This is a genomic window from Chitinimonas violaceus, from assembly GCF_052601015.1.
The window spans coordinates 57,672-106,623 of sequence record NZ_JBQXDJ010000008.1; the positions used below are offsets into that span (position 1 = coordinate 57,672).

The 48,952-nt window shown below is 55.1% G+C and carries 40 protein-coding genes (1 of these 40 running past the window's edge); 26 read left to right on the forward strand and 14 right to left on the reverse strand.

All coding sequences use genetic code 11. The features are described 5' to 3' along the window. From ACUHMQ_RS04670 to ACUHMQ_RS04730, 13 genes are all read left to right on the forward strand, one after another. A protein-coding gene (locus ACUHMQ_RS04670) for a DegT/DnrJ/EryC1/StrS family aminotransferase (RefSeq protein WP_445294282.1) crosses the window boundary here: on the forward strand, positions 1 to 571 show its end. The gene continues 719 nt to the left of window position 1, outside the view; only the last 571 of its 1,290 coding nucleotides appear in the window; its start codon lies beyond the left edge, outside the window; the stop codon is at positions 569 to 571. Then, positions 568 to 1,119: a GNAT family N-acetyltransferase gene (locus ACUHMQ_RS04675; protein ID WP_445294283.1), complete on the forward strand. Its 552-nt coding sequence runs from the start codon at positions 568 to 570 to the stop codon at positions 1,117 to 1,119. The genes ACUHMQ_RS04670 and ACUHMQ_RS04675 overlap by 4 nt, the downstream gene beginning before the upstream one ends. Positions 1,120 to 1,256: 137 nt before the next feature. Further along, on the forward strand, positions 1,257 to 2,507 hold the full coding sequence (locus tag ACUHMQ_RS04680; RefSeq protein ID WP_445294284.1) for a class I SAM-dependent methyltransferase: 1,251 nt from the start codon (positions 1,257 to 1,259) through the stop codon (positions 2,505 to 2,507). Then, positions 2,504 to 7,255, forward strand: coding sequence for a glycosyltransferase (locus ACUHMQ_RS04685; RefSeq protein ID WP_445294285.1), 4,752 nt, complete (start codon positions 2,504 to 2,506; stop codon positions 7,253 to 7,255). The genes ACUHMQ_RS04680 and ACUHMQ_RS04685 overlap by 4 nt, the downstream gene beginning before the upstream one ends. A 248-nt stretch (positions 7,256 to 7,503) precedes the next feature. After that, positions 7,504 to 9,192 carry a flagellin N-terminal helical domain-containing protein gene (locus tag ACUHMQ_RS04690; protein ID WP_445294286.1) on the forward strand — a complete coding sequence of 563 codons (1,689 nt, stop codon included), beginning with the start codon at positions 7,504 to 7,506 and terminating at the stop codon, positions 9,190 to 9,192. Positions 9,193 to 9,280: 88 nt separating this feature from the next. Beyond that, a complete protein-coding gene (locus tag ACUHMQ_RS04695) occupies positions 9,281 to 9,661 on the forward strand; it encodes a flagellar protein FlaG (protein WP_445294287.1) in 381 nt (126 codons plus the stop codon). A 48-nt stretch (positions 9,662 to 9,709) separates the two neighbouring features. Next, positions 9,710 to 11,773, forward strand: a complete 2,064-nt coding sequence (fliD, locus tag ACUHMQ_RS04700) for a flagellar filament capping protein FliD (protein WP_445294288.1) — start codon at positions 9,710 to 9,712, stop codon at positions 11,771 to 11,773. A 27-nt stretch (positions 11,774 to 11,800) separates the two neighbouring features. Beyond that, on the forward strand, positions 11,801 to 12,262 hold the full coding sequence (fliS, locus tag ACUHMQ_RS04705; RefSeq protein WP_445294289.1) for a flagellar export chaperone FliS: 462 nt from the start codon (positions 11,801 to 11,803) through the stop codon (positions 12,260 to 12,262). Then, entirely contained in the window at positions 12,255 to 12,590 is a 336-nt protein-coding gene (gene fliT, locus ACUHMQ_RS04710) for a flagellar protein FliT (RefSeq protein ID WP_445294290.1), read from the forward strand. Before fliS ends, fliT begins: the two co-directional genes overlap by 8 nt. Positions 12,591 to 12,632: 42 nt before the next feature. Continuing rightward, a complete protein-coding gene (locus tag ACUHMQ_RS04715) occupies positions 12,633 to 12,998 on the forward strand; it encodes a DUF2802 domain-containing protein (protein WP_445294291.1) in 366 nt (121 codons plus the stop codon). A 15-nt stretch (positions 12,999 to 13,013) separates the two neighbouring features. After that, positions 13,014 to 14,186, forward strand: coding sequence for a flagellar hook-length control protein FliK (gene fliK / locus ACUHMQ_RS04720; RefSeq protein WP_445294292.1), 1,173 nt, complete (start codon positions 13,014 to 13,016; stop codon positions 14,184 to 14,186). 2 nt (positions 14,187 to 14,188) lie between these two features. After that, positions 14,189 to 14,524 (forward strand): EscU/YscU/HrcU family type III secretion system export apparatus switch protein, encoded by a 336-nt coding sequence (locus tag ACUHMQ_RS04725; RefSeq protein WP_445294293.1) that lies wholly within the window; start codon positions 14,189 to 14,191, stop codon positions 14,522 to 14,524. A gap of 670 nt (positions 14,525 to 15,194) precedes the next feature. After that, a complete protein-coding gene (locus ACUHMQ_RS04730) occupies positions 15,195 to 16,832 on the forward strand; it encodes a flagellin N-terminal helical domain-containing protein (RefSeq protein WP_445294294.1) in 1,638 nt (545 codons plus the stop codon). A 71-nt stretch (positions 16,833 to 16,903) separates the two neighbouring features. Here the strand turns inward: ACUHMQ_RS04730 and ACUHMQ_RS04735 are convergent, their stop codons facing one another. Next, positions 16,904 to 17,749, reverse strand: a complete 846-nt coding sequence (locus ACUHMQ_RS04735; protein WP_445294295.1) for a 23S rRNA (adenine(2030)-N(6))-methyltransferase RlmJ — start codon at positions 17,747 to 17,749, stop codon at positions 16,904 to 16,906. 216 nt (positions 17,750 to 17,965) lie between these two features. Between ACUHMQ_RS04735 and cysD the strand changes: the two genes are divergently transcribed. After that, positions 17,966 to 18,883, forward strand: coding sequence for a sulfate adenylyltransferase subunit CysD (cysD, locus tag ACUHMQ_RS04740; RefSeq protein ID WP_445294321.1), 918 nt, complete (start codon positions 17,966 to 17,968; stop codon positions 18,881 to 18,883). Next, the gene (gene cysN / locus ACUHMQ_RS04745; protein WP_445294296.1) at positions 18,883 to 20,325 is read left to right on the forward strand and encodes a sulfate adenylyltransferase subunit CysN; all 1,443 of its coding nucleotides are present in this window, start codon (positions 18,883 to 18,885) and stop codon (positions 20,323 to 20,325) included. The genes cysD and cysN overlap by 1 nt, the downstream gene beginning before the upstream one ends. A gap of 155 nt (positions 20,326 to 20,480) precedes the next feature. Here the strand turns inward: cysN and ACUHMQ_RS04750 are convergent, their stop codons facing one another. From ACUHMQ_RS04750 to map, 4 genes are all read right to left on the reverse strand, one after another. Next, on the reverse strand, positions 20,481 to 20,786 hold the full coding sequence (locus ACUHMQ_RS04750; RefSeq protein WP_445294297.1) for an STAS domain-containing protein: 306 nt from the start codon (positions 20,784 to 20,786) through the stop codon (positions 20,481 to 20,483). A 219-nt stretch (positions 20,787 to 21,005) separates the two neighbouring features. Then, entirely contained in the window at positions 21,006 to 23,564 is a 2,559-nt protein-coding gene (locus ACUHMQ_RS04755; protein WP_445294298.1) for a [protein-PII] uridylyltransferase, read from the reverse strand. Between the two features lie 59 nt (positions 23,565 to 23,623). After that, on the reverse strand, positions 23,624 to 24,070 hold the full coding sequence (locus ACUHMQ_RS04760; RefSeq protein ID WP_445294299.1) for a GNAT family N-acetyltransferase: 447 nt from the start codon (positions 24,068 to 24,070) through the stop codon (positions 23,624 to 23,626). Positions 24,071 to 24,136: 66 nt separating this feature from the next. Then, the gene (gene map / locus ACUHMQ_RS04765) at positions 24,137 to 24,952 is read right to left on the reverse strand and encodes a type I methionyl aminopeptidase (protein WP_445294300.1); all 816 of its coding nucleotides are present in this window, start codon (positions 24,950 to 24,952) and stop codon (positions 24,137 to 24,139) included. 145 nt (positions 24,953 to 25,097) lie between these two features. Between map and ACUHMQ_RS04770 the strand changes: the two genes are divergently transcribed. Continuing rightward, positions 25,098 to 25,757 (forward strand): lysoplasmalogenase, encoded by a 660-nt coding sequence (locus ACUHMQ_RS04770; RefSeq protein WP_445294301.1) that lies wholly within the window; start codon positions 25,098 to 25,100, stop codon positions 25,755 to 25,757. 92 nt (positions 25,758 to 25,849) lie between these two features. Here the strand turns inward: ACUHMQ_RS04770 and phbB are convergent, their stop codons facing one another. Beyond that, entirely contained in the window at positions 25,850 to 26,584 is a 735-nt protein-coding gene (gene phbB, locus ACUHMQ_RS04775) for an acetoacetyl-CoA reductase (RefSeq protein WP_445294302.1), read from the reverse strand. Between the two features lie 163 nt (positions 26,585 to 26,747). Between phbB and zapE the strand changes: the two genes are divergently transcribed. From zapE to ACUHMQ_RS04795, 4 genes are all read left to right on the forward strand, one after another. After that, entirely contained in the window at positions 26,748 to 27,908 is a 1,161-nt protein-coding gene (gene zapE, locus ACUHMQ_RS04780) for a cell division protein ZapE (RefSeq protein WP_445294303.1), read from the forward strand. A 379-nt stretch (positions 27,909 to 28,287) separates the two neighbouring features. Then, positions 28,288 to 28,608, forward strand: a complete 321-nt coding sequence (locus ACUHMQ_RS04785) for a DMT family transporter (RefSeq protein WP_445294304.1) — start codon at positions 28,288 to 28,290, stop codon at positions 28,606 to 28,608. A gap of 14 nt (positions 28,609 to 28,622) precedes the next feature. Beyond that, positions 28,623 to 29,582, forward strand: a complete 960-nt coding sequence (locus tag ACUHMQ_RS04790; protein WP_445294305.1) for an NAD(P)H-quinone oxidoreductase — start codon at positions 28,623 to 28,625, stop codon at positions 29,580 to 29,582. Positions 29,583 to 29,601: 19 nt separating this feature from the next. After that, entirely contained in the window at positions 29,602 to 29,925 is a 324-nt protein-coding gene (locus tag ACUHMQ_RS04795; RefSeq protein WP_445294306.1) for a hypothetical protein, read from the forward strand. 274 nt (positions 29,926 to 30,199) lie between these two features. Here the strand turns inward: ACUHMQ_RS04795 and ACUHMQ_RS04800 are convergent, their stop codons facing one another. The 6 genes from ACUHMQ_RS04800 to hrcA all read right to left on the reverse strand — a co-directional run bounded on the left by ACUHMQ_RS04800 (position 30,200) and on the right by hrcA (position 38,528). After that, the gene (locus tag ACUHMQ_RS04800) at positions 30,200 to 33,277 is read right to left on the reverse strand and encodes an error-prone DNA polymerase (protein ID WP_445294307.1); all 3,078 of its coding nucleotides are present in this window, start codon (positions 33,275 to 33,277) and stop codon (positions 30,200 to 30,202) included. A gap of 24 nt (positions 33,278 to 33,301) precedes the next feature. Then, complete coding sequence (locus tag ACUHMQ_RS04805; RefSeq protein ID WP_445294308.1) at positions 33,302 to 34,732, reverse strand: Y-family DNA polymerase; 1,431 nt, start codon at positions 34,730 to 34,732, stop codon at positions 33,302 to 33,304. Then, on the reverse strand, positions 34,692 to 35,387 hold the full coding sequence (gene imuA / locus ACUHMQ_RS04810; RefSeq protein ID WP_445294309.1) for a translesion DNA synthesis-associated protein ImuA: 696 nt from the start codon (positions 35,385 to 35,387) through the stop codon (positions 34,692 to 34,694). Before imuA ends, ACUHMQ_RS04805 begins: the two co-directional genes overlap by 41 nt. Positions 35,388 to 35,606: 219 nt before the next feature. Next, positions 35,607 to 36,032, reverse strand: coding sequence for a DUF1161 domain-containing protein (locus ACUHMQ_RS04815; RefSeq protein ID WP_445294310.1), 426 nt, complete (start codon positions 36,030 to 36,032; stop codon positions 35,607 to 35,609). Between the two features lie 276 nt (positions 36,033 to 36,308). Further along, positions 36,309 to 37,448 (reverse strand): lytic murein transglycosylase B, encoded by a 1,140-nt coding sequence (gene mltB / locus ACUHMQ_RS04820; protein WP_445294311.1) that lies wholly within the window; start codon positions 37,446 to 37,448, stop codon positions 36,309 to 36,311. A gap of 57 nt (positions 37,449 to 37,505) precedes the next feature. Continuing rightward, the gene (gene hrcA / locus ACUHMQ_RS04825) at positions 37,506 to 38,528 is read right to left on the reverse strand and encodes a heat-inducible transcriptional repressor HrcA (protein ID WP_445294312.1); all 1,023 of its coding nucleotides are present in this window, start codon (positions 38,526 to 38,528) and stop codon (positions 37,506 to 37,508) included. Positions 38,529 to 38,842: 314 nt separating this feature from the next. Between hrcA and ACUHMQ_RS04830 the strand changes: the two genes are divergently transcribed. From ACUHMQ_RS04830 to tadA, 5 genes are all read left to right on the forward strand, one after another. Next, a complete protein-coding gene (locus tag ACUHMQ_RS04830) occupies positions 38,843 to 39,586 on the forward strand; it encodes an ABC transporter substrate-binding protein (RefSeq protein WP_445294313.1) in 744 nt (247 codons plus the stop codon). Between the two features lie 169 nt (positions 39,587 to 39,755). Then, on the forward strand, positions 39,756 to 40,034 hold the full coding sequence (locus ACUHMQ_RS04835) for a helix-hairpin-helix domain-containing protein (RefSeq protein ID WP_445294314.1): 279 nt from the start codon (positions 39,756 to 39,758) through the stop codon (positions 40,032 to 40,034). Positions 40,035 to 40,142: 108 nt separating this feature from the next. Further along, positions 40,143 to 41,021, forward strand: coding sequence for an NAD kinase (locus ACUHMQ_RS04840; RefSeq protein ID WP_445294315.1), 879 nt, complete (start codon positions 40,143 to 40,145; stop codon positions 41,019 to 41,021). 54 nt (positions 41,022 to 41,075) lie between these two features. Beyond that, positions 41,076 to 42,734: a DNA repair protein RecN gene (recN, locus tag ACUHMQ_RS04845; RefSeq protein WP_445294316.1), complete on the forward strand. Its 1,659-nt coding sequence runs from the start codon at positions 41,076 to 41,078 to the stop codon at positions 42,732 to 42,734. An 86-nt stretch (positions 42,735 to 42,820) separates the two neighbouring features. Next, on the forward strand, positions 42,821 to 43,300 hold the full coding sequence (tadA, locus tag ACUHMQ_RS04850) for a tRNA adenosine(34) deaminase TadA (protein ID WP_445294317.1): 480 nt from the start codon (positions 42,821 to 42,823) through the stop codon (positions 43,298 to 43,300). Positions 43,301 to 43,818: 518 nt separating this feature from the next. Here the strand turns inward: tadA and ACUHMQ_RS04855 are convergent. Beyond that, positions 43,819 to 44,622: a transporter substrate-binding domain-containing protein gene (locus tag ACUHMQ_RS04855; RefSeq protein ID WP_445294318.1), complete on the reverse strand. Its 804-nt coding sequence runs from the start codon at positions 44,620 to 44,622 to the stop codon at positions 43,819 to 43,821. Between the two features lie 554 nt (positions 44,623 to 45,176). On the opposite strand from ACUHMQ_RS04855, the gene pyk reads away from it, so the two are divergent. Beyond that, entirely contained in the window at positions 45,177 to 46,592 is a 1,416-nt protein-coding gene (gene pyk, locus ACUHMQ_RS04860) for a pyruvate kinase (protein WP_445294319.1), read from the forward strand. 235 nt (positions 46,593 to 46,827) lie between these two features. Here the strand turns inward: pyk and ACUHMQ_RS04865 are convergent, their stop codons facing one another. Further along, complete coding sequence (locus ACUHMQ_RS04865; RefSeq protein WP_445294320.1) at positions 46,828 to 48,705, reverse strand: methyl-accepting chemotaxis protein; 1,878 nt, start codon at positions 48,703 to 48,705, stop codon at positions 46,828 to 46,830. Between the last annotated feature and the right edge of the window lie 247 nt (positions 48,706 to 48,952).

A 48,952-nucleotide genomic window follows, 5' to 3' on the forward strand; every position in this document is an offset into this window, starting at 1 on the left:
CAAGGGTGAAACCAACCTCGTCAATCTGGTCGGTTTTAATTACCGTATGACTGAAATCGAAGCGGCGATTGCAGCGGAACAACTGAAAAAGTTGCCGACCCTGCTTGCCGCCCGGCAAGCCAATGCCACCCGGCTGAGTGAGCGGCTGGCAGGATTGCCGGGTATTCAGACACCCTTTGTACAGCCCAGCGTCGAGCATGGTTGGTACGTCTATGCCATTAAATATGATGCGAGCCTCAGCGGCGTGCCGCGCGCCAAGTTGGCGCAGGCGCTGCGGGCCGAGGGTATTCCGGTTGGCGAAGGCTATGTGGAACCGCTCTATCTGCAACCCATGTACCAGCAGCGCATTGCCATCGGCCGCGATGGCTTTCCCTTTACCTATCCGGGTTACCAGGGTGAACTCAACTACGCGCGCGGCCTGTGTCCGGTTACCGAGCAGATGCATTTTCAAACACTGCTCTATGCCGATTATGTCCACGCTGGTCTTTCCCTGGCCGATGTGGACAGCATCGCCAATGCCTGGGAAAAAGTGCTGACCCAGATCGATCACCTACGTGAGGACAGAGCATGATTGCAGCCCCGCCGTTTTTACGCGGCCCACGTGTGGAACTGCGCGCTTTGAGCGAAGCGGATGCCGATGGCGAGTATGTTGAGTGGCTGAATGATCCTGAAGTCTGCGCAGGCAACAGCCACCATGTTTTTCCCTATAGCCGCGAGGCTGCGCGCGAATTTATTCGCAGCCATCAACAACGCCAGGACAGCCTGACCCTCGCCATCGTCATCGCCGATAGCGGTCGCCACGTCGGCAATATCGCGCTCAGCCAGATCCACCCACGCCACCGCTCGGCCGAGTTCGCCATTCTGCTGGGCGATCGCAGCGTATGGGGAACCGGAATCGGCTATGAGGCCGGACTATTGTTGGTCGAGCATGGTTTTAAGGCGCTCGGTCTGAATCGTATCTATTGCGGTACTTACGCAAGCAATATCGCGATGATGGCCTTGGCCTACAAGCTGGGTATGCAGGAGGAGGGCCGTCGTGTCGAAGCAGCCTGGAAGAACGGGCAGTTCGTGGACGTCGTGGAGTTCGCTGTCCTGGCGAAGGCATTTCTCGCGGTATAGGTTGGGAAGCCAGCCTGTCCTGGCGAGTATACGCAATCAACCATCATCATCGCCCTGGCTGGCAACACAGGGCAACAGATAGGAAGCAAGTAAAAGCGGGGCAGTAGCAAACCAAACACCAAAGACGGGAACGCAAAATGAGTGACAACAAGCAAGCGTTGATCGATTGGAAGACCGATGCCTGGAAGGATGCGGGCATGGTGTCGTGGTACTCCAAGCGGATGTTCGAGAATACCGGCACCAACCAGCTCAAACACCAGTTGGAAATGCGTTATATCGAGCGCTTTGCCACGGGCAAGCGGGTGCTTGATGTGGGTATCGGTACCGGACGGGGCTCCATTCCACTTGCCCAGCGCGGCATGGATGTCACCGGTATCGACAGTTCGCAGGCGATGCTCGACGAGACCCGTCGCCTGGCCGGCAACGTGCCGATGACGCTATTGCCCGGTGATGTAGCCAAGTTGCCACTGCCCGATGCGGACTTCGACTTTCTGTTGTCACTCAATGTCGTCGTGCATTTCCCGCACTGGCGGACGATTCTGCAGGAGTGGGACCGGGTATTGAAGCCTGGCGGCCGTATCCTGTTCGATATCCATTCATTGGATCATCTGGAAGCAGTCTACGGGGCAGGTGAAGCCACACAGCGCATGGTGGCTGAGGGTGAGGCAGCGTTTGGCAGCTATATGTCGTTGGCGCGTGCAAGCGATATCGTGGCTTGGGCCGATGACAATGGCTATCGCATCGAGGCGATCACGGCGGTAGGCGGCTTCGTGGTCAGTACCCGTAATCATTGGCTCAGTAGCATCGAAACCAAGCATTGGTGGAACCGGCTGTTGGGTTGGATGACGTCGGACCCCAAACTGTTCGAGTTTGCACTTTGGTTGGAAACCGAGGTTGTCTGGCAACTGCCAACCACGGCAACCGGCCGTTTTATGGTGGTGCTCGACAAAAAGTCCGATCCTGCAGCCAACGCTGCCTGGTTGGCTGAGCAAGCACGGCTTAATGCCGCTTGGCGCGCAGGTGATGTTGCGGCTGCCATGCCGGCATTCTCTGCACCGAAGATGGAAGCTTTGCAGTCCATGGTGCCGCATCCGCGCAATACCTATTTGCTGTTCGAACTGCTTAAGATTGTGTGGTCCCATTATCCGGAACTGTCGATGCAGGGCTATGTTCCCCAGCGGGTGAGTGAACTGTTTGACGATTGGCAGCTGCAGGAGGAAATCGACCACTATGCCTTAAGGGTGGCGGGTGAGTGGCGGCGGAGCGGCGACTTTGGCGCCAAGTTTGAACACGGCGGCGTACCTTTCGGGCCTGGGATGGAATACAACCTGATGCGTGATGTGCTGGTCGATTACCTCAATATCTTCGCTCAGGGAGAACAACCATGAAGCAAGGCGCGATTCTTTCCCTGTTGTGGCCCCGCTACAGCAAGGTAATTGAGACCTTCTGCCTGAATGAACCCGGCATCGCCGTCATCTGCCCACGTGTCCATTTCGATGTGGGGTTGGCGGAGCGGCTGCAGCAAATGGGTTCGCCGATGATCGAACTCGAAAGCCTGCTCGATGAAGCAGCACACCAGCGGGTTCACCAAGGCGTGAACGATGGATTGTCCAAGCTGGTGCACTATTTCACCACCACGGGTTGGGAGGATGGCTGCACCACGCTGGAGCTCGATGAAAAGCGCTTTCAGCCCATACTCAAAGCGCGGGCCGATGCGGAAGTGCCCGGCTTGGTGCATTTGCTGGAAGGGCTGCAACTGGCATTTGATCAGTTCGACATCCGCCTCATGGTGGTCAGCGAGGACCTGACTTCTGCGTCCAAGACGGCTGTTATCTGGGCCAAGCGTCAGTCGATTCCCAGTTTACAGGTGATGCATGGCGTGGCGCTCAGCAAGCCGTACACCGTGCATGGCGCATTGTTTGCCGATTCGCTGGCAGTCTACGGGCAGCGTGGTCTGGAGAGCTATCTCGACATCGGTGTCGACCCCAAACGTTGCTATATCACCGGCAACCCAGCCTGGGATGCCTATCCGACCCATATCAGCCGGCGTGCGGAATACCGCAATAACTTTGCCAAGCAGTACAACCTGGATAGCCAAAAGCCCTGGTTGGTATTTGGCACCACCTGGGCGGCGAATCTGACGGCGGTGGGCGACCCATTGGCGTTTGAAGGCGGTGTACGGCAGTTTCTGATGGCGGTAAACGAGCTACACGAGGCCGGCATTTCTGCCGAATATGTGCTCAAAGATAGAGCAGGCTCGCATCTGGACGGCGCAGCTGAGGTGGCGCGTATCGCCCGGGAACTTGGCCTGCCGGAAGACGCTTATCGCTACAGTACGAGCGGTGCTGAGGAATGGGTGGTGGCTGCCGATGTGGTGGTGGGCACCGACTCGAACCTCCAGGTCGAGGCTATGCTGGCCGGTACACCGGTGGTGAACCTGATGAACTGGTTCGGCATGCGGCTGGGGCCGAGCTTCGATGTGGAAAGCGGCGTCGTCGAAGTGGTGCCAGGTGAGCTGGGGCCTGTGCTGGCCCACTTGGCTGATAGTGTCGATACCCGTAATCACCTTGCGAGCAAAGTCAAGGAAGCGGCATCGCGTTACAACGTCGGTTTGGATGGATTGGCGCATCAGCGCGTTGCCGAGTTGATGCGGCAGTTGCTGCGACCGAATGCACCGACCAAATACCTGTGGCAGGAGCTGCTCGATGTCGAGCATATGGATGCGACCGGCTACCACGATGGACGCCGCCCCGACCTGGTAGAGATGTTTACCAACGACCCCAAACTGTTGCTCGACATCGGCTGTTCGGCAGGAGGAACCGGTTTTGCCTTCAAGCAGAAATACCCGGAGGCGAAGGTCTGGGGAGTGGAAATCAACTCAGCTGCTGCAGAAAAAGCGGCAACCCGGCTCGACAAGGTGCTCAATGGCAAGTTTGAGGACTTTGACTTGGTCGCGGAGGGGATCGAGCCTGGCACGCTAGACGCGGTGATTATCGCGGATGTGCTTGAGCATATGTACAACCCCTGGGATGTGCTGATGCGGCTTAAACCCCTGCTTTCACCGAAGGGGCAGATCGTCACCAGTATTCCCAACACCCGCAATGTCGGGTTGATGGAGGATCTCGCCCGTGGCTACTGGCGCTATGACGCCTGGGGTCTGCTCGATATCACGCATATCCGCTTCTTTACCTATAAGGAAATCAAGCGCTTCTTCCACGAGACTGGTTATCACATCATCAAAACGGTGAACGGCATCGACCCACGGTTACGTTCGTTGTTCGATCTGTTCTCGCCCAAGGTGCCGTGCGATATCGATTGCGGCAAGATGGTGATGAAAGGCGTGACGCTCGATGAGCTGAGCGAACTTTGCTCCTTGCAGTTCTATACCCTGGTCGAACTCGGTGCCGAACCTTTAACTGACTACAATCCGATTGCCCAACCGGCAATACAGCCTGGCCAGGCTTACGAGTTGTTCCTGCATACCCATCTGCTGACCAAGGTAGAAGTCGGGCATTACGAAAAGCGGATTGCTGAGTGGGGACGCCAACCCATGGTTCATGCGGTGATTGTGGCCAGCCCGGAAACGATCACGCAGATGTCAATTACGATCCAGTCACTGGCCAACCAGTTGTATTACGGTGTTCGCTTCACTGTGCTGGCCCCATGCGACATGGTGCCAGGTTTTGTCGAGAATGATCGTATGCAGTGGCGAACCTATGAAGGGCAGCCCCATGCAGTTATCAATCAGATACTGACTGCAAGCGATGCTGACTGGGTGACTGTGCTGCAGTCGGGTGACGAAGTCGTACCGCATGGGTTGCTTTATCTGATGGAGGGCGCGTATAGCCACCCTGACTGGCGGGTTATCTACACAGATGAGGACAGACGGGAAGAAAGCGGTCGGCACGCGCTGCCGTATTTCAAACCCGACTTTTGCCCGGATTATTTCCTGGCTTTGCCCTATCTTGGCGACTTCTTCCTCATCCGGCAGGATGTCTTTGCCCAATTGGGCGGATTTTCCTCCGAAGCCCTGGGGGCTGCCAACTTCGACCTGTTATTGCGAGTACAAGAGCAATGCGGCAATGCGGCGTTTGGACACATCAGTGATGTGCTCTATCACCGTACGGAAAAACGCAGCCTCGATACGCTGCCCACTCAGGAGAGCATCGCGGCCGGCCAGGTCGCACTGGTCGACTCGCTACGTCGACGCAAAGTGGATGCGGAGGTCGTAGGGGGCAGTCTGCCAGGTACTTATCGGGTACGGTACCAGCATGCCAACCAACCCCGTGTGTCGATCATCATGTTGACGCGGGAGCACCTTGCCGACCTGCAGCGCACGCTGGAAGGTGTGCTCAATAGTACTAGCTGGCCCGACTACGAAATACTGCTGATCGATACCGGCAGTGAAGACCAGGCGACGTTGGGCTATCTCGCGGAGTTGGATCAGCTGGGTGACGATCGCCTACGCGTATACAGGGTGACGGGTGAGCTCAATTTCTCCAAGCTGCGTAATCAGGCGGCGGCAGAGGCGACAGGCGAGTATCTGCTGTTCCTGGATAACGATATTGCGCCGATCCAGCCGGAATGGCTGGCAGAGATGATGGCGGAAGCCCAACGCGCCGAGGTGGGTGTGGTCGGGCCGCGTCTGCTCAGACCGGATGGCACGGTCGATGATGCCGGTCGTATTCTTGGCTTGCTGGGTGTTGCTGAGAGTCCATTCGTTGGGTTGCGGTTCGATGAGCCGGGTTACTACGGCCGTTTGCAAACCACCCAGAACTATTCTGCGGTATCGGGCAGCTGCTTGTTGATCCGCCGAACGGTATTTCAGCAGGTCGGTGGCATGGACGAATCATTCGACCTTTACCAAGCCGACCACGACCTTTGCCTGCGCGTAGGTGCAGCGGGTTACCGTGTTATCTGGACGCCTTATGCCAATCTGATCCATATGCGTGGTACCAGCCTCAACGATGGTGTGTTGATTCCGGAGCCATACCGTGTTGAACGTGAACGTGCCAATCAGGCGCTGCTTTACCAGCACTGGTTGAAGCAGCTGTCGTTCGATCCCGCTTATAACAGCAACCTCATCCTGCAAGGCGGTGTATTTGAAATCGAGCCCCGCCCCCAGCTGACCAAGCAGGCATTGCCATGGAAGCCCTTGCCGCGATTGCTGTCGATACCCGGCGACAACTGGGGTTGTGGCAACTACCGCATTGTTCAGCCACACTCGGCAGCGGTGAAGCAGGGCTTGGTCGAAGGGTGGAAGTCGTTTGACCATTACCTGATGGTAGAAATCGGACGGATGGAGCCCGACACCATCGTGTTGCAAAGGCAGATGATGGACCACCAGGTTCCGTTCCTGCGTGAATACAAGCTGCAGCGGAATATCCGTCTGATCTTCGAAGCGGATGACCTGATGACAGAGGTGCCCAAGAAGAGCCTTCACCGCGCCGACTTACCACGCAATATGGGCGAGAAGATGCGTAAGGCACTAGCGTATTGCGATCGCTTTATCGTCACGACGGAGCCGCTCAAGGAAGCCTTTGCCGATATGCATGACGATATCCGCGTGGTGCCTAATTCCATCGACTTTGATATATGGGGTGAATTCAAGCCACGCCGCCAAGCAGGGAAAAAGCCCCGTGTAGGTTGGGCGGGCGGTATCAGTCATGGCGGTGATCTCGAAATCATCTACGACGTTGTGCGGGAATTGGCCGATGAAGTGGAATGGGTATTCTTTGGCATGGCGCCCGATCCGCTGAAGGATTTCATATCCGACATACGTGCCGGGGTGTCGTTTGAGGAATACCCGCGCCATCTTGCCAGCCTCAATCTGGACCTTGGTATTGCACCGTTGGAACTGAATGCTTTCAATGCCTGCAAGAGTAATCTGCGCATTCTGGAATACGGGATACTCGGCTACCCCATGATCGCAACGAACTGGACGCCCTATCAGGGTGACTACCCGATCACGCTGGTGGAAAACCGTAAGTCGGATTGGATAAAAGCCATACGCGAGCATATCCACGACCTGGATGAGACCGCTCGTCGTGGTGATCGGTTACGGCAATATGTAATAGACAATTGGTTGCTGCAAAACAGATTGCCGGCATGGATGTCGGCATGGTTTGACTTTTAAGGGCCGCTAACAGAACCCTTCTGGCGTTGTTGCGCAAGCTTGCCGTACCCACCGTACTGTCTACGCTTGCGTGCCTAGCCAGAATCGCTTTGCTGGGTTTGGTTAGCGACTCTAGCCGGCAAGATTTGCAGTCTTGCCGGAATTTTTTGCCGGCCGGCCCTAAAGTTCCATCAGTGCTCGTCGATAAAGGGAGCAAGGCGTTGACCGCCTGGTTAGTTCAACCTTAGCCCCCAGTAGGAGACGAGATCATGCAAGTCATCAACACCAATATCCCGTCGCTCAACGCCCAGCGGAATTTAAGTAGAACCACAGAAGGCCTGAGCACGTCGCTGCAACGCTTGTCTACCGGCTTGCGCATCAACTCCGCTAAGGATGATGCAGCCGGCCTGTCGATCGCTTCACGCATGACCTCCCAGATTCGCGGTATGGATCAGGCCCGTCGCAATGCGAATGACGGTGTCTCCCTGGCGCAGGTGGGTGAAGGCGCACTGGGCCAGATGAGCGATCTGTTACAACGCATCCGCGAACTCGCCGTGCAGTCTGCCAACGGTACGAACTCTGTATCAGACCGCGCTTCGCTGAATTCAGAAGTATCCCAACTGACTGCTGAGTTGGACCGGTTCGCCATCACTACCGATTTCAACGGACAAAAGCTGTTCGACGGTTCCTTCGGTACTGCCGCTTATCAGATAGGTGCCAATGCCAACGAAGTGGTTACCGCAACAACCGCCAACTTCCGCACCAGCAACTACGGTACTTACCAGCTACGTAGCCAGCTAGCCCTGGCGACATTCGCCCAGACCGGTACGGTATCCGGTACTGTCATCAGTGGTGGTACCTCCGGTGCTGTGCTCGACTCACGCAATGCCAACGGTTCTGGCGCGATCAGCATTAACGGTGGTAATGGTGGTGCAACCATCACCAACCTCAGTTCCGGTTCTTCAGCACGTGATGTCGCAGCCGCCATCAATGCAACCAACACCGGTGTACGCGCCAGTGCACGTACACAGGCACTGGTTCAGTTCAACGTCAGCTCTGCAGGTGGTATCGGTGCTACCTCCGGTACGACGGATGGGGTGAGCGGTAACGGTCTCTCGTTCTCGGTTAACGTCACCGGCTCGAACACCCAGGTGGTGAACGTCACCTTCAAGGTGGGGGATAACCGCTCGTCGGCAGGGTTGGCTGAAGCCGTGCAGGCCTTTAACGACCGTGCTTCGCAGACAGGTATCACAGCACGCCTGAACGACACGGGGAACGCCATCATCCTGTCTAACGACGATGGTAGCGACATTGTGCTGCAAAGTGTTTCGACGGCTGTCGATACAGCATCGACCGGTGTCGTCTCGCTCGCGACAGGCGGTCTTGGCGGTACACCGATCTCCGGCGCTTACCATATGAGTGCGGTTGGCTCTGGCGGTTCGGCGGGGGGCGCAAGTCAGACTTCAGGCTTCCTGTTACGTATCGGCGGGCAGGTAACACTGGATTCCGACAAGAGTTATTCGATTTCGGCACTAAGCGGTACTACATTCCAATCTGGTGTGTTCGCCTCCTCTGGTTCGACACCTAACGCCACATCAGGCCGTGCACTGATCTCAGGGAACAGCCTAAGCTCTAACCTTGTGGCAGTGAATGCACTGGATGTGACGACAGTGGACGGTGCCAACCAGGCACTACGGATTGTGGACAGTGCACTATCGGTGGTGAACGGACAACGCGCCAAGTTTGGTGCCCTGCAAAACCGCTTCCAAGCAACGATTGCTAACTTGCAGACGGCTTCTGAAAACATCTCGGCATCCCGCTCACGGATTCAGGATGCTGACTTTGCCTCTGAAACGGCAAACCTGACCAAGGCACAGATCTTGCAACAGGCTGGTACTGCGATGCTGGCACAAGCCAACGCGCTGCCGAATCAGGTGCTCACTTTGCTCCGCGGTTAATCAGACAACTGATCGCTGATAACGTAGAGAAGATCCGCCCCGGCAGCGCCAACTGGCGAGCTGGGGCTTTTGCCTAGGAGTAGCCATCATGCAAGTACAAGCAGTCGGTGTTTCGCTGGTACAGACCGGCAGCCAAACCGAGGCTCAGGCCCCGCGTAAGGCGATACAGAGCGAGCAGGAGGTGGCCTCACCGCAAAGCACAACCCCGGCGGGGGCGGCCAACAAACCTGATCGCGCGGACGATAAACAACTCAGTGTCGAAGAGTCGGTCGAGAAACTGAATGAAACGGTGGCGGCATTCAATCGCAGCCTGCAGTTCAGCATCGACAAAGACACACGGATGAATATCGTCAAGGTCGTGGATGTGAGTTCGAAGGAAGTAATCCGACAGATTCCATCCCAGGAAGTCGTTGAGATTGCGAAAGCAATCGATAAATTGCAGGGCCTGTTGTTGAGTGACAAGGCTTAGCGCAGGACCCGCGGAGCGACCAGGAGTCGCGGAACGGAGGGTAGTACGATGGCGATCACATCCACAGGCCTGGGGTCAGGGCTGAAAATTGAAGAGCTGGTCACCCAACTGGTTGCAGCCGAACGGGACCCAGCTCAGAAGCAATTGACAGCGAAAGCCACCGCCGCCACCGCCAAGCTCACTGCGTTGGGGATGGTGCGTGGCGCATTGTCTTCGTTTCAGTCCTCTGTCCAGGCGCTTGAAAGTGCCTCTCGCTTTATTACTCCCGTCACCACTTCCTCCGATTCAACCAGCGTCAGCGCTACCGCTGCAGCATCCACCCCACTTGGAAGCCATGCCATATCGGTTTCTCAGTTGGCGCAAAACCAGCGTATCAAGAGTGAGGTGTTCAGCAGTGTTGATACGGTTGTCGGTACGGGCAAGCTGATCATCGACTTTGGCACCATTGCGGATGCGACGACGGGTAACCCGACAACCCCTAACGGCAGCGGCATCTACAGCAATGCCAAGTTCACGACCAATACCAAACAGTCGACTGCCACCATAACCATTGATTCGCAGCACAATACACTGAGCGGTATACGTGAAGCGATCAATTCGGCGCATGCTGGCGTAACGGCGTCCATCATCAACGATGGCAGTGGTTTTCGCCTGGTGTTGTCGTCAGATGCGACGGGTGAATCGAACTCGATGCGTATTACCGTGGTCGACCCTGACCTCAGCAGTACCGATACCAATGGATTATCGAAGCTGGCGTACGACGTTACCCGCGCAAGTGCCAGTGGACAGAACCTGGCGGAAGTACAAAGCGGAAAAAGCGCCAAGCTGAAGGTTGATGGAGTGGATATTACTTCGGAGTCAAATACTCCGTCGGATATCCTGACCGGAATTTCGCTGAATTTACAGAAGGTCACGACATCACCCGTAACGATTACTATCGGACGTGACCCAACCAATACAAGCAAGCTGATGGAAACATTCGTCAATGCCTACAACGAATTGAACAAAACCATCAGCGACGTCAGTTACTACGACAAAGCGACAGGCAAGTCGGGGGCCTTACAAGGCGAGACGGTCGTACGCTCCTTGCAATACGCGCTGCGTGGCGCCATGAATGGTCAACTTGCGGGCGGCACATTTACCCGCATGAGCGATGTCGGCATCGGCTTTACCAAAGACGGTACGATGACGTACGACAGCAGCAAGTTCAATGCTGCTGTCACGAAAGATGCAGCGTCTGTTGCTGCATTGTTCGGTAGCTATGGCGTCGCCACCGATACACAACTTTCTTATGTCAGCTCCACCGGTGCGACCAAGCCCGGCAAGTATGCGGTGTCCGTCAGCCAGATGGCGGCTCAAGGCTTCCTGACGGCAGGTGCAGCGGTACCGGCAGCGACCAATATCAATCTGACGGCTACCACCAATACGCTGACGGTAACTGTCGATGGCGCAACCTCCGGTACCATCACGTTAAACGCCGCGAACTACGCCACAACAGCCGACCTGGCCGTTGAACTGCAGGCCAAAATCAACGGCGACCCTACGCTTAAAGCAGCCGGCGCCGGTGTGGCAGTCAGTTTTGACGCAGGCACCCAGAAATTCACACTGACTTCGAACCGTTATGGGTCTACCTCAACGGTTGCGATTAGTTCGATCAGCTCTGATCTTAATACGGCTTTGGGCTTTGCAACCTCAAATACAGGTACTGCGGGCTTGGATATTGTAGGTTCGATCGGTGGTAACGCAGCAACAGGGAGCGGCCAATACCTGACAGGAAGTGGCGCAGCCGTTGGGCTTAAGGTATTAGTCTCGGGCGGTGCTGCTGGTGCGCGGGGGACGGTTTCGTATAACCGTGGTTTTGCTTACCAGCTCGATGATGTGATCACCGCGCAGACTTCCGCCAATGGGGTGATCGCGGGACGGACCAATACACTCAACAGTGCGATCGATGGTCTGAATACGCAGTTCACTAAACTTACCAGCCGCATGGATGAGTTGGAAAAGCGTTACCGTGCTCAATTTACCCAGCTCGATATCACGATCTCTAAATTGCAAAGTACAGGTACCTTCCTTACCCAACAATTGTCAGCACTCAATCCGCGGTCGTCGTAATGATGTGCACGCAAGGATGAATGGAGCATGCCTGCCAATGTCAAAAATGCGCTGAATGCCTATGGACAGAGCAGCATTGAGCAGGATGTCGAGCATGCCTCGCCCCATAAGCTGATCTGTCTGTTGTACGAGGGGGCGATCAAGGCGCTCTTTATGGCAAAGATGCACATGCAAAATCACGAAATCGGTCCTAAGGGAATGGCAATCTCCAAGGCGATTGCCATTATCGAGGAAGGACTGCGCAATAGTCTTGATCCGGAAAAGAATGGTGAACTCGCAGCCAATCTGGACACGTTGTACGATTACATGAGTCGGCGCCTTTTAGAGGCGAATCTGCGTAATGATGTCGATGCGCTTGATGAAGTTCAGTTGTTGCTGTCCCAGCTGAAAGAATCCTGGGAATCGATTGAAAAAACGGCAGAGACAAGCAAGGCGGAAGAAGCGCCGCCGGAGTCTGGTCGTCAACCTTTGAGCTATGGCCGTGTCTGATACCCGATTATCCGCTTACACACATTTGCTTGAACTGACACAGGGGTTGTTAGCCTTGGCCCGTGCTGAGTCGTGGGATGCGCTGCTTGATGCTATTCCTGCCCAACAGGCTGCGATGGCAAGAGTGCTCAAAGACAATCAATTCCTGTCGAATTGTCCCGCCGATATACGGTCGACGTTGACTGTATTGATTACTCAGACGGATGCAGCAAATCGGGAAATTCTTGAGCGTCTTGCCGCCTGGCGTACCCAAGTTTCAGCTATCCTTGAAGAAATCAATTCAACTCGACAAAACGGTAAGCGTATCAGTCGTGCCTATGGCGGCTGATTGCAGGGAGTAGGTAAGCGTCGCTTCGATGGGTATGGCAACATGAATGTTTTGTTGACTTTAGGTTGGCAGTGGCTAGCAGGCGCCACAATGCTTGTGGCGTGCTTGGTCTATCTCATCCTGCTTTCGGCGCGAATTACCCAGGAAAGACAGATTACCCGGCAGTTGCTCGAGCGGATCGAATACCTTGAAGACCAGCTGCAGTCCTTGCGCCGTGAGCTATCCGGCGTATCTGAACGCAATCAACCCCCTGAGCAACCCGAACCAACCAGCGAAACAGCTTATGCGCAGGCAATGCGCCTGGCTGGGCAAGGGTTGGATTCGTCGGCCGTGGCTGCAGGCTGCGGTATCTCGCGTGGCGAAGCGGAGTTGATTGTTGCCCTCTACCGTGCGTCTCAGCGCCCTTGATACGGGTAGGCGGCCATGATTCCCGCCAATGCAATTGCCTCCTCCCTCCAAGCTTATGTGAAACCAGCGGATGTCCCGTTGGTTCAGGCGGTTGATGCGCTACAGGAAATCCAAAAGCTGTTCACCATTGGCGAGCAGGTGAGGGCGCAGGTAACGGGCATGCTGTCCAGTGGTCGTTATGCGGTGCTGGTGAAGGACCAGCTCCTGGATCTGAATCTGCCGCGTAACACCGAAGAAGGCACGACTTTCGATATGCGGGTGGTGGCGAACTCACCCCGCCTGACTTTCTTACTGCCTCGTCTGCAAGCAGGTACAGATGCACCGCCGTTGCCGCCTCAGCAGACTTTGCCGGATTCCTCGAGCAATGTGGAACTGAGCGGTACCGCTCGGTTTCTGGGGGAGTTGATCGCAGAAAATGCCGATCAGCCCGACAGGCCGGCAATGGTCCGTATGCAGCCAGTGTTGCAGCCTCTTGTGCCGGATAGTGCAGAACCACCAGATACCACCAAACTGGCTGAAGCACTCAAGCAAGCGCTCAGCGAAGGCGGCTTGTTTTATGAGTCGCATCTGGCCGAATGGGCGCAGGGTTCACGATCGCTTAGTCAATTGATGAATGAGCCCCAGGCGCGTTTTGGCGAACAAGCCAAAGCGCTATTGGAGAATCGTCGTACTGATAAAACAAAAGGTGAGCGACCTGCGGGCAATTTGGTGGAACAGTTACTAGGAAGCGATCAGGAAGATGAAGCAACGCCCCATCAAGCGCTATCGGCCGGATTAAGTGAGGGCCTGCCTAACGAGCTGGACAACATGCCGCAAGTGGCGCGCCAGATGATACAGCAGCAATTGCAGCTGCTCGATCAGCGCCAGCTTGCTTGGCATGGGTTTGCTTGGCCTGGGCAGTCACTGCAGTGGGAAGTGGAAGAGGATGGTGGCAATCGTAGCGATAGCGAGATTGAAACTGAGAAGGTATGGCGTACCCGATTACACCTGACTTTGCCCTATATGGGCCAGGTGGACGCCCTGATCAGTTTACGTGGACAGAACCATGTAGATGTCGCTTTCCTGGTGAAGCAACCAGAAACCGCAACGCGGATTCGCGATGCCCAGTCGCGTTTACAACTGCAGTTCGAGGCGGCCGGTCTGGCGCTTGATGCCAACCAGGTGATGGTCGATGAGGATGGGCAGTAGTGATGGCGAAATATCGTCGCGCCCTTGTTCCGGAAGCGGTTGCACTGGCTTATCGGGAGGGTAGTAACGCCCCTCGTGTCGTTGCGAAAGGGCGTGGCCTGCTGGCGGAAACAATCATCGAAAAAGCACGGGATGCCGGTGTTTTTGTCCACGAATCCCCTGAGCTCACAGCGCTATTGATGCAGGTCGATCTGGACCAGCAAATTCCCACTGAGTTGTATCGTGCTGTGGCTGAATTGCTGGCGTTCATTCACTTCCTGGAAAATGGCGTTGAGGTACCTGCACCTGTATTTGAACTGCCTGCCCAGACCCCGGATAAGAGCACGCCAGACCAATGAAATCCTGGCTTTAAGAACGCGCTACTCCTTCGTTTTTGCCCATGTTAGTAATTCAACCAACGTCACACCGTATGGGTAGGTGATTGTTCGGTTACGCCTCAATCTCCCTATACCATAAGCAACCGCACAGTAAGGCAGTGAGCAGGCTACAAGGGCGGCAAGTTATTGCCGCCATGATTTTCTGGGCCGGCAATGGCTGCCAGTGGCTTGCCGCCTTAGAAAAATCCCCTCCGGCATTGTCGCCTGTTTCCGTTATTTATGGCGGTAGACAAGGCCTTCTTCTAAAGAACCTGCACTGAATTCACCTATGTCCAGATGAAAATACATCTGGCACACCCCTTGCTGATAGCCCTACGTCCAAACCGTCGAGGGCATTAGAAATGAATGTGCTTAGACCGAAATGCTTGCAGGAGCATCGTCGTACCGCCGTACCGGTGGTAAGTGGCTTGGACGGGACGCAAGAGCGAGGTGGGGTATGAATGGACATTAACCAACGTACTCCCCACGCAAGGGTTTGCAGGCTTTATCCGTTGCGTCTTGTAGTCGGTTTGTTGCCCGGGGGCAAGGGTAGCAACCGTGGGGAAATGAAAGCATAAAAGCCACGTTTCCATTCGGTGATCGACATTGACCGCGTCCTGCTACCCAGGGCACACGGCGAAGGAGAGCAATCATGCAAGTAATCAACACCAACATACCGTCGCTTAACGCGCAACGGAATCTGGATACCTCAAAAGGCAGTCTGGAAACCTCGTTGCAGCGTCTTTCGACAGGATTACGCATCAACTCTGCGCGAGATGATGCAGCAGGTTTAGCGATTTCTGAGCGGATGACCTCACAAATCCGCGGCTCTGACCAAGCCAGACGTAATGCGAATGACGGTGTGTCACTGGCGCAGGTAGGTGAAGGCGCCTTGACCCAGATGGGCGACATTCTGCAACGTGTGCGTGAGCTGGCTGTACAGTCGGCAAATGCCACCAATTCTGCTCAGGACCGCCAGGCCCTGAATTCAGAAGTCAACCAGCTGGTTGCCGAGCTCGATCGTTTCTCGGTTGTGACCGACTTCAACGGACTTAAATTGTTCGATGGCAGTTACGGCAGTGCCATCTACCAGGTTGGCCCGAACGCGAATCAGACGATTACGGCGACGACCGCCAACCTGCGTACAAACAACTATGGCAGTTATCAGATCACGAATGTGACGCAGCAAGCGACTTTCGCGGTTACCGGTACCTATACAGGGACGGTATTTGGCGGCCAGGCGGCCAGCGGCGGCGCAGTGATCGCCGGGTCGGGCGGCGCATCAGGCAGCTTGTCCATCAACGGTGGCAACGGCGGTGCAACGCTTTCCACGCTGACGTCTGCCTCGACAGCACGTGATGTCGCGGCTGCCATCAATTCTTCGAATAGTGGTGTAAGGGCAACGGCGCGTAACGTGGCGAATATCCAGTTTGCCAATACGACCGGCCTTTCCTATTCGATAAACATTACCGGGGCCAACAGTACCCCTGTCAACGTCACCTTCCAGGTTAAGGACGGTCGCACTGCTGCTGGCCTGTCGGAAGCGATCCAGTCGTTCAACGACCGCTCTTCCCAGACAGGTATTACCGCACGGCTAAACGACACGGCGAACGGTATCGTGCTGACGAATGACGATGGCAGCGACATTATCCTGCAATCGGTATCGACGGCGGAGAACGGTGCTGTCTGCGGCACAATTTCCTTGTCTACTGGTGGCTTAGGCGGTGTTGCGCTCGCATCGGCATTCACTATTACAGCAAACGGTTCAGGTGGTGCAGCAGGTGGGGCAAGCGCCACGTCTGGTTCCGTGCTCAAGATTGGTGGCCAGATCACGCTTGATTCGGACAAGAGCTACTCGATTTCAACGAGCTCAATGGGCTTTCATAGCGGTACGATTGCCTCGTCCGGCACAACAATCAATGCGACTTCCGGTATGTTCCTCAACTCGGGCACCAGCCTTGGGTCTTCACTGGCGGCGGTCAGTGTGCTGGATATCAGCAGCGTCGCGTCAGCCACACAAGCCTTGCGCATCGTCGACAGTGCATTGGCGACAATCAATGGCCAGCGAGCTGCCTTCGGTGCCTTGCAGAATCGTTTCATGTCCACGATCGCAAACCTGCAGGTCTCAGCAGAGAACCTGACTGCATCCCGCTCGCGGATACGCGACGCGGACTTTGCGCAGGAAACCGCCAGTCTTACCCGTGCACAAATTCTTCAACAGGCAGGTACGGCAATGTTGACGCAAGCCAATGCCTTACCCAATCAGGTCCTGTCGCTGCTGCGTAGTTAAGCCCCCGGATACTGGGCAGCAGTCTTTTCGGCCAGCGGCTAACCCCGCTGGCTTTTTTGCGTTTAATGGCTCTAGCCAGCAAGTTGGTCAAGTTGGAAGGAAGCCCCTTCATCCAATGCCAAGGTATTACACAGCCAGGGCAGGGTGGTTTTCAGTTCATCGTGCAGCATCCAAGGCGGGTTCAAAATGAATAGACCGCTGCCATGCATGCCGAAGCCATCATCACGTGGGCGATGTACATTCAAACTGGCGTGCAGCCAGCTTTTTACGGGGAGCGTTTTCAACCGGTTAACCATCTGGTGTGGTTCCGGGCGCTGCAGGATCGGATACCAAAGCGCATAGACGCCAGTAGGAAAACGTTTCAGGGAGTCCTCCAGCGCACTGACTACACGTTGATAGTCTTGCTTGTCCTCGTACGGTGGGTCAATCAACACCAAGGCGCGACGCGGTGGTGGCGGCAACATCGCTTTCAAGCCGGCAAATCCATCACCCTTTTGAGCCAACGCCTGGCGGCCAGCATTGGCCATATTGGCTTCCAACAATGGGAAGTCGGTAGGGTGCAGCTCGAATAAGCGCAGTTTATCGGCCGGGCGTAACAGCGAACGCGCTACCAAGGGTGAGCCGGGATAAAACTTCAGCTTGCCGTCTGGATTTAGATCCCGCAGCAGTTGGACATAGTCGGCAAACCCCGCTGGCAAATCCTGCCGTTGCCATAGCCGGGCAATACCTGTGGCGTATTCAGCATTCTTGGCGGCATAGTCACTGTCGAGCTGGTAGCAACCAGCACCGGCATGGGTGTCGATATACCAGTAGGGCTTGTCCTTCTGGTTGAGATAACCAAGCATGCGGGCAAGCACGTAGTGTTTGAGTACATCGGCGTGGTTACCGGCGTGAAAGGCGTGGCGATAGCTAAGCATGGCAGACGGGTTTGAAAGGCAGGGCCGGATTTTAGCTCGGCTGGCGACATCGCGCCGGCTTGATAATCATATGCCAATTCGTTTTATAAAATCAGCTGTACTGTCTGTTAAAACATAAGAAGGCAGAGTGTTGCGTCGTTTTTCAAGCAAGCACTCCAGCCACTTGGTTATTTGAATAACGGCTTCTTACGCTAGCGATTGCCTCGAATGCATACCATGCCTCCTGATCGGTTGACCCACCTGAAACAACTGGAAGCCGAGTCGATTCATATCATCCGTGAAGTCGCTGCCGAGTTCGATAACCCGGTGATGCTCTACTCAATAGGCAAGGATTCAGCCGTGATGTTGCATCTGGCCAAAAAAGCTTTTGCGCCGGGCAAGCCACCGTTCCCGCTCATGCATGTCGATACCACCTGGAAATTCCAGGCGATGTACCAGTTGCGTGACAAACAGCAGGCGGCAGGCTGGAATCTGATCACCTATATAAACGAAGCGGGCGTAAAAGCGGGTATCAACCCCTTTACAGCGGGGTCTGCCAAGCATACGGATGTGATGAAAACCGAAGGCCTGAAGCAGGCATTGAACAAGTATGGGTTCGATGCAGCCTTTGGCGGGGCCCGCCGTGATGAGGAAAAGAGTCGCGCCAAGGAACGGGTGTATTCCTTCCGGGACCGAAACCACCATTGGGACCCCAAAAACCAGCGGCCGGAATTATGGAATATCTATAACGCCAGAGTCGACAAGGGCGAGAGCATCCGTGTTTTTCCGCTGTCGAATTGGACCGAACTCGACATCTGGCAATACATCTTCCTGGAAAACATTGAGATTGTGCCGTTGTACTTCTCGGCCGAGCGGCCAGTGGTGAACCTGAACGGCACATTGGTGATGATCGACGACGATCGCATCCTGGCGTATCTGACCCCTGAACAGAAAGCCAGTATCGAGACCAAGTCGGTACGTTTCCGTACCCTCGGGTGCTATCCGTTGACTGGTGCCGTGGAATCCAAAGCGGCGACGTTGCCGGAAATCATCCAGGAAATGTTGCTGACCACGACCAGTGAACGACAGGGCAGGGTGATCGACCACGACTCAAGCGGGTCGATGGAGAAGAAAAAACGGGAGGGGTATTTCTGATGTCGCATCAATCAAATCTCATCGCCAGCGACATCCTGACTTATCTCAAGCAGCATGAGAACAAGGATATGCTGCGTTTCATCACCTGCGGGAATGTCGACGATGGCAAATCGACCCTGATAGGCCGGTTGCTGCATGACTCGAAGCTGATCTTCGAGGACCAGCTGGCGGCCATCCAGCGGGATTCACAGAAGTACAACACCACGGATGGCGACATAGACCTTGCCTTGCTGGTCGATGGTCTGCAAGCCGAGCGCGAGCAGGGCATAACCATCGATGTCGCTTATCGTTACTTCAGTACAGACAAGCGCAAGTTCATCATCGCCGACTGCCCGGGCCACGAGCAATACACCCGCAATATGGCAACAGGCGCGTCAACCAGCAATCTCGCCATCATTCTTATCGACGCGCGACGTGGCCTGCAGACCCAGACAAGACGGCATAGTTTTATTGTCAGCTTGCTAGGTATCAAGCACGTGATCGTTGCCGTCAACAAGATGGACCTTGTCGATTTTGATCAATCCGTCTTTGAAAAGATCAAAAGCGACTACCTGGACTTTGCCGAGCAGCTGACGATCTCCGACATCCACTTTGTACCAATCTCTGCCTTGCGTGGCGACAATGTAGTGAATGCATCGACGCATGCCTCCTGGTACAAAGGTCCTACCTTGATGACGCTGCTGGAAACCGTAACAGTGGATCAGGGTATCCACCTGGATGGGTTCCGTTTACCCGTGCAGTACGTCAACCGACCTCATCTCGACTTTCGGGGCTTCTGCGGCACGGTTGCGGCTGGGGTGGTCAAACCTGGCGATGCGGTTATCGCCTTGCCTTCCGGCAAACAAAGCCGGGTCAAAGCCATTGTCACCTATGAGGGAGAGCAGGCCAGTGCTCAAGCAGGGCAGGCGATTACGCTGACCCTGGAAGATGAAATCGATATCTCCCGGGGCGATGTGCTCGTCAAGGCAGACGAACCCTCTCCCAATGTGTCGACCGCATTTGACGCGCATATCGTCTGGATGAATGAACAACCACTGCAAGTTGGTAAGGAATACGTTTTCAAGTTGGCGGGTAAGCAGGTATTTGGCCGGGTTGAGCGGATTCTGCAGCGTGTCGACGTGAACAGCCTTGCGACATCTGCCGCTACACAGCTGGCTTTGAATGAAATCGGGTTATGCCGTATCAGTGTCAATGCGCCGGTAGTGTTTGATGCCTATAAGGCATGCCGTGGCACTGGCAGCTTCATTCTTATTGATCGTTTGAGCAACGCCACGGCCGGTGCAGGCATGATTGTGGCAACGGCTCAAGCAGATAGCGTTAACACTGAAGAAGCATCCGATTTAGCCCGTCTACGCGCTTTTGAGTTGGAGTTGAATCAATTGGTGCGTAAGCATTTCCCGCATTGGGGGGCGAAAGACATCAGCAAACTTTTTAGTCGTTAGAACCTGGCCATGATCTAACTGCGCAGCCGTGATCAGGGTTCATGTGCTGCTCGAAAGCCTCATGTACGCTAGTACATTCCGGTATCTGCGCGGCGCTTCACCCTGCTGATGACTGCTTGCAATAGGTCATGAACAGGTTCCAGGCACTTGTTTAGTTACTGAATAGTGAACATATGCTGGAACTGGGCCATCTCGAAGACTTGTTTGACGGGTTCATGGCAATTCGTCAGGACGACGTTTTTTTTCTGTGCCGCTGCGCGCTCTTTCAATAAAAGCAGCATCCCCAGAGCGGAACTGTCGAGGTATGGCACTTGGTCGAAATCAACGCGGATTTCCTGGACCTCGTTGGCATCCAACAGCTCCTGACTGGCTTGGCGGAATTCTCGATGTAGGTTGAAATCAAACTGGCCCAGCAACATCATCTGGCCGACCTTGCCTTCAATTTTCACGATAGGTCCCATGGTTGATTCCTCCTATTCGATTATTCGTTGTTGATAGATCACCATAATCGCTGCCCGACATTCACCATCCGCAGCACATGTGGAAATATCCGGGCAAAGCAATATGGCTACTACATTCTCATGGTAGACGAAACGACAACATTGCAAGTTATGCCGGGTGTGCGGTCTTCTGCTTCCATATACGTTTCGTAGGCTGTATTGAGTTGCCAGCTAGTGGTGCTATAGCCGCAATGTTTCCAGCAGATCGGTTTCCAGACGCACCAAGGATTTAGGGTCGGCCAAGGCATGGCCGGAAATAGTGAAGGTGTCTTCCGCTCGCTCGCCTAGCGTCATGATTTTGGCTGAGTGTATGGTGACGGAATGAACTGACAATACCCGGGCAATGCGGGATAGCAGCCCCGGCCGGTCGCCTGCAATCAGCGTAAGGATATGCAGCTTGTGCTTATCGTCCTCGCGCAGCAGCACCTGGGGCGGTAGCGGGAAGTGCTTCAGCGCACGGCTCAGCCGTCCGTTAATGGGTTCAGGTAACGGGGTAACGCGCTGTATCAGCTGCGCCAATTCAAACTCGATGTAACCGATTAGATAGCGATATTCAGTATCGCGCCCATCGGCGATATCGACATAGAAGCTGTCCAACGCATAGCCCTTGAGCGTGGTGTAGATCTTTGCATCGAAAATGGTGTAACCCGAGCGCTCAAAAAATCCGCAGATACGGGCAAACAAGTCGGGCTGATCGGGGCAGTAGACCAATACCTGTAATCCCGCCCCGCCTTCCGTAGGACGTGCCCGGACGACCACCTCCGCCTTGTCAAAGCGTCCCCATAGGATACGGCCATGCCATGCGATTTCTGAAGCGTCGTGGCGTAAGAAGTACACCGGGTCCAACGTCTTCCAAAGCGGCTGATGTGCATCATCACGCAGGCCATGCAGCCGCATCAGCCGGAGTGACTCTTCCCGGCGCTCGTCCATCGCGTCGTTGGCGGTCAAGGTAGCGCCAGTGAGGTATCGGCGGGTAGCGCGGAACAGGTCTTCCAACAACTTGGCTTTCCAACCGTTCCAGACCTTGGGGCTGGTGCCACGTATATCGGCCACTGTGAGCAGATACAACGCGATCAGATGACGCTCGTCTCCCACCAGTTCAGCAAAGTTGGCGATGGTATTTGGGTCGTAAACATCCTGCTTTTGCGCCACGCTGGACATGGTGAGGTGATGTTCAACCAGCCAGGCCACCATATCGGTATCCTCGGATGGCAGGCCATGGTTTTCACAGAATTCCCGGGCATCCACCTTACCAAGCTGGGAATGGTCTCCCCCCCGGCCTTTGCCGATATCGTGAAACAGCGCACCCAGGTAGAGTACTTCGGGGCGAGGGAAGGTTTCGATCAGCTGTGAGCAGGCCGGGTATTCGTGGTTGAACGCAGGCGTGGCAAAGCGGCGCAGGTTACGCAGTACCATCAGGATATGTTCGTCCACGGTGTAGACGTGAAAGAGATCGTGCTGCATACGTCCGACGATCTTGCCAAAGGCCGGAATATACCGGCCCAGCACGCCATATTGGTTCATCCGGCGCATAACACGCGTGGTGCCGAACGACTGGCGGACGATCTGCATAAACAAGGCTTTGTTTGCTGGGTCGCGCCGGAAGGTGGCGTTGATGTGCGGCCGGGCATGCCACAGTGCACGTAAGGTGCTTGCGCCTATGGTGGTGAGCTCGGGATGCTGCTGTAGCGTCAGGAAGGTTTCCAGGATTGCCGACGGTGTCTGCTCGTAAACATCCGGGTGGGCGATCTCCAGCAGATGACCACGCGCGATAAAACGATCGTTCAATACTCTAGGGGCGATTGGCGCCTCGCCATAAAGATGCTTGCGTAAGGACTGAATCAAGAGCGGCTGGAGCTGCGCCACGATGCGCGCCGAAAGGTAATAAACCGCCATGAGTTGTTCACTGGCGCGGCTTGCCGTTGTATCCTCATAGCCAAACCGTTTGGCCAGGGTATTCTGGAAGTCGAACAGAATGCGGTCTTCGCGCCGTTTGGCGACCAGATGCAACGCAATACGGAAGGAGCACAGCATCTGCTCGGCACGCTTGAGCTTGCGCATTTCCTGGCCGGTCAGCATGCCAGCCTTATGCAGACTGTTCCAGTCCTGCCCGAGCTTACAAGCCCGTGCCAGCCAAAGCACCATGTGCAGATCACGTAAACCGCCCGGGGCTTCCTTCACATTGGGTTCCAAACGGTTGATCGACCCCTGATGACGGTCATACCGTTGCTGTTGCTCCAGCAGCTTGGCTTCGAAGAAGCTCGCAGGGTTGAGCTGCTGGAATACAGCTGTAACCAGTGCGGCATAGGCTTCGCCATTCCCGGCCAGCAGGCGGGTTTCCAAAAGCGTGGTCTGCACCGTGATGTCGCGACTCGCCTCAGTGAGGCACTCTGCATGCGTACGCACGCTGTGGCCGACTTCCAGTCCTAAATCCCATAACAGACCGATGAAGTGTTCGACTTGCTCCAACGTGGCTTGAGCGGGGGTATCGGGCAGCAGAATCAACAAGTCGATATCAGAACACGGGAACAATTGGCCACGCCCATAACCACCAACGGCAATTAAGGTCGTGGCAGAGTCCATTTCTTGTTCCTGCCAGCGCTCAACCAGAAATGCATCTACCAACCGTGCTTCCTGTTCCAGCAGGGGCAGGGCGTGTTCCGGGTCGTGATAGTCGTTATGAACCGCAGCACGTGCGGCTTGCAACTGTCGGCGGAGTTCGGTGCTGGGGGTGTTCATGGCGAATAGGGGGTGAAACAGACTTCATCTCGTTCACGGTCTGTCGTGAAGCATGGTGCCTAACCACGCTGCATTGCAACAAGTATCAGCCCATCGGGTAATTGGGTTTTTTCAACGACTTGGAAACCCAGGCGTTGATACAGCGCAATCGCTGGGGTATTGGCGGCTGCCGTTGAGACACGAATGACACGTTGGTCTGCCTGGTGGATGACAGCGGTCAACAAAGCGCGGGCGACACCACGCCGTTGAGCCTGCGGCGCTACGACTAAACGGCAGATTTCCACCACCTTATCATGCGTCAGCAAGCCTACCGCTCCCAGCAGTTCGCCATCTTCACGCCAGCCCAGGATTGTTTCATCACAATCCATCAGATCGGCCAAAGTTTCGCGCAGCGGCGGCAGGTCTGCGTACCCAATCAATGCAGCTTCCTGGCGGTAGGCATGCCGCTGCACATTCAGGAGCTCGCCTGCTTGCAAGGCATCGGTCTGATCCAGTTTGAACAACACAGGTGGCTTCCTAACTAGATGCACATGAAAAAAGCGCCGCATAACGGCGCTTCAGATAAGACTCGTTCAGGCCGCCTGCTTTGTAGCCAATAGCGCTGGTGGGGGTTGAGTACCGGCCGACCAGGTGAGTACTTCGTAACCGGTCTCGGTAACGAGCACCGTGTGCTCCCACTGTGCGGACAGAGAGCGGTCCTTGGTGACGATCGTCCAGCCATCAGGCATCGCGCGGATGTCCTTTTTACCGGCATTGATCATGGGTTCGATCGTGAAAATCATACCCGCCTTCAACTCGATGCCGGTACCGGGCTTGCCGTAGTGCAACACCTGCGGTTCTTCGTGGAATTTCTTGCCTATACCGTGGCCGCAAAATTCGCGTACCACCGAGTAACCATTCATTTCAGCATGGCGTTGGATCACCGCGCCGATATCACCAAGGCGTGCACCGGGCTTTACCCGGTCGATACCCAACCACATGCACTCGAAGGTGACCTGCGACAGCCGCGATGCGTGTGCAGGGACGCTACCGATCTCATACATGCGGCTGTTGTCGCCATGGTAGCCATCTTTGATGACCGTGATGTCGAGGTTGACCACATCGCCATTCTTCAGCGGCTTGTCATTGGGTATGCCATGGCAGATGACATTGTTGACAGAGGTGCAGATAGCCTTGGGATAAGGGGTATAACCCGGTGGGCAGTAATTCAGCGGGGCGGGAATGGTGCCTTGCACATTCACCATGTATTCATGGCAGAGCCTGTCAAGCTCGGCCGTCGTAACGCCCGGTTTGACGAAGGGCGTGATGTAATCCAACACTTCGCTGCCTAAACGGCCAGCGACGCGCATTTTTTCGATATCTTCTTGGGTTTTGATGACTATGGTCATGGTGACTTAAACGTGGCCTTGCAAAACAGAAGGATACTGCCATTAGGCAGCATGCGGCAATTTGAAATTGCTTAGTGCATTGATTTTAAAAAAGAATTTAAGTGTTGTTGATGTTGTTTATATAGCTAAAACAGGGAGACATGCAATGCAGAACACTTTTAACCTTCCGGCGAGGTGGCTGGCCGGCATCGGCATAGCCGGGCTGCTTATCCATCTTTGGGCGCAGGTTGCAGGACAGGGCAGTATCGAATTTGTCAGCAAGGCCATCCCGGTTGCCTGCATGATTTTCTGGTTGCAGGGCCAAACTGGGCGCTATGCGGGACTGATACGCATTGGTTTGGTCTTTTCCCTGTGTGGAGACATGTTGCTGGAAGTGTCGCCCGACTTCTTCATCTGGGGGTTGCTTGCCTTTCTCTGCGCCCATCTTGCCTACGTGGTGGCTTTTGTTGGTGCTTCTCGCCGGCTCGCCTTGGTGTGGCTGATTCCGATACTGCTATGGGTTGGTACAGCCTACGTGCTGCTCTACCCACACCTGGGAGAGTTGGCGATTCCGGTAGCGGTGTATGTCAGCGTGATTGGCGCCATGCTTTGGCGTGCACTGGCGCTGTGCGTCAAAGCAGATAGCAGCTGGCAATGGGCTGCAGCCCTTGGTGCGCTGTTCTTCGGCATTTCGGACACCATTCTGGCGTTTAATCGCTTTCACACGCCCTGGGATGGTGCCAATCTGGCGGTTATTCTTGCCTACTGGGCGGGGCAATACGGTATAGCCCGTTCGGTTTTCCGCCCTACGGTTGGAGAAGATTGAATACCTAACTCAGTAAAACAAAACGGCGATGCATTTGCATCGCCGTTTTTGCTTTTCCGCTAGCACTCACGAATTTAATCCGTGAGGGCGAATCAGGACATATGCTGGCCGCCGTTGATGGCGATATTGGCGCCCGTGACAAAGCCGGCTTTGTCGCCTGCGATGAAAGCGATCAAGTCAGCGATTTCGTCCGGTTGGCCCAGGCGGTTGACCGGGATGCCGGCAATGATGCCCTGGCGGATTTCTTCTTTGACAGCCATCACCATTTCTGTGGCGATATAGCCGGGGCTGACCGTGTTGACGGTAACGCCCTTACGGGCTACTTCCTGGGCCAGCGCCTTGGTAAAGCCATGCATACCGGCTTTTGCAGCCGAATAGTTGGTCTGCCCGAACTGGCCTTTCTGGCCGTTGATGCTGGATACATTGATCACACGGCCAAAGCCACGGTCAGCCATGCCATCCACGAAATGTTTGGTAACGTTGAAGAGGGAATCGAGGTCAGTACGCAGCACGACATCCCAGTCCACTTTGCTCATCTTACGGAAGGTGGTGTCTTTGGTAATGCCGGCGTTGTTCACCAGCACATCGACCTGACCCACTTCGGCCATCACTTTTGCCGCCATTGCCTGGCAAGACGCGAAGTCGGCTACATCGCACAGATATGCACGAAACGTATAGCCCTTCTCTTTCTGGTCCGCCAACCACTCGACTTCCTTGCCTGGACGGCTATAGGTAGTCACTACGGTATGTCCGCTGTCGGCAAGCTTTTGGCAAATGGCGGTACCGATACCTCCCATGCCGCCGGTTACAAGTGCGATTCTGGCCATGCTTCAGTTCTCCTGAGTTGCGTACCTGGATGCGACCGCTTGTAGATTCGTTTTGTAGCGATCAGCGCGCAATATATACCCTCGTCGTTGCGTCAGTCTTGTTACGAGCGGCATATCTCTGCGCACCAGTATAATCCTGCAACACATCGTTACGATTTTTGACATGTCTCAACACGTCTTTACTGCACATATCCAACCGGGCACGCCGCCTCGTACGTGGTATGAGGCCGCTACGGCCCAGCCCGGTTTTCAAAAAGACCCTGCTCAGGCCGAGGCGATCGATCATCTGCAACGGCTTTACGATGAGTTGATCACCTTCAAGCGTAAGCGAGACCGGCTGTTCGGGCGTAGTCTGTTGCCTATGCCTGCCGTGCCGCAGGGTCTGTACTTCTGGGGAGGGGTAGGACGCGGAAAAAGTTTCCTGATGGATGGTTTTTTTGCGTGCGTGCCTTACCGGCGCAAGCGTCGGCTGCATTTCCACCACTTCATGCAGGAAGTGCATGAGGGTCTGCGCAATCTGAAAAACGAAGTGGACCCACTTGCCAAAGTGGCCGCTTCCATTGCTGAAGCGACGCGCTTATTGTGTTTTGACGAATTTCACGTGTCGGACATTGCCGACGCCATGATTCTTGGGCGTTTGTTCTCCCATCTGTTCGAACACGGTCTGGTTCTGGTGGCGACCAGCAACTACGCCCCAGAGGACCTTTACCCTAATGGCCTGCAACGGCAGAACTTCATTCCCACCATTGCTCTCTTGAAGCAGCATGTGGTGGTAGTGAATGTCGATGGCGGGAATGACTACCGCATGCGTACGCTTACCCAGGCGCGAACCTACATTACCCCCATTGTTGAGGGGACAGACACTGAGTTGAAGACCATATTCGACAAGCTGGCCACGGCAGGCGACTTACCAACAGACCTGATTATTGAAGAACGCCCGGTCACCGCGATTCGACATAGCCCAGGGGTGATCTGGTTCAGTTTCGAGCAGCTATGCGATGGTCCCCGCTCGCAAACCGATTACCTTTGGCTCGCGCGCCAGTACCATACGGTGATCCTGTCTGATGTACCCAAACTGACTGCCAAGGAGTCGTCTGCTGCGAGGCGACTGACGTGGCTGGTGGATGTGTTTTACGATTACCGGGTCAAGTTGATCATCTCTGCCACTACGCCTGCCGAGGCGATTTACACCGATGGCGCTTTTGCCGGGGAGTTCTTCCGTACCGCCAGCCGATTGACCGAAATGCAATCCACCGACTACCTGGCGCTGCCGCATGAGGCGGGCAAGGTGAAGGATGCGACGATGTCTGTCGCGCTTACCTGAGAACCTGTTTACGATCTTGCTGCGCAGCCGTGATCAGGGCTCTTGTGCTGCTCGAAAGCCCCCGCAAGGGGGACGCCGAACTGCTACGGTGCTACCGCACCAAGAAGTTCGCAGCCTCATGTACCTAAGTACATTCCGGTTTCTGCGCTGCGCTTCACCCTGCTGACGGCTGCTCGCGACGGATCGGTAAACAGGTTCTGAGAATCGATACAAAGTCTGCTGTGCGTCAGCAATAGGGTGTTGAAAACCCCTTTGGCATGCTCATTTACCACTCATAAACCCCGCTTCCTCAGCTGTTTTCGCCTTGTCTTGTTTTAGCTCGCGAGACTTTGAGCAGGTGATACGCTCTGTAATTTAGTCTCAACATAGGAAACGTTGAATGCATTGGATTTACCTATTAATTGCCGGTTTGCTTGAAGTCATCTGGGTAGTGGGGATGAAGTACAGCGAAGGTTTTAGCAAGATGGGATGGAGTGCACTGACGCTTACCACGATGGTGGCCAGCATTGTTTTCCTTTCCAAGGCGATGAAGGTGTTGCCCATGGGTACTGCCTATGCCATCTGGACAGGTATTGGTGCAGTTGGGGGCGTAGCGGCTGGCATCGTGTTGTTTAATGAATCTGGCGATTGGCCGCGTCTGGCGTGTGTTGTACTCGTGGTGGGCGGTATCGTCGGTCTCAAACTTACCTCGGCGCATTGACTATGCAGGCGGTATTGCAAACTCAGGCTGGCGGTATCGATACCTTATACCTCGGTGAGACGGATAAACCATCGCCTGGGCCGGGGCAATTGCTGGTCCGTGTGTGGGCGGCAGGGGTTAATCGGGCTGATGTGGTTCAGCGTGAAGGTAAGTATCCGGCGCCGGCCGGTGCTTCGCCTTTATTGGGATTGGAAATCTCTGGCGAAGTGGCGGCATTGGGCGCGGGTGTTTCCGGCTTTGCTGTTGGCGATGCCGTGTTTGGCCTGGTCGGGGGTGGAGCTTATGCCGAGTATGCCGTGCTGGACGCAAGCTGTGCCTGCATCAAGCCCGATTGGCTGAGCCACTATGAAGCAGCCAGTTTGCCTGAAGCCTGGATGACTGCCTGGTTCAACCTGGTGGAACATGCCATGTTAAAGACGGATGAACGGGTATTGATTCATGCGGGAGCAAGCGGGGTAGGCGCTGCCGCTATCCAACTCGCCACCTTGTATGGCGCGGAGGTGGTCTGCACTGTAGGTAGCAAGGAAAAAGCCGACTTTTGTCGCCGTCTTGGCGCACAGACTGTCATCAACTACCGTGAGGAAGATTTCACTGAAGTGATCAAGGCTGCTGGCGGTGTCGATATCATTCTCGACTGTATTGGCGGGGCTTATCTCGAGCGGAATCTGCAATGCTTACGGGTGGATGGCCGGTTGGTGGTAATTGGGTTGATGGGCGGGACCACCGCATCGCTTGATATGGGCCGATTGCTGGTCAAACGTCTTAGCGTGAGGGGCTCGACCTTACGCGCGCAACCCGAGCCGGTAAAAGCCCGTTTGAGTGCAGCATTGCGAGATCAGGTGTTATCGGCCATCCAGGCTGGGCGGGCGCAGGTAACCTTGGATAAGATTTTCCCAGTCGCTGAGGTGCAGATGGCCCATCGCTATCTGGAAGAAAACCGCAACTGCGGTAAGATTATTGTGACGCTGGATTGATCAAGGAAAGCGAATAACCATGACGATGTTTCGTATTCTTCTGTCCTTGGCGAGTGCTGCTGGGCTGGGTGGATGTGCTGTGATGACGGTGACTGGCGCTGCGGTAGGCGTGGCAACGACGGCAGTCAGCGTCACTACCGACGTTGCAGTTGCTGCTGGCAAAGGCGCAGTGAAAATGGGAGAGTGGGCAGTGGATAAAGCCACGGCAGACAAACCCGCTGCAACAGCCCCTAACCCAACAAACAATACTTCTTCCAATGTACAGACACCGCCTACTGCTGCTGTGTCGTCTCAGCCAGCGCCTGCAACCGATGGCTTGGAACTTCGTCCGTTGATGGATTGAGTACTCCAAGGATGACTTAACGAAGGAGGCTGCGAACTTCTTGGTGCGAAGCACCCTAACAGTTCGGCGTCCCCCTTGCAGGGGCTTTCGAGCAGCACATGAGCCCTGATCACAGTTGCGCAGTAAGATCGTAAACAGACTCAAGAATCTGTTCAAAGTCTCGCGAGCTAGGGCAAGACAAGGCGGAAACAGCCGAGGAAGCGGAGTTTACAAGGGGTAAATGAGCATGCCGAGGGTGTTTTCAACGCCGTATTTGTTGACGCGTAGCAGACTCTTAGTGGAAATCCCGGCTTTCGATGGCCACCTCCCCCAGCATCTCAGACTTATCGGCAAGGCGCTTGGCCAACAGGTGTACTACGTCCTCATTCCGTTGTATGATGCCATACACAGCCAACAGCTGTGCGCCCAACAGCTCCTTACGTTGGCGCTCGACCAGATCCTCCCAGACGATGACATTGACGTTGCCAGTCTCGTCTTCCAGCGTCAGAAACACCACCCCACTGGCAGTGCTGGGCCGCTGCCTGCCAACCACGATACCGCATGCGCGGGCGGGTTGTTTGTCGGAGCAGGCTAGTATCTCTGCTGCGCTGAGCAACTTCTGTTTGCGTAATGCATCGCGCAGGAATGCCAGCGGGTGATTACGTAAGCTCAATCCAAGGTGCTGGTAGTCGCTCAGTACTTCTTCCATAGCCGGGGCCTGTGGCAAAGCAGGAATTCGTTCACTGTTTGGCATGGCGTTGCCTGCCAAGTCATGCAACAGCGCCAGCCCACCCACTTGCCAACGCGCTTCACGTCGGTTGTTGTTGAACCCCTGTAATGCATCCGCATTAGCCAGCCGTTGCAAGCTGTGTTTGTCCAGGCCTGCGCGACGTTGTAAATCCTGTGGGGTGGCGTAGCCATTAACCGACCGGTTGTTGACGATGGCTATGCCTTTTTCCTTGGACAGCCCCTGTACCAGCCGTAATCCCAGGCGAACAGCCGGTTGTGGTTGGTGGATGTCTTCCAAGGTGCAGTCCCAGTCACTGTGCTGTACATCGACCGGATGAAACACCACCTTATGCCGCGCGGCGTCCTGTATCAGCTGGCTGACGCTGTAGAAACCCATGGGGTGGCTATTGATCAGGGCACAGACAAAAGCGGCAGGCTCATGGCATTTCAACCAGGCCGAGGCATAGGCCAGCAGGGCAAAGCTGGCGGAGTGTGATTCTGGGAAGCCATAGTTTGAAAAGCCTTCAATCTGCGCCCAGATGCGCTCGGCGTACTCCAATGTGTAACCGCGCGCCAGCATGCCATCCAACAATTCCTGGCGGAAGGGGCCCAGTTCGCCATTTCTGTGCCAGGCGGCCATGGAGCGGCGCAACTGGTCGGCACGGCCTGGTTTAAAGCCGCCAGCGACTACTGCCAGTTGCATGACCTGTTCCTGGAAGATGGGGACGCCCAGGGTCCGCTCGAGTACAGCTTTGACAGCATCACTGGTTTCTTCTGGTTCTTCTTTCCCTGCTCTTCTGCGTAGATAAGGCTCCACCATACCGCCCTGAATCGGCCCAGGCCGTACGATGGCGATTTGAATGACGAGATCGTAGAACTCTTTCGGTTTCAGGCGCGGTAGCATTGCCATTTGAGCCCGTGATTCAATCTGAAATACCCCCACTGTATCTGCCCGGCAGATCATGTCGTAGGTGGCGTCATCATCACGTGGGATATCTGCCAGGGTCATGGGGCGCTTGCGAATGGCTGTAACCAGGCCCAGTGAACGCCGTAGTGCTGTCAGCATACCTAGTGCCAGTACATCCACTTTCAGCAGCCCCAAGCTTTCAAGATCATCCTTGTCCCACTGGATGACTGTTCGGTCGGGCATACTGGCGTTTTCGATTGGCACCTGTCGGGCCAATGGGCCGCGTGAGAGAACAAAACCACCTACATGCTGGGACAGGTGGCGGGGAAAGCGCCGAAGTTGTGGTACCAGTTTGATCAAACTCCGTACCTGATGCGATTGAGGGTCGAAGCCCGCTTCAGCCAGCCGTGCAGGCAGATCAGTTGGCCTATCCCACCAGGCAAGCGCGTTACTCAGGCAATTGAGCTGTTCTTCATCAAAGCCCAAGGCTCGGCCGATATCGCGTACCGCGCTTTTGGTGCGATAGGTGACGACAGATGCCGCCAGCGCAGCACGCTCTCGCCCGTACTTGCGGTAGAGATATTGGATGACGATTTCGCGGCGTTCATGCTCGAAATCCACATCGATATCCGGTGGCTCATTACGTTCGGCAGAGATAAATCGTTCAAACAGCAGATTGCTCTGCTCCGGGTTGATTTCGGTAATACCCAGCACATAACACACGGCCGAATTTGCAGCCGACCCACGCCCTTGGCAAAGAATGCCCTGGTTGCGGGCAAAGCGCACGGTGTCCTCCACCGTTAGAAAGAAGGCGGCGTATTGCAGCGTTGCAATCAACGCCAATTCCTTTTGCACCTGTGTCGCCACTTTGTCGGGTATCCCGTTCGGGTAGCGTCGTCTCAAGCCCGCCTGTGACAATGCGGCAAGGTGACTATCTGGCGTATGGCCTGCAGGTACGAGCTCCAACGGGTATTCGTAACGCAGGGAGTCGAGTAAAAAATGGCATCGTTTGGCGATATTGAGGGTTTCGGCCAGAAGTTCGGGCGGGTAAAGCCGCCCCAGCGCCTGACGTTGGCGTAGATGGCGCTCGCCATTCGCAAACAACTCGAACCCGCAGTCAGCAACAGGTCTATTCAATCGTATTGCAGTCAACACATCCTGCAACATGCGGCGGGAGCGTAGGTGCATATGCACATTGCCTGCCGCTACGCAGGGCAAGCCGGCTTGGGCTGCCAGCGCCTGCAGGGTTTGCAATCGTTCCTTATCACCAACTTGCTGGAAAAGCTCCACGGCCACCCAGGCTCTGCCAGGAAAGTGGGTGGTAAACCATAGGGCATCGCTCAATAGGGGGGCATCAGGCGGTAACCATAGCGCCAACAGCCGGGTGGCGAGTAGGGCAATATCGGTGCGACTCAGGTGGTAAGCGCCCTTTTCGGCACTACGCCGTGCTTGTGAGATAAGCTGAGACAGGTCACCGTAGGCATCCCGATCGGGTGCCAGCAGGACAAGGCGTAAATCATCGTCCAAGCAAAACTCGCTGCCGATAATCAACGGCAGTTGGTGTTTTTTTGCCGCATCGCGCGCCCGAACAATGCCGGCTAACGAGCATTCATCGGTAATGGCCAGGGCTTGGTAACCCAGTTGTTTGGCACGCGAAACCAGCTCCTCTGCACTGGATGCGCCACGCTGGAAGCTGAAGTTGGACAAACAATGCAGTTCGGCGTATTCGGGAAGCATGGCTGATATACCGCTACACGGGGTTTAGCCAAACAAGCCGTGCAAAAACCAGGCGCCATCAAGGCGCTGCTGGTAGATCCAATAACGCCGACCCGATGGTCCTTGAGCCTGAAAGTAGTCACGCGCTACGCTTTCACCTTCCCACCAACCGGTTTCGATGCGTTCGGCGTGTCCCAGCTGTGTCAAGGGTTCCCCATACCAAGGTTGTCCGTTACGGGTTTGCAGTGCGATAGGTTGGGCCAATAGCCAACCCGGGCGTATATCGGGCAATGTTGCAGGCGCAGTCGTGGTGTCGGCTTTTGTGCCCCAGGCTCGTTCAGGGCGATGGTCGGCAACGCAGGCCAGCTGATGTATCGCGGCTTCACCCAAACGGGCGCAAAGGCGGGCTTGCAGCAAATCAAAATCGGCATGCGTCTGACTGTCGCCAAACAGATCAATGGCTTCCGAGTCAAGGCGGTGCAGCTTGTCTGCCAGCAACACCAGACCGTGTACCGATGCAGGGAGGTGACAACGGGTCAACCGCTCCCGCGCAATAGCGAACATGTTTTCAGCCGAGCGGGTTAGTTTGCCAAAGCCCAGGGGCAATTTGGTATAGGCTCCACCTTCATGCAGCAGATGAAACATCACCTGCTGCACACCAAGCCCTCGACCTATCAGGAATGCAGCCAGCTCCACCAATAGACGTCGGATAACAAAGCCTAGCGCTTCGACATGATCGATATGCCAGTTCAGTACCAGATGCCTTTCAAAGTGGTTGGGTGGAACAAAAGGCTGGCGCGGGTCGGGTTGGTTGCCTGTGGCCTTACCGAGCAAATCAAGTAAATCAACACCAAAACGTAATGCCAACCCACTGCTAGGCAGTTTTTTCAATTCACCGAACTCACGAAGACCAAGATCAAGCAACTGTTGGCGTGTACGTTCAGGTATGGGTAGGTATGCCAGAGGAAGTTGTGCCAGCGCTTCCTGCCAGCCTGCGTTGGATGCATAGACAGGCATGATGCCAAGTTGGGCAAACCAACTTGCTGCCAGCGGTGTAGGAGCAAGGCCGTAATGCGCTTCTAGCGCCAATGCTTGCAAGTCATTTGAGACTAGGCCAAGCAATCGGGGTAAACCCTTGAAATAGCCAAGACAGCCCTGGATTTCCAATAGCAGGCCTGATGGTGGGTCGATGCAGACGGTGGGGGTGAACTGCATTGCCCAGCTAGCAAGACTGGCCAGCATGGCGAGCTCCTGCTCCGGTTGGCGCTTGGCGACATGCAGGTTTGCTGCCAATGCTTGCGCTGCAGACCGGCGCATGCCTATGCGCACACCAAAGGCCAGTGCTGTTGCGCTGGTCGCTATCACCTGTTCCTGCCGTTTCTGGCGTTCGACAACTACCCACGCATCCGTCGCTGCAGGGTCAAGGCCCAAGGCATCAAATGGCAGATTGGGCAGATGCAGCGCTAGCCATAACATGATCAGACTGCCTGTAGACAGGGCTGCGGGTTGGTGCAGGGTGGGGCAGAAACACCGAATGAGGGTAGGGCGCACCGCGCCGTTTGAGCACGCCAACAGTAATGCCGCTAGCCACGGGTTCGACGCTGAGCCGTAATGCCAGCGGGGAGGGCTGGATAACTGCGTTGGCTTCGCGTAATACAAAACCGCAACCCCCACCTTTTTCCGCCGCCAGTTGCAAACGCCTGGCCGGGCGGTCACCTAATGGTTGCTTTACCCAGCTTACTACTGCGCCACAGGCCGGCTCGCGTAGGGCTTGCTCGCTTGCCCATAAAGCTTCGGCCTCAGTCTGGGTGGATACCCACGTCAGGTAATGCAGATTGACCCCAGCATGCTGCCAAGCGGGCGGATAGGGTATATGCGGTGGGGCAATCAGTACCACACGTTGCCCCGACTGCGTCAAACGGGCCAAAGCAGGCAAAAGCAGGCATAACTCGCCACTGCCAGGCCGGTTGGTCAAGAGTTCTGTGACGGCGGATTTAGGCCACCCACCACCGGGGAGAATGGCAGAAAGTGAAGGGTGAAGGCAGTCAATTGCTGCCACATCGGCATGAAACAGACTATCGCCCCGCCACACTGCGGGGTGCTTCAGTACTTCGGCAAGGGCGGCTTTCATGACCTGCTCCGGTGAACGATTGTTCCCTTTATTATGGAGAACGATCGTTCACCTTGCAATTCCATCTGTCATGTAAACCCGGGGGATTGGATAGGACTTGAACAGGTGCTTACGATAGGACCAAATGGAGCGATATCGTGCTTGTGACTGCCACCTTATTCAGACCTGTGTCGATGGCGATATCAATAGCGTCTCAACCGACGCCAGTTGCAAGGCTTATCACCAAGGCAGTCTCTTACCTTCAGCGGAGTATGCCCACTTATAACATCCACCACCGCTCAGACCTTCTCCACCATCGCAACTATCGAGTGAAAAGCATTTATCTTTTGTGAGACCTGGGCCAAAAAGAGAACTGGCTTTGACCCAGTTATAATTGCCTGTCGTGTTTTCCATCCAATAACATTCGGCGGATGACTCGTTTGAGGATTTGCGTGGATTTAAATAAACGATTTTCTTTGTGCCGCCTTCGCAACTGCCAACTACTGTTTTATCTTGTAATTCATCGGTAGAGACAATATCGAGGGTATATTGCTTCACCCCATTTTTATCGATATTTTCAGCGATTTCCGTTTTCAATTCTTCGCAGGATTTCATCGCGAGAACTTGGCTGCTGACCAAAGCAGCGATTAGATAAGCGTATTTCATGAAGGACCTATTAGAAAACTTATTAAGGGTTAGTGCAGAGTAGAAGTAATTTTACTTCTTCATGTCTTTGAGAACGCTGCAAGTAGAATGTGGGGCAGAATGACTTTCTGCCTGTTTAAACAAACGACATTTGGACAAGCGCTGATAGATAGTATTGATTTCCTAACGTCTTAAAAGTTCTTCTTCTACGGTGTATCGTGTTTTATTGCGGCATGGTTGTATATTCTGACACGAAAATAAAACCTAGCGTTTCTTATGCGGTTTGCGGGCTGCTTGTTACTTTGCTTTGCTCGTCGACTTTACGTGTTTTCTGGTAATGGGCTTTGGCAGCGGCGGCACTAGACTAGGGTCCAGCCATGCGGCTTTAATGGCTTGGGCGAGCTCATGGGTGGCCATCGCATACAAGGTGCTGCGGTTGTAGCGGGTAATGACATAAAAGTTACCCAGGCCCAGCCAGTAACGCATGCTGCCAGGCGCGCTTTCCAGCGGGACAAGCACCGCCAGTGGGTCACCGCCGAGTGTTCCCATGGGCTGAACGCCATAGGCGGCCAATTCGCTTACTTTGTAATGCAGGTTGAATTTATCTTCGACCAAAGGTCCGTAAGCGTCGCCCTCCACCTGCGCCGGCACTGTAAGCGCCTGGCCCTGTACCCATCCATGCGCCTTGAAATAGTTAGCCACGCTCGCGAGGATATCGCCTACATTGCCATGGATATCACGGTGGCCATCGCCATCCCAGTCCTGGGCAAACTTGTGGAAGCTGGAGGGCATGAACTGCGGCATGCCCATCGCACCGGCATAACTGCCGCGGAACGCAAATGGGTCAGTCCCTTCTTCCCGTGCAAGCAACAGGAATTCGCGTAGCTCGGTACGGAAGAAGTCCGCCCGGCGTGGATAACCGAATGCTGTGGTCGCCAGGGCATCCATGACCCGAAAGCTGCCGGTATTGCGCCCCCACAATGTTTCCACCCCCAGAATGCTGACAAGGTATTCAGGTTCAACGCCGTATTTTTCCGATACCGATTTGAGTAAGGCTGCATTGTTTCGCCAAAACTCGACGCCCAGGCGGATACGGGTGCTGTTGATGAAATCGGGACGGAACTGGTAGTAGGGCCGGCTGGTGGAAGGGCGGTCGAAGATATTGAGAATATTGGGTTTGAACTGAACCTGAGCAAACAGCCCGGTCAACGCCTGTGAATTAAAACCATATTGGCGCGCCATATCTGTGATGAATGCCTGAACGTCCGGCCGGGAAGCGAAGTCCTGTGTATCGTCCATAGCCTGGCCGGATGGGGCTTCTTCCAGCGGCGCAGCAGACGGTAAGGCCACAGGGTCGCCCGCGAAGCAGGAAAGGCTAAGCAGACCCACCAGTAGATGGCCTAAACACCGGTTCAAAGCTTGTAGCGATAGGGGCAAAGTAGGAATCCTGGTTCAAATGCAATGCACGGCTATGCCCATACAAATTTACAAAGATCAGCTGTGGTGGGATAACGCCGAGGAAAGCAACTTCGCCGTGACATCCACAATCGGGATAACGCGTTCGTAAGCCATACGTGTAGGCCCGATCACGCCGAGCGTACCCACGATCTGGCCATTCACCTTGTAAGGCGAGGTCACCACAGAACATTCGTCCAAGGGGGAAATACCGGCTTCGCCGCCGATGAATATCTGTACCCCGGCAGCGTGCTGGCTATGATCAAGCAGCTGCAGCAATGCGGTTTTTTCTTCAAACACCCGGAATAACTGACGTAAGCGTTCAACGTTGCTGGATAGATCGTCCACCCGCAATAGGTTGCTTTCACCGCTGAGCACATAAGGGTTGGCTTCATCGGCCATGACTTGGTTGCCTGCTTCGACCGCAGCAGTCATCAGCTGGCTGATATCGCCTTGCAGATGCCGCAGCTCCTGGTAGACGGCATCACGCACGCCTTCCAGCGTGCGGCCTACGCAATGCTGGGTAAGCAGATTGCTGGCTTCCGCCAATTCGCTGGTGGTGTAGTCCCGTTCAGTCAGCAGGATACGGTTCTGCACGTCACCGTCGGCTGTCACCAGGATCAACAGCACGCGCTTGTCAGACAGACGCAGAAACTCCACCTGGGTCAGCAAAATACCACGCCGTTTGGGTGTCAGCACCACGCCGGCGAACTCAGTCAGCTGGCTCAGCAGATGTGACGCCGCCGTCACGGCACGCGTGGGGTTATCGGGCTGCAGGTGGCCTTCCAATTCCCGTATCTGACCTTGTTGCAGGGGTTGGATGGTCAGCATTGTATCGACGAACAAGCGATAACCCAGCGAGGTTGGAATACGGCCGGCCGAGGTATGCGGGCTGGTAATCAGGCCCAATTCCTCAAGGTCGGACATGATGTTGCGGATCGATGCGGGGGACAGGTCAAGATTGGCATAGCGTGACAGCGTGCGCGATCCAACCGGTTGCCCTTCGGCTATATAGCGTTCAACCAGGATCTTAAGCAGGATTTGCGCGCGTTCGCTCAGCATAGGTCGATTGTAGCGTGTCGGTGTTTTGCGGCAAGCGTGGATTAGCAGATATGGATGTTGGCGGTCCACAACACTTGATACTGCAGCACCCCCGTCATAAGCCGGAAAACATATTCGCTTTTACCTGGGTCGCGTAGGCTTACCCGAATGCAGGTTCACGTCGGTGCTTATGGGCCTCATCACCGTTGTGAAACAGTAATTCTGAAGATCCAAGTTGCTTCCAAGCCGCTTCCTAGTATGCGAGGTGTGTTGGAGCGTTTCTATCCCCGGCAAGGAGCTTTAACCCTATGAAATCCAGGTATCTGTTGTCTTGTTTGCTTTTTATACTAGCGCTTGGTCAAGCAAAGGCGGTGGATGAGGTCCGTATTGCCATGGAAGGTAAGTTCCCACCCTTTGAGGAGTTAGATGCCAAGGGCAATTTGAAAGGGTTCAACGTCGATATTGCCGAAGCGCTATGTGCGGAGATGAAAGCCAAGTGCAAACTGGTGCGGTTTGAGTGGGATGACCTGATTCCTGCGCTCAATGACAAGAAGGCGGACGCCATCGTTGCGTCGATGTCGATCACCAATGAGCGTACCAAGCAGGTGGATTTCACTGAGCGATATACCCAGACGCCGGCCTTCTTTTTCGCCAAAGCGCATCGTATTCCTTATGTTTACGTCAACCCCAAGCGTTTGGCAGGCATGAAGATCGGTGTGCAGATCGATACGACTTATGACCGCTATGTTTCAGCCAAATATGCGGCCACATCGCCTATCGTGCGTTATAAGAGCACTGAGGAAATGTACGAAGCGCTTGTGAATGGCGAAGTGGACTTGGCGATGGATGACTCGGTAGCGGGGTACTACGGCTTTCTGCAGACACCGCGCGGCCGGGGTTATGAGCTGGTGGGTTCCGCCGTGGTAGACCCGAAATTCTTTGGCGAAGGGCAGGGTATTGCTGTGCGTAAAGGCGATAAAGACCTGAAGAGCCGACTAGACAAGGCGCTGGCATCTATTCTGGTCAATGGCACTTACAAGGAAATTCAGCGTAAGTACTTTGTCTTCAATGTCTATTGATTTGCTAAGAACCTGTCTAAAGTCTGCTACGCGTCAGCAATACGGCGTTGAAAACACCATCGGAATGCTCATTTACCATAAGTAAACTCCGCTTCCTCGGGTGTTTTTGCCTTGTCTTGCCCTAGCTCGCGAGACTTTAGACGGATTCTTTAGAATGTGATGTGAGACCGTGAGCAAGCTTTTACAAAGCATTCCCAATATCGGCCCTGCGATGGCGGCCGATTTGCATCTTCTCGGCATAAGGGAACCGGCCGACTTGAAAGGACGCGACCCTTTCCAGCTCTACGAAGAACTCTGCAAGATCACAGGGCAGCAGCATGATCCCTGCGTGGCCGACACCTTTATGGCCGCTGTTCATTATGTCGACACGGGGGAGGCCAGAAAATGGTGGGCCTTCACGGCGGAACGGAAACGACGTTTTGCCCTTGCCAGCAAAAAAAGGGAGTGAAAGGTTTGCTTCTTGACTTTATCCTGCAAGAGGAGTCTGCTGGCTGCACATGGCTTCTTTCTACTGTGTGCTATCTGCCATAGGCGACCCTGTGGTTAAATCTTGCTCATGAGTATGTTGTTCAAGAAGATCGCGCTGGTTGTCCGGCGCAACAGCCCTAATATCGGCGCGCCGCTGCGTCGTCTGGCCGCCTTGTTGCGCCAATACGAATGCAACAGCATCGTGCTGGATGCCGACACCGCCGGTGAACATCCCATTCCTGATACCCTGGTGGTACCGCCTGATCAAATCGGCAAGGTGGCCGATTTGGTGATCGTGCTGGGTGGCGATGGCACAATGTTGTCGATTGCACGGCTGGTGGCTCCTTATCGGATTCCCTTGGTAGGCATCAACCAGGGACGGCTGGGTTTCATGACGGATATTGGCGTCGATGACATTGAAGCCGTGATTCCGCGCATTCTTGATGGCGACTTTGTGCCGGAAGAGCGTATGTTGCTCGCCGCCAAGGTAATACGTGGCGATCGTGAAATCCATGCGGCACTCGCGGTGAACGATGTGGTGTTCAGTCGCGGTTCGCTGGGGTCGATGATCGAATTCGAAATTTTCATCGATGACCAGTTCGTCTATAGCCAGCGCTCGGACGGGCTGATTGTCAGCACGCCAACTGGGTCGACCGCCTATGCGCTGGCTTCGGGCGGCCCGATTCTGCATCCGACTGTGCCGGCGATCGCTCTTGTGCCTATCTGCCCACAGACCATGACGGCCCGGCCGATTGCCGTCAACGATGCGGCCACAGTGGAATTCATGCTGACCCGTGGCGTCGATGCCAAGGTGCACTTCGATGGTCATTCCCATTTTGATTTGCAGGAGATGGATCGCGTCAGCATCAAGCGCTACCGCAATTCGCTGCGTATCCTGCACCCGGTGGGATACAACTACTACGACATGCTGCGCCACAAGCTGCATTGGGGCGAACGCCTGTTCTGATTTCGTTCAATTCTGCCCGCTTATGCGGGCAGCCTGTTTTTGGATAGCCTTGCTATGCTGCTTACTCTGCGTTTGCGCAACTTTGTGATCGTCGATGAACTGGAGCTGGCTTTTGGCCGGGGTTTCAGCGTGCTTACGGGTGAGACTGGTGCCGGGAAATCCATCCTGATCGACGCACTCTCCTTATTGCTGGGCGAGCGTGCCGATGCCGGCGTGGTAAGGCATGGCGCGGACAAAGCGGACTTGACGGCCGAGTTCGATATCCAGGGGCAGGCCGAATTGCAAACCCTGCTGCACGAATATGATTTCGAAGGCGATGACGATGCATTGCTATTGCGCCGTTCCATTGATGCCAGCGGCCGATCGCGCGCCTTTATCAACGGCCATGCCGCTACGCTTGCACAGCTGAAAGAGCTGGGCGAATTCCTGGTCGATATCCACGGACAACACGCACACCAATCGCTGTTGCGCAGTGAGGCTCAGCGTAAACTGCTTGATGCCTATGCAGGCCAGACCGAACAGGCCCGCAATGTTCGTATTGCATTCCAGGCCTGGAAAAAGGCAGAGGAAAAATGCCACGAAGCCACCCGCCATGCTGGTGAGTACGCTGCGGAACGGGAGCGCCTGCAGTGGCAGATTGATGAGCTGGCCACCTTGAATCTGCAAGAGGATGAATGGCAGACATTGCAGCAGGAACATGGCCGCTTAAGCCATGCCGCCAGCCTGATCGAAGGCAGCCAAGGTGCGCTCGAAGCATTGGCGGACGGCGAGCAGAATGCACAGTCGTTGCTTGCGAGTGTACAGACGCGGTTGATTGATCTTGCCCGTCTGGATTCGGCTTTGAACGAGACAGTGGATTTGTTGGCAACTGCAGATGCCAATCTGTCAGAAGCCGTGCATGCATTGCGCCACTATGCCGGGCGTGTCGAGTTGGACCCAGAGCGTTTGGGCGAGGTTGAGCGGCGCATGGATGACATCTACCGGCTGGCACGTAAATACCGGGTCGAACCTGAGCAGTTGGCCGAGCGGCTGATTGCATGGCGCAGTCGTCTGGCAGAGTTGGGTGGCGATGAGGGTATCGAGGCATTGGAAACTGCGCGAGCAAAGGCCGAGGCACACTATCACCAGCAGGCAGCACCGTTGAGCAAAGCCCGTAGTGGCGCTGCGGAAAAACTCGGCAAGGTGGTGAGTGCCGAGATGCAAGCCATGGCCCTGGTGGGCAGCCGATTTGAGATTGCTTTGCAACCCGTTTCCGCCCCTGCTGCTTTTGGCTTGGAACAGGTGGAGTTTCTGGTGGCGCCACACGCCAAGGCGCCAGCCCGTGCTTTGGCCAAGGTGGCTTCAGGTGGCGAGTTGTCACGTATCAGTTTGGCGCTGCAGGTAGTTACCAGCCAGGTAGCGGCTGTGCCTACCTTGATTTTCGATGAAGTGGATGTCGGGATCGGCGGCCGTGTTGCTGAAATCGTCGGTAAGCTGTTGAAGAAGTTGGGAGAGCGCCATCAGGTGCTGTGCATTACCCATCTGCCACAGGTTGCCGCCAGCGGTGACAATCAATTGCAGGTGGCAAAGACCACCAGCAAGAGCAAGGTAAGCAGCCAGATCGCCGTGCTTGACCGCGAAGGCCGCATTGAGGAAATCGCCCGAATGCTAGGCGGCGTCGATATTACCGATACGACGCGGCAGCATGCCCGGGAGATGCTGGGTTTTCAGTGACGGTTATGGTTGGCAGATGTCCTAGGATACGTTAGCGTTGCGCCCTTTTTTGCGAGCGACTGACTGTGCTTGAACCCGCTGACTTTATGCGATTAGCCCTGGCCGAAGCAGACAAGGCCCGTGCGGCAGGCGAGGTGCCTGTAGGGGCGGTGTTGGTGCGCGATGGCCAAGTGATTGCGACAGGCAGCAATGCCCCGATTGGCTTACACGACCCTTCGGCACATGCTGAGATGCGGGCACTTCGGGCGGCTGCGATCATTCTGGGCAATTACCGTCTGCCCGGTTGCGAGTTGTATGTGACTTTGGAGCCTTGTGTCATGTGCGCAGGTGCAATCATGCACGCTCGTTTGGCCAAGGTGTTCTTTGCCGCACCTGACCCCAAGACAGGCGCAGCCGGCAGTGTGCTTGATCTGTTTTCCTACCCTCAGTTGAATCATCACACCAGCGTACAGGGCGGTGTACTGGCCGAAGAAGCTGCGCAGCAATTGCGCGAATTCTTCGCTACACGGCGTGAAGCTGCCAAGCTGGCGAAGCAGCGCACCCAGGACCTGCCCGATCAGGGTTAACGCGCTTACGTCCTTACCCTTTTTCCTTTTGTGGCTGACTTATCTTCCACCACTGCACCGTTTGGCCTGTTGGTTGCGGGAGAGGTTGCAGTTCGGCTTGCGGACTGTTTCGAACGCAAGTACATAAGGATTTCGAGCAGCACATGAGCCTTGATCATGGCTTCGTAGTGAGATCGTAGACAGGTTCTTACAGTTAGCTGTCATCCTGGTGCTCATCATTGATGAACTTGCGGTTGTGATTTTCCTCCAAAGTAATGCAAGCCGTTCCGGCTTGGTTCTGCATAGTTATGGAGTGAAAAACAGAGATGCAAATACTTAGTACTAAAGAATTGGGTCACGTATCTGGTGGGGGCTGCATTGTTTACGTGCCCTATTCCGAACAGGTCCAGAACATCCAAACCGAATGTAAAGTGGTAAAACGTACGCGCTTCAAATGGAAGTACTGGACATCCTACTTTGACCCAGTACGCATAGGTGAGCCGTAAATCGCATTCATTGAGATGCGGCTACACCTGCAACTATTTGGCGTTGATCTTGAATAGGCGTATCAGCGGTACCGGTGTCGTGGGGCCAAACCAGCGATCGAAGATCTTTTCCGCTTCGCCAGATTGCTCCATGGCGACAATAGCCTTGTTCACTTCGTCAAGCAGACGCTTTTCGCCCTTGCGCACGGCAATGCCGTAGACCTCCAACGAGATGGACACATTGGGAATCTCGAACTGGCCCTTATTCGGCATCTTATTCAGCAGACCAGCCAGGATAGGTTCATCGGTGCTGACCGCATCTAACTGACCTTTACTGAGGGCATCAAACGCTTCGTCGTAGTCGTTGAATAGGACGACATTGGCGTTAGGCATTTCACGCTTGAGCTGCTTCTCTGAGGTGGAACTGGTGACGGTACCGATCTTGGCGTTGGTGAGGTGTTCGATGGCATTGACCTTACCTTTATGCACGATGAACTTCTGGCCAGTGATGAAATAGCCATAACTGAAATCCACCTGCTTTTCCCGTTCGGCATTCTTGGTCATGGTGGCGATGATCATGTCTACATCCTTGCTGATCAGCTTGGGAATACGCTGGCTCGACTCTACTGCCTTGACAGTTAGACTCACACCCAGGTGCTTGGCAATTGCGGCAGCAAAGTCGATATCGTAGCCCGAAATCTTTTGGGTCTTGGGATTGAGCGTGCCAAACGGTGGCGTGGAATCCTTTACACCCACTATCAGCGTATTTTTCTTCTTGATATCGTCCAAATCATCAGCAAAGGCTGGGGCCAGCACGGTGAGGCAGAGCAAACCGGCGAGAAGGGGGATGGATTTCATGGGGTGTCCTTGTACGCACGGTTGCGAAGTTAATATCACTAGGTATAGCTTGATTTCCACCAGCTTGGCGTCGCGTAAACCCGGGAAACCTGTCTCGCTCACGGTAATGCATGGCGACATGCGAGGCCCGCTGTGGCGAACTGATCACCAGGATATTTGGCCTGTGGTTGGCAAGTTTGTACGGGGCCTGCCATGCTTAAGAGTCAGATTGTGCGTATTTTGACTATCGAAACCGGTTACGGGCGGAACAAAGTACCGTCGTGCTGCGCGAGCCATCTGTGCTTTGTAGTCAAAAGCTTGCGGATTACAGGCGCTTAGGCTTGTAGAATTACTACATGTAGTTTCGAGGCACTTTGGTGTGCCTCAAAAGAGCCTGCTTACGATTTGTCGTGAGCAGCTGTCAGCAATGCCCGAGGAAGTGGAGTTCCCACATGGTAAATAAGCGTTCCGAGGGCGTTTCTAGCACAGTACCGCTGAAGCGCAGCAGACTTAAGCCCCCTGACGCACAGGGCAGAATAAATATAGTGTTACCCAAGCTAGGAGCACAGAATCCCATGCAGCGCAGCACAAAGATTGTCGCAACCCTCGGGCCGGCGACCAACGATCCGGAAATCCTGACACGGATCCTCGCAGCCGGTGTAAATGTAGTTCGGCTAAATTTTTCGCATGGTAAGCCGGAAGACCATATCGGGCGCGCCCAGATGGTACGGGATGCCGCGGACCGGTTGGGTGTTTCGGTTGCCATTATGGTCGATTTGCAAGGCCCGAAGATCCGGGTCGGTAAGTTCGAAAAGAACAAGGTGACTTTGGAACCCGGCCAGCTGTTCATCCTCGATGCCGCGTGTGAAATGGGAAACAGTGAGCGGGTCGGGCTCGATTACAAGGAACTGCCACGCGATGTCAGTGCCGGCAGCGTATTGCTGTTGGATGATGGCCGTCTGGTGCTCGATGTGCAGAGCGTTCAGGGTAGTGCCATCCACACCCGGGTACGTATTGGCGGGGTGCTCAGCAATAACAAAGGCATCAACCGGCAAGGCGGTGGGTTATCGGCCCCGGCGTTGACTGCCAAGGATATGGACGACATCAAGGTTGCCGCCAAGCTGGAAGCCGACTACGTCGCGGTTTCCTTCCCCAAGAGCGGTGCCGACATGTATATGGCCAAGACACTGCTTTTGGCTGCGGGCAGTAAGGCCCAGGTGGTGGCGAAGATCGAGCGTACCGAAGCGATTGCCAATCTAGAAGAGCTGGTCGAAGCCTCCGATGCGATCATGGTGGCGCGTGGCGACCTGGCTGTGGAAGTGGGGGATGCTGCCGTACCGGCGCTGCAGAAACGCATGATCCGGATAGCGAGGGACAAGAACAAGCTGACCATCACCGCAACGCAGATGATGGAGTCGATGATCACAAGCCCGGTGCCAACCCGTGCTGAGGTCAGCGACGTGGCCAATGCCGTGCTGGATGGTACCGATGCTGTGATGCTGTCGGCCGAAACCGCTGCTGGCAAATATCCGGTCGAAACGGTAGAGGCCATGGCCCGTGTCTGCATTGAAGCTGAAAAGTCGTCGGACTATCAGCTTGACCGCGATTTCCTGAGCCGCGAATTCACCCGGGTGGACCAGTCGATCGCCATGGCGGCCTTGTTCACCGCCACACATCTGAAGGTGAAAGCCATTGTCGCGCTGACTCAGACCGGCGCTACGGCGCTATGGGCCAGCCGGATCAACTGTGGCGTGCCTATTTATGCCATGACGCCCGAGTTGGGCACCTATCGTCGCTTGAGTTTGTTCCGCGATGTGCACCCGATGACGCTGGACCATGATTGCGACCAGAAGTCATTGCTGGAATCCGCCGAAAAGCGGTTGCGCGACCAGGAGCTGGTGCAACCCGGTGATCTGCTGGTAGTCACCGTAGGCGACACAGTGGGTCAAATGGGTAGCACTAATACCATGAAGATCGTACGTGTTTCCTAAGAACCTGTTTGCGATCTTGCTGCGCAGCTGTGATCAGGGCTTATGTGCTGCTCAAAATCCTCATGTACCCAAGTACATTCCAGTTTTTGCGCTGCTCTGCGCTCTGCGCTCTGCTGACAGCTGCTCGCAACAGATCGCAAACCGGTTCTAACGTCACCGCATAACAGGTAGCTGCTTGAAATGAAAATCGCCCGTCAGCAAAACTGGCGGGCGATGTTTATTGATTACCTGCGGGCTACAGCCTGAACTTGGCAAAGTTGGCGCGTATACCACTCGCCATCCTGTTGAGATCGCTCAGAGTCGTTGTCATCGACTGTAGCGCATCATCGCTCTGCTGAATCTGGGTTGTTACTTTCTCAGCATTCTGTGCCATCAGAGTGGCTGCCTCGCGTTGTTCGCTGGTGGAGTGGGCAATCTCGCGCATATTGGCGACCACCTCGACCATTCTCTCCTGAATCGCTGCAATATTGTTTGCCGTTTCCCGCGTCAAACCCGCACCGGCTTCTACCGAGTCTAGCGTACGTTGCATATTGCCTGCTGCGCCCTGTGTGGCTTCGCGCATGGCACCGATCATGCCGGATATCTCCAACGTGGCTTTCCCCGTACGTTCCGCGAGTTTACGTACTTCATCGGCAACCACGGCAAAGCCACGTCCTTGTTCACCCGCCCGGGCTGCTTCAATCGCGGCATTGAGTGCCAAAAGGTTGGTCTGATCAGCAATTTCCTTGATCACCTTGACGATGCCGCCAATATCGTCGGCCCGCCGGCCTACCTCGCCGAACAGCGACGATAGCTCACGTACCGCCCCGGCTGAATTGTCAATTTCGCTGGAAACTTGTTCGATACGCGCAGCGCCTTCGGTGGAGAGCTGGCCGGTGCCATCCATCATCTTATTGGCATCACTGGCGTATTCTGCGATATGGGAAATGCTGACGGTCAGCTCCTCTATCGTTGCCGCGTTAGCTGCGCCATGATCAGCCAGTTGGCGCGAATCGCCAGCCATGCGCTCGGTAAGGCCGGCAATGGCATTAACGCCATCGGTCAAACGGCCGGCTTCCTGTTGCAGGTCGAGGAACATCTGTCGTAGCTGTTCCTGGAATTGATTGAACGCCTGGGCGGTTTCGGCGATTTCATCGTTGCCCTTCACCGGAATGCGACGGGTCAGGTCGCCGCCACCTGAAGCGATGGCGCGCATCGCTTCTTTCACCTGTATCAGGCTTTCCAGTAGCTTACCTATCAACAGCGTCAATATTGGAATGATGACAACCAGCATCGCTACTACCATGACGATGGAGAAACCGAGCAGTTTATCCAGTGGCGCAAGTGCATCTGATTTGTCGAGCACCACAACCAGATACCAACCCGTACTGGGTATAGTGCGTACTTGTATAAATTTGGCAGCGCCACCGATGCTGGCTTCCTCGATATGGCCACTGGCAGCCATGGCCTGTAAGCGACGGCCATCAAGGTCGGGTGACAGTTCGGCAGCGGGTTTCATCCGCTTTGCTTCATCGGTATGGATCAGCACCTGACCTTTGGCATCCACTGCAAAGGCATAACCTTGATGATCCAGTTTGAGTGCAAGTACACCGGCTACCAAGCCGTCCATGAACACATCGCCCGCAGCAACCGCGGTGGTGGATGAGCCGCTCCCCACGGGCGCAGTCATTGTGATCACCAGTTTCTTGGTTGAAGCATCGAGATAAGGTTCTGTAATCACGGCCTTTCCAGCCTCTGCAGCCAGCTTATACCAAGGTCTGGCAGTGGGGTCGTAGTCCTTAGGCAACTCCTGAGGTTTGGAAAAGACAATACGCTTATCTGGAAATGCCATATACGTGGTGTCGAACCCGCCGGCTTTTTCACTCAGTTGCAGGAAAGGAAGCAGCTCGGCTTGTTGGCTGAAACCCGATAAGGCAGAGATCAACATTACCTTACTGTTCAACCAGTCATTAGCTGACTTGGCTCCGGCTTCGGCTGCCTGAGAAGACTGTGCCTCCAGCGCCGACATCAATTCACCGCGCATTCGTTGGTATGAAGCGCCAGTCAACAGAATTGACACTATTGCTAAAACGGCAACCATGGCAACGATGAGCTTGGTACGAAGTGACTGCATGGAACGGTTCCTTATGGCGATGGCAAATACAGCCAGCTTCAACAATAGGCTATGGGGAGCGTGAATAAAGTCAACTTTTCAATTTGTTGTGTGCGGACGCAGGAACTAGCTGCCGTTTGAAATCGGCATAGGGGCGGCCAGATTACTTGGCCGACCCCTGCCACACCACCCGGCATGCGGGTCCGCACCGGGCGGTTCGAGAAGTTGAGGTTAGGCGAGTCTTGGAACTCCCAGGCGGTCGAAATAG

Excerpts from the sequence above, each read along its gene's own strand:
- ACUHMQ_RS04675 (WP_445294283.1), top strand. The coding sequence starts at position 568 with ATGATTGCAGCCCCGCCGTTTTTACGCGGCCCACGTGTGGAACTGCGC.
- ACUHMQ_RS04680 (WP_445294284.1), top strand. The coding sequence starts at position 1,257 with ATGAGTGACAACAAGCAAGCGTTGATCGATTGGAAGACCGATGCCTGG.
- ACUHMQ_RS04685 (WP_445294285.1), top strand. The coding sequence starts at position 2,504 with ATGAAGCAAGGCGCGATTCTTTCCCTGTTGTGGCCCCGCTACAGCAAG.
- ACUHMQ_RS04690 (WP_445294286.1), top strand. The coding sequence starts at position 7,504 with ATGCAAGTCATCAACACCAATATCCCGTCGCTCAACGCCCAGCGGAAT.
- ACUHMQ_RS04695 (WP_445294287.1), top strand. The coding sequence starts at position 9,281 with ATGCAAGTACAAGCAGTCGGTGTTTCGCTGGTACAGACCGGCAGCCAA.
- fliD (WP_445294288.1), top strand. The coding sequence starts at position 9,710 with ATGGCGATCACATCCACAGGCCTGGGGTCAGGGCTGAAAATTGAAGAG.
- fliS (WP_445294289.1), top strand. The coding sequence starts at position 11,801 with ATGCCTGCCAATGTCAAAAATGCGCTGAATGCCTATGGACAGAGCAGC.
- ACUHMQ_RS04715 (WP_445294291.1), top strand. The coding sequence starts at position 12,633 with ATGAATGTTTTGTTGACTTTAGGTTGGCAGTGGCTAGCAGGCGCCACA.
- fliK (WP_445294292.1), top strand. The coding sequence starts at position 13,014 with ATGATTCCCGCCAATGCAATTGCCTCCTCCCTCCAAGCTTATGTGAAA.
- ACUHMQ_RS04725 (WP_445294293.1), top strand. The coding sequence starts at position 14,189 with ATGGCGAAATATCGTCGCGCCCTTGTTCCGGAAGCGGTTGCACTGGCT.
- ACUHMQ_RS04730 (WP_445294294.1), top strand. The coding sequence starts at position 15,195 with ATGCAAGTAATCAACACCAACATACCGTCGCTTAACGCGCAACGGAAT.
- ACUHMQ_RS04735 (WP_445294295.1), bottom strand. The coding sequence starts at position 17,749 with ATGCTTAGCTATCGCCACGCCTTTCACGCCGGTAACCACGCCGATGTA.
- cysD (WP_445294321.1), top strand. The coding sequence starts at position 17,966 with ATGCCTCCTGATCGGTTGACCCACCTGAAACAACTGGAAGCCGAGTCG.
- cysN (WP_445294296.1), top strand. The coding sequence starts at position 18,883 with ATGTCGCATCAATCAAATCTCATCGCCAGCGACATCCTGACTTATCTC.
- ACUHMQ_RS04750 (WP_445294297.1), bottom strand. The coding sequence starts at position 20,786 with ATGGGACCTATCGTGAAAATTGAAGGCAAGGTCGGCCAGATGATGTTG.
- ACUHMQ_RS04755 (WP_445294298.1), bottom strand. The coding sequence starts at position 23,564 with ATGAACACCCCCAGCACCGAACTCCGCCGACAGTTGCAAGCCGCACGT.
- map (WP_445294300.1), bottom strand. The coding sequence starts at position 24,952 with ATGACCATAGTCATCAAAACCCAAGAAGATATCGAAAAAATGCGCGTC.
- ACUHMQ_RS04770 (WP_445294301.1), top strand. The coding sequence starts at position 25,098 with ATGCAGAACACTTTTAACCTTCCGGCGAGGTGGCTGGCCGGCATCGGC.
- phbB (WP_445294302.1), bottom strand. The coding sequence starts at position 26,584 with ATGGCCAGAATCGCACTTGTAACCGGCGGCATGGGAGGTATCGGTACC.
- zapE (WP_445294303.1), top strand. The coding sequence starts at position 26,748 with ATGTCTCAACACGTCTTTACTGCACATATCCAACCGGGCACGCCGCCT.
- ACUHMQ_RS04785 (WP_445294304.1), top strand. The coding sequence starts at position 28,288 with ATGCATTGGATTTACCTATTAATTGCCGGTTTGCTTGAAGTCATCTGG.
- ACUHMQ_RS04795 (WP_445294306.1), top strand. The coding sequence starts at position 29,602 with ATGACGATGTTTCGTATTCTTCTGTCCTTGGCGAGTGCTGCTGGGCTG.
- ACUHMQ_RS04800 (WP_445294307.1), bottom strand. The coding sequence starts at position 33,277 with ATGCTTCCCGAATACGCCGAACTGCATTGTTTGTCCAACTTCAGCTTC.
- ACUHMQ_RS04805 (WP_445294308.1), bottom strand. The coding sequence starts at position 34,732 with ATGTTATGGCTAGCGCTGCATCTGCCCAATCTGCCATTTGATGCCTTG.
- imuA (WP_445294309.1), bottom strand. The coding sequence starts at position 35,387 with ATGAAAGCCGCCCTTGCCGAAGTACTGAAGCACCCCGCAGTGTGGCGG.
- ACUHMQ_RS04815 (WP_445294310.1), bottom strand. The coding sequence starts at position 36,032 with ATGAAATACGCTTATCTAATCGCTGCTTTGGTCAGCAGCCAAGTTCTC.
- hrcA (WP_445294312.1), bottom strand. The coding sequence starts at position 38,528 with ATGCTGAGCGAACGCGCGCAAATCCTGCTTAAGATCCTGGTTGAACGC.
- ACUHMQ_RS04840 (WP_445294315.1), top strand. The coding sequence starts at position 40,143 with ATGAGTATGTTGTTCAAGAAGATCGCGCTGGTTGTCCGGCGCAACAGC.
- recN (WP_445294316.1), top strand. The coding sequence starts at position 41,076 with ATGCTGCTTACTCTGCGTTTGCGCAACTTTGTGATCGTCGATGAACTG.
- tadA (WP_445294317.1), top strand. The coding sequence starts at position 42,821 with ATGCGATTAGCCCTGGCCGAAGCAGACAAGGCCCGTGCGGCAGGCGAG.
- ACUHMQ_RS04855 (WP_445294318.1), bottom strand. The coding sequence starts at position 44,622 with ATGAAATCCATCCCCCTTCTCGCCGGTTTGCTCTGCCTCACCGTGCTG.
- pyk (WP_445294319.1), top strand. The coding sequence starts at position 45,177 with ATGCAGCGCAGCACAAAGATTGTCGCAACCCTCGGGCCGGCGACCAAC.
- ACUHMQ_RS04865 (WP_445294320.1), bottom strand. The coding sequence starts at position 48,705 with ATGCAGTCACTTCGTACCAAGCTCATCGTTGCCATGGTTGCCGTTTTA.